The organism is Sinimarinibacterium flocculans (assembly GCF_003201205.1).
GTDB classification, from domain to species: domain Bacteria; phylum Pseudomonadota; class Gammaproteobacteria; order Nevskiales; family Nevskiaceae; genus Solimonas; species Solimonas flocculans.
The window spans coordinates 112,030-166,690 of record NZ_QICN01000011.1 but is presented as its reverse complement, the minus strand read 5'-3'; the positions used below and the strand labels follow the sequence as shown (position 1 = coordinate 166,690).

Below are 54,661 nucleotides of genomic sequence, written 5' to 3'. Positions count from 1 at the left end.
GAACGCCGTGTCGACAAGGGCGACGTCGTCGAGTGCGCGCGCATCGCCGGCATCATGGCCGTCAAGCAGACCCCCAACTGGTTGCCGCACTGCCACCCGATTCCGGTGCTCGACGCGCATCTCGACTTCGAGCCCGAAGACGACGCGCTGGCGATCCGCGCCACGGTGCGCACGATCGCCGCGACCGGCATCGAGATGGAGGCGCTGACCGCCGTCAGCGCGGCGGCGCTGTGCGTCTACGACATGATGAAGCCGCACGTCGATACCGGGACGCTGCGCATCGACGGCATCCATCTGGCCGAGAAGAAGGGCGGCAAGACCCAGTTCGGGCGCAAGGCCAAGGCCGGGCGCGCCGCGGTGATCGTGCTGTCGGATACCGTCGCGGCCGGCAAGAAGCCGGACACCGCGGGCCGCTCGGTCGCGGACGGGCTGGCGGACGCCGGCTTCGACATCGCCGGTTACGAGGTGCTGCCGGACGAGCCGGAACAACTCGACCGGCGGCTGCGCGCGTGGCTCGAGCAGCGTCCGGACCTGATCGTCACCGTCGGCGGCACCGGCGTAGGTGCGCGCGACCGGACCGTCGAGACGGTCCAGCCGCTGCTGTCGACCGAACTGCCGGGTCTGATGGAAGCGGCCCGCGGCTTCGGCCAGGCACGCACGCCGTACGCGATGCTGTCGCGCGGCATCGCAGGCCTCGCCGGCGGCACCGTGGTCTGCACCTTTCCGGGTTCGCGGAAGGGGGCCGAGGAAACGCTGGCGGCGATCCTGCCGGGCCTCGTGCACCTGATCGAGGTCTGCCGCTTCTCGCGACCGCACGAGGGCGGCTACACGTGAGCGGCGAGCGATGATCGGCGTCGACGAGGCGCTGGCCCGCGTCGCCGCGGCGCTGCCGACGCTGCCGGCCGAAACCGTCGCCACGCGCGCGGCGCTCGGCCGCGTGCTGGCGGCGCCGGCGTGCACCGCGCACCCGCTGCCGCTGTTCGACCAGAGCGCGGTCGACGGCTATGCGCTGCGGCACGCGGACCTGCACACGATTCCGGCGACGCTGCCGCTCGCCGGCATGGTCGCGGCAAGCGCCCAGCCGGCCCGCACCCGGCTTGCGCCGGGCACGGCGGCGCGCATCTTCACCGGCGGCCTGCTGCCCGACAACGCCGACACGGTGGTGCGACAGGAACTCACCCGCCGCGACGGTGATCGCGTGACAGTCCTCGAGGCGGTTGCGCCCGGCACCGACCTGCGTCGCGAGGGCGAGGAACTGGCGCAGGGCAGCGTCGTGGCGGCGGCCGGCGCGCAGGTGACGCCGGGCCTGCTCGCTGCCCTGGCCCTCGCGGGCGCGCACCGGATCGCGGTGCGGCGCGTCCCGCGCATCGCCGTGCTCATCACCGGCGATGAGGTCGTGCCGCACGGCGCCGCGCTGAAGCTCGGACAGGTGCCGGACGCCAACGGACCACTGATTGACGCGCAGCTCACGCGCTGGGGTTTTCCGCCGCTGTCGATCGACTACGTCGCCGATCGCGAGGAGGCCGTTCGCGAGGCGCTGGCCCGCGCCTTCGACCGCGCCGACCTCGTGCTGACCAGCGGCGGCGTCTCGGTCGGTGATTTCGATTTCATTCCGGCGGTCAGCGAGCAGCTCGGTGCGCAGCGCGTGCTGTGGAAGGTCGCGCAGAAGCCGGGAATGCCCCTGTACGTGGCGCGCCGCGGCGCGAGCCTGCTGTTCGGGCTGCCCGGCAACCCCGCCTCGGTGCTGGTGAACCTGCAGGTCTACGTGCGCGACGCCCTCGACCGCATGCTCGGGCGCGATCCCGCGCTGCGCTGGCGCCATGCGCGCGCTCCGGCGCCTCTGCGTCGCGAGAAGGAGAAGACCTTCTGGCTGCGGGCGGTCGTCGACGCCGATCCGCAAGGACAGTTGCACGCCCGGACGCTGTCGGGTCAGGCCTCGCACATGCTCGGCAATCTGGCGCGCGCGAACGCCCTGCTGCGCGTGCCCGGCCTGCACGAGGACACGGCCACGGACGTGCTGCGCTGGCTCAGCCTCGACGGCTGAGCGCCGCCCTTCAGCGCCAGCCGAGCCGTGGCCAGTTGCGCATCAGCACGGCGACGCCGAAGCCCCAGGCGCCGTTGAGCAGCAGTGCGCCGACGATGATCCTCGGATCGAAGCCGCCGGCCGGTGCGAGGCCCTTGAGCGGCATCACGACGAACCAGGCGACGAGACTCGGACCGAGGGCGCCGATCACGATGGCGCGCAGCCAGTACCGCCGCGCCGGCGCCGTGCGGATCAGCCACCACAGCACGATGCCCCAGAGCCCGCCCCAGAACGCCAGCGAGATCACCGCCGGCACGCCCAGAGGCGGCACGGCGGTCAGGTTCCACGGCGCGAACGGTGCGAGACCGCCGAGATACAGCACGCCGAGCAGGCCCTGGTGGAACAGCAGCGTCGAGATGAATCCGGCGGCAAAGGCCTTGAGTGCGGTGTGCATGGCGCCCCCCTTTTTCGTTCCGTGCCGGCTTTTTCAGTCTTCGTCGTCATCGTCCTCGACCGGCGTCTCGCCGGTATCGAGGACGGTCGAGTGGAAGTCGAAGCTGCACCAGATCTTCAGCGTCTCCACCGTGCGGTCGCTGGGCCACAGCGTCTCGTCGCTGTACCAGTCATCGAGCAACTCCTCGAAGATCAGGTCGTGGTTCAGGCGCAGCCAGCGCTCGAACTCCTGCCGGCTCTCGGCTTCGACGAGATAGACCGTCGGGTCCTCGTTGGCCTCGAGCAGGGTCATGCCGCCGTCGCCGGTCGGATCGTTGCGGTTGATCCAGTCCACGAACGGCTGGCGATAACGGACGACGACTGCGGATCGATTCAGCATACGTCCCACCTCCGGGCCACGTTGGACAGGCCGATTTTGACCGGACAGTCTGCGCTCAGTTCGCGCGCGGGTGGAAGTCCAGCGCCGCGGAATTGATGCAGTAGCGCAGGCCGGTGGGCTTCGGCCCATCCGGAAAGACATGCCCCAGATGCGCGTCGCAGCGCGCGCACAGCACCTCGACGCGGCGCATGCCGTAGCTCAGGTCTTCGCGACTGACCACATGCCCGTTCTGCGCCGGATCGAAGAAGCTCGGCCAGCCGGTCCCGGACTCGAACTTGGTGCGCGAGTCGAACAACGGCAGGTCGCAGCAGACGCAATGGAAGACGCCGTCGCGATGGTCGTCCCAGAGCGCGCCGGTGAACGCGCACTCGGTGCCCCCCTCCCGGGTGACGCGGTACTGCTCGTCGCCGAGCTGGGCGCGCCACTCGGCTTCGGTCTTGACGATCTTTTCCATGGCGCACTCCGGTGGTCGGGCTTCTCTGATCGAGGCGACGGGACCTGATTCAAGACCACCCCGCCGCACGCAACGTTCCATTACCCTACACCGCATTGTCCGAGGGACCTTCATGTTCAAGCTGATTGCGGCGCTGGCCGCTGCCAGTGCGCTCGCGGCGATCGTCGCCGACTGGCGCGAAACCAAGCCGCCGCTGTTCCTGGCGCTCAAGCCGCTGACCACGATCCTGATTGCCGGCATCGCCGCGCTGGCGCCGGAGTCGGACTATCGCCTGCTGATTCTCGGCGGGCTGGCGCTGTCGCTGGCCGGCGACGTCTGCCTCATGTTCGAGGGCGACGCGGCCTTCATCGGCGGCCTGTCGAGCTTTCTGCTCGCGCACCTGGTGTTCATGGCCGCCTTCCTGATCGGGCTGCCGGCCTGGCCGGTGCCGTGGTGGGTGCTCGGGTTCGTAGCCTACGGTGCGGTGTTCGCGGCGCTGCTGCTGCCGCGCGCCGGCAAGCTCAAGCTGCCGGTACTGCTCTACGGCCTGGTACTCGCCGGCATGGCCGTGACCGCCTCGGTGCGCTACAGCGCCCTGCAGTCGACGGGTGCGCTGCTGGCGCTGATCGGCGCCGGTCTGTTCCTGATCTCGGACAGTGCGCTGGGGACCCGCAAGTTCGTCGGCCGCTATGTCGGCGCGCAGGGCCTGATCCTGTCGACGTACTGGCTGTCGATCGGCCTGATCGCCGCCTCCACCCTCGACGCTCAGTAGCGGTCGAGCAGCTTCTCGACGTCCTTGCGGATCGCGGCGAGGGAGACGCTGACCGGAATCCCGCGCCGCGGCTGTCCGTTGACCAGGGCGACGAAGGCGATCCAGCCGCCGTCGCGCTTGCGCAGGTAACCGGCGGTGCCGAAGACGCTGTGCGGCTCGCTCAGCGTGCCGGTCTTGAGGGCGACGCGATCCTTCCATGCCGGCGACCCGGTCCGCAGGAACCGGCTCGGCGCCTGACGCGGCACCACCAGTCCGCCGTAAAACCACGGGAAGGTCTCGGTATCGCGGTACTGCTGACGCAGCACGGCCACGAGGTCGAGTGCGGACAGGCGGTTCTCCGGCGTCAGGCCGCTGCCGCTGAACATCAGCGGCCGGTCGTCCTCGCCCGCCGGGCCCGGATAGCCGGCGCTGCCGCGGGCGCGCACGACCAGATCGGCGAGCGGCCGCGACGCACTGGCCAGCGTGGTGACCGGTTCAGGCGTCCGCTCGGACGCCATTGCCAGCGTCAGCACGTCCGAGATGTAGTTGTTGGAGTAGCGCAGCAGCCGACCGACCTGCTCGCGCAGCGGCAGACCGTGCGCGACCGCGAGCGGCCGTGCGGCGCGCGGGATGGCGGCGGTGCTCACCCGTACCGGCCCGGCGACCTCGACGCCGAGTTCTCCCAGCATCTCGCGCAGCAGCAGGCCGGCGCCGAGCGCCGGATCGGCCATCGAGCGGTACAGGCGCACGCTGTCAGTGGCCGCGTGGACGCTGCCACCCATCACCAGCGCCTCGGTCTCGGGCCGGGTGATGCGGTCCAGCCACAGCCAGGTGCTGCTGCGCGTGCCGCGCGTCTGAATCGTTCCTTCCAGCGGAATCGGCACGTCGACCGCGGCGCAGCTCTGGATCTGCGCCGGCGTGCCGGGCGCGTCGGGCATGACATCGACGCACCAGGTGCCGTAGTCCACGCCGAAGGCCGACAGCGGCGCATCGTAGGCGGTGTGGCTGCGTGCGAGGGCATCGCAGCGGTCCTTGGTCTCGCAGCCGAGCAGGCCGAACGGCGCCGCCTGCACGACGAGGTCGCCGTCCACGTGGCCGACGCCGGCGCGCTTGATCTGCGCGGCCAGCAGCCACAAGGCCTGATGGTCCAGCGTGGCATCGCCCTCGCTGAAGACGATCAGGTCGCCGGACAGGCGGCCGTCGACCGGCGTCGCCATCGACAGCACCTTGGTCGCGAAGGTCTTGTCGCCGGGCCAGGTCTGCAGCGCGGCGGCGGCGAGCACCACCTTGCTCAGCGAAGCCGGCGACAGCCGCGTCTGGGCGTTCAGCGACTGCAGCGTCTTGCCGGTGTCCAGGTCGACGGCCACCGCGGTGACCCGTGCACCGCGCTGCGCCTGCAGCGTCTGCAGCGCATCCCAGGCCGCATGAACCGGTAGGCTCGCCAGCGCCAGAACCAGCGCCGGAACGATCGGCCAGCGCGAAGAATCCTTGTTCGTCATCCGCTAGGTGATACACCGACGCGCCGCAAAGTTCCAGCACCCGCCCTCAGTCCGCACGCAGCGATGCCACCCAGATATCGGCGAGCCGCTCGAGACCGTCGCGATCGACAGCGGTGAAGCGCCCGGGAGTCGGGCTGTCGAGATCGAGCACGCCCAGCACTTCGGCGCCGCGCAGCAGCGGCACGACGATCTCGGCGTTGGAGTCGGCGTCGCAGGCGATGTGGCCGTCGAAGGCATGGACGTCGGCGACGAGCTGGGTCGTGCGCGTCGCCGCGGCGGTGCCGCAGACCCCGCGCCCGAAGGCGATGCGCACGCAAGCCGGCTTGCCCTGGAACGGGCCGAGCACCAGCTCGCCGTCGCGTGCGAAATAGAAGCCGGCCCAGTTCAGGTCCGGGACGCGCTGCCAGATGAGCGCCGCGAGGTTGGCCGCGTTGGCCACCGCGTCGTGTTCGCCGGCAAGCAGGGCCTGCGCCTGCAGCGCCAGTTCGGCATAGAGGCCGGCCGCATCCGTCGCGGCCGCGGGCTCGAGTGAAATGCTCATGGGTCTCCCGGGCGGGGCGCGCAGTATACGCAGGCAATTGTGATGAAATGCTGTCTATAACAGTTAATACGTCTCATTGATCACATCTGGTGGTCCGACTTGAGGGAATTTCCGGGTGCGGGGGTGTGCCGCGGCGCTTAAGCTCCCATGCGTTTACCCACCGCATTCAGAGGCCATCCATGCGCGCATCCGCCATCGGCGTGATTTGCGCGGGCGTACTCGTCGCCTGCAGCAAGTCCGAACCGCCGCAACCCCCAGCGTCCGTCTCCGCCACCCCGACCGCCGCGCCCCTGAGCGCCGGGATCGATCGCGAACAGTTCGATCCGTCCGTGCGTCCGCAGGACGATTTCTACCGGCACGTCAACGGCATCTGGCTGAAGAACAACCCCGTTCCGTCCGACAAGAGCAACTACGGCAGCTTCACGCGGCTTGCCGACGAGGCCGAGGCGCAGCTGCGCACGATCATCGAGGAATCGGCGTCGAAGAAGGATCGCGCCCCGGGCTCGGACGAGCAGAAGGTCGGCGACTACTACGCCGCCTTCATGGACGAGGCCCGGGTCGAGAAGCTCGGCCTCGAACCGCTTGCCGGCGAACTCAAGCGCATCGACGGTCTCGAGGATCGCGCTGCGCTCGCCCGGCAGCTGGCGCATCTGACGCGGCTCGGCGTCTACCTGATGCCGATGTTCATCGATACCGATGCCAAGGACTCCTCGCAGTACGCGCTGTACCTGTTCCAGGGCGGCACCGGCCTGCCGGATCGCGACTACTACCTCGACGATAACGAGAAGTTCGCGGAGATCCGCGCGAAGTACCGCGCGCACATCGGCAACATGCTGCGACTCGCCAAGGTCGACGGCGCCGACGCCCTGGCGGCGGCGATTCTCGAACTCGAGACACGCTTCGCCAAGGCGCAGTGGACCAAGGTCGAGTCGCGCGATGCCGACAAGACCTACAACAAGCACAGCTTCGAGGCGCTCGGCGAGCTGATGCCGAACTTCGACTGGCCGGTCTTCATCGAGGCGACCGGCATCGGCCAGTCGCCGGGCGTGATCGTGATGCAGCCGAGCTTCTTCGAGACCTTCGACACGATCCTGCACAAGTCCGACCTGGCGACGATCCGCGCCTGGATGAAGTGGCGCCTGCTGTCGACCTTCGCGCCGCTGCTGTCCGGCGAGTTCGTCGACGAAAACTTTGCGTTCTACGGCACCACGCTCAACGGCATCGGCGAGCTCGAGCCGCGCTGGAAGCGCGGCGTCAAGGCGACCCAGGACGCGCTGGGCGAGATGCTCGGGCGCATCTACGTGGCCCGCCACTTCCCGCCTGCGGCGAAGGCGCGCATGGAAGATCTGGTCGGCAACCTGGTGAAGGCCTACGAAGCGAGCATCCGCGAACTCGACTGGATGAGCGACGAGACCAAGGAGAAGGCCCTGGTCAAGCTGTCCAAGTTCACGCCGAAGATCGGCTATCCCGACAAGTGGAAGGACTACTCGGCCCTGGTCGTCAAGGCCGACGATCTGGTCGGCAACGTCATGCGCTCGAACGCCGTCGAGATGGACCGCGAGGTCGCCAAGCTCGGCGGGCCGATCGACCGCGACGAGTGGCACATGACGCCGCAGACGGTGAACGCCTACTACAACCCGGGGATGAACGAGATCGTGTTCCCGGCCGCCATCCTGCAGCCGCCGTTCTTCGACATGAGTGCCGAGGACGCCGTGAACTACGGCGGCATCGGCGCGGTGATCGGCCACGAGATCGGCCACGGCTTCGACGATCAGGGGTCGAAGTACGACGGCGACGGTAACCTCAAGTCGTGGTGGACCGACGAGGACCGCGCGCGCTTCGAGGAGCGCACCAAGGCGCTGATCGCCCAGTACGACGCCTACGAGCCGCTGCCGGGCCACCACGTGAACGGCGCCTTCACGATCGGCGAGAACATCGGCGATCTGGGCGGCCTGTCGATCGCGCTCAAGGCCTACAAGATGGCGCACCCCGAGCCGCCGGTGCTCGACGGCTATACCGGCGAGCAGCGTGTGCTGCTCGGCTGGGCACAGATCTGGCGGCGCAACTACAAGGATGAAAATCTGCTGCAGCGCCTCAAGTCCGATCCGCATTCGCCGTCGGAATTCCGCGTCAACGGCATCGTCCGCAACATTCCGGAGTGGTACACCGCCTTCGAGGTAAAGGAGAGTGACCAGCTGTACCTTGCACCGGAACAGCGCGTGAAAATCTGGTGATGCCCGCTGTTGGTACATGACATCTGGGTGAAAACCACCACGACGGTGCGGTCTTCGGTAGACTGCACCGTCGTGGCGCGCACCAAATGGGGGAGCGCCACGACACCACAATAAAGCTGCTCACCAAGGAGATTTCCCAGATGAGAAAGACAGCGTTCGCGCTGGCACTGGCTGCTGCCGCCGGCTTCGGGACGGCCCAGGCGCAGGACTACCAGATGGAGCTCGAGGCCGGGTATTCGGACATTAATCCCGACCAAGGCTCCGGCGACTCCGCGCTCGATGTGAGCTTCACGTATTACTTGGATCGTGTGGCGACCAGCGGTCGCCCGCTTGCCGAAGCCGCCTTTCTACATCACGCGAGCAATGTATCCGTCGACTATCTCACTGTCGACGACGCGGATAGCGACAGAATCGGCGTGGAAGGCGAGTTCTGGTTTGAACAGCTCTATCTGCGTGGCGGCTATGCGACCGCAGATAACTCCGGCACCGATACCGACACGATCAGCGCGCGCATCGGCTGGATGCTGTCGCCGAACCTACGCATCGCCGGCGGTCTTGATCGCGTCGATGAAGATTCACCGGGCGCGGAGGAAAGCGACAACCTCGTCGTCGAGGCCAAGTATGTCACCAACCTCGGCGGCGGCACCGCGCTCAACCTCGAGGGCAGCGTGACGTTTCTCGACGATCCCGCCGACGACGAGGTGTTCGAGTTCGCTGCCGACTACTATCTCAACCCGGCGTTCAGCGTCGGCGCCGGGCTGTCGTTCGCTGATGAGAACGACAACTTCGAATTGCGCACGCGCTACTTCTTCACGCCGACGATTGCCGGCCAAGTCGAGTACTTCACGCAGAACGATGGTGACGACGACGCCTTCCGCCTGTCGGGGATCGTGCGCTTCTAACTTCGCGGCCATCGCCAAACCGGACGGGCGGGAGCGGTCCCGCCCGTTCTTCGTTTGCCACCGCCAGTACGAAAACTGTGTCGCGGGGAACGATCACGGCGCCGAGTGCGGCTTTTACCGCAATTTCTGAAGTTTTGTGTCAGAAACCAGCGCATGGTCGTCGGGCCTTGCCTGAGTCGCCGAGCACCATGCTGGTGCGGCCACGGACGGATGGCGGCCGCGGCCTCATGGCTTTTTGCCGTTCACGCAAAGCACTTTGCTTTGCAATGACTTAAGTGTAAGAATTCAACCGTCGGCTCATCGGTGAAGCCGTCGGCGGTCCAGGGAGTGGCGGTGTCGTCGTTGCGGAGCGGTGTCGCGGTCGATCCATGACTCCGGTGCATTCCTGATTCGCGCAAATGTGCTTCGCCGTGCCGGCATTTCACGTCCTGGGGCGCGCCCCCGAAAGAGAGCCACAGATGCGTATTGTCAGCTTGCGTTCCCTGCTGCCCGGTTCAGTCCTGGTGGCAGCCCTGTTTCTTGCGGCCTGCGGCGGCGACGGCTCGCTGCGCAGTCCCGATCTGCCGCCGCTGCGCCTGATCGGCATCGGCCAGCTCGCCTGCACCTACCCCGGCGGCGGCACCAGCATCGCCGTGGGCCAGACTGCCAACTGCGCCGTCGTCGGTGACTGCACCTTCGAGCGCGTCAACGAAGACGGCAGCACCTCGGCCATCGACGGCTTGTGCCCCGACGATCTGAGCTTCGAAAGCAGCAATCCTGATGTCGCACCGATCGACCCCGACACCGGCGTCGTCACCGGCACCTCGCCCGGCACGACCAACATCACCGCCGGCGGCGGGGGGGTCGAGTCGAGCCCGATCACCCTCACGGTCAACAATGCCTGCGCGGAGGAGATCGAGATCTCGCCGCTGACGGCGACGCTGATCTCGGGACAGACCACCGGCACCTCGCAGCTCTACAGCGCGATCGTGACCTTCAGCGACGACACGACGTTCGACGTCTCGACCAACGCCAACACCACCTGGACGAGCAGCAACGAGGCGGTGGTGACCTTCGCCGCCAATCAGGCGACCGCCGTGCCCGGACTTGCCACACAGGCCACGGCCACGGCCACCGCCACCTACAGCGGCAACATCTGCGGCGGGCCCGACCCGCTGGTCGCAACCGCGAGCATCACGGTCAACCCGGCGCAGATCTCGGGCGGCGCCGACGGCATCTGCATCGAGACGGTGCCGCCGGCCGCCGTGTTCACCGGTTGCCGCGCCGACACCGGCGCCTGCCTGACGCCGGACCAGCCGATCGAGCTGGCCGCCGGCGAAACCCGCCAGCTGCAGATCCGCGGCCGCTTCGACAACGGCGAGGAATGCAACATCACCTCCGATGCGACGCTGAGCATCGAAGCCGGCGGCGAGGGCGTCGCCTCGGTCGATGAGCTGGGCGAACTCAGCGGGATCGGCGCCGGCAGCACCGCGGTCAGCGCGACCCTGGATGACGTCACCGTCTCGCGTCCGGTCGAGGTCGTCGTCAACCAGGTGCTGGGCCAGAACAGCCTGCAGGTGTTCGCGAAGTCCGGTTTCCAGGACAGCGACGCGATCACGCTCGCCGAAGCGCAGAACCTCAAGTTCGCCTGCGTCGGCGCCAACGACCTGGTGCAGAGCGGCCTCGGCGACACCTCGCGCTCGCCGCGCGGCTTCCTGAGAGCCTACGCGTACGCCGCGCGCTGCGATTCGACCGCACTCGACGAGAACGGCGACTGCACCGCCGTGCCGGAACCCCCGGAAGGCGAGGCGCCGCCGCCGGCTTCGGCGGAAGCCTTCGCCGCGCAGGCGCTGACGCAGAACGTGAGCAATCTGCCGCCGAAGTCCACGGAACCGGGCGCCGACCCGCTCGACGACGGCATCCGCTGGGAGAGCGTCGCCGGCTACTGGGCGCTCAACCCCGCGAGCGGGCAGCTCGAATGCATCCAGGAGTCCTCCGAGCCTTCCGGCAACGTCGGCGACCTGTTCGTCGAAGGCGAGCGCGTCATTGCGCTCGATAATCTCGGCATGCCGGTCGAGCCGGAGCCCGATCCGGAAACCGGCGAGGTCGACCTCGGCGCACTGCAGGCCAACGGCGTGGTCTACTCCGATGCGCTCGTGCGCATCGGCTTCAACTGCGTGACCGCGACCTACGAGAATCCGGAAAATCCGGAAAACAGCGTCACCAACGGCATGACCGTGCTGGTGCTGCCGGTGACCAACGACATCCTGCTCGGCACCTCGAACGACGGCACCGCGCTGTGCGAAGCGCTGGCGCCGCTGTTCGGCAGCGAGCCGCTGCTTGGCCTGATCGAGGTGACCAATGTGCTCTCGGCCGTCACCTCTAGCCTGGCGCCCTTGCTCGAGGCCCTGGACCCGATCACCGGGGTCATCGACGTGCTGGTCACGACGCTGCTTGGCATCCTCGAGCCGATCACCGCGCCGCTAATCGGGTTGCTCGACGGCATCCTGATCGACCCGGTGCTCGAGCCGCTCGTGTGCTACCTCCTCAACGGCGTCGAGTCCCTGCTGGCTCTGCTCACCGGCAACGAGGCGGTGCCGCAGGACTGCAGCGCCGACTAGGCGCTGGCGGACCTGATGCCGGCGTTGTTCAAGGGAAACGTGCAAGGGAAATGACTCCGTGCGCCGCGGCTCGCCCCGAGCCGCGGCACCGAACAAGGGAAGATGCAATGAACTTCATGCGCTTGCTGTGCGTGGTTTCGATGGGGCTCGCACCGGTGGTGGCCGGTGCCCAGGGTGAAGCGGTCAGCAGCACCGCACCGGCGGCAGCGCCGGCGCAGCAGTACGAGTACGTCCAGCCGGTGATGGACAACCGCTGGTCGCTGTGGCCGCAGATCGGCGCGATCCTGTCCGACAAGAGCGATCTGGACTCCGGCATCGCTGGCGGTCTGAAGGCGACGCGTCCGCTGGGCAACCACATCACGCTCGAACTGGGCGGCGACTTTTCGGTGCTCGAAACCACCAACGCCGGCGACTACGAGCGCGCCTCGTTCCGCGCCGGCCTGCTGCTGTTCCCCGGCACGCCGTTTTACGCGCGCGCCTCGGACTTCCAGCCGTTCATCGGTGGCGGCGCGCACTTTTCCAGCATCGACTTTCTGGGTGAGAGCGTTGGTGCCTTCGGCCCCTACGCGACCCTCGGCTTCCTGCAGCGGCTCGGCAATCTGACGATGCTGTCGCTGGAAGGCCGCTACCAGATCGACAGCATCTCCGACGAGGGAGTCCTGCCGGACACCGACTACTACACCTGGCAGATCCTCGCCGGCCTGCGCATCGCCCTTGGCGAGCGTCCTTACGATCCGTCGCTCGACGCCGATCGTGACGGCGTGCCGGACGCCAAGGATCGCTGCCCGAACACGCCGCCCGGCGTGCAGGTCGACGCCTACGGTTGCCCGCTCGACTCTGACGGCGATGGCGTGCCCGACTATCTCGACCGCTGCCCCGGCACGCCGCCGGGTGCGATCGTCGGGCCGGACGGCTGCGAGATCGACAGCGATGGCGACGGCGTGCCCGATCGTCTCGACAAGTGCCCGAACACCCCGCCGGGCGTCCAGGTCGGCAACGACGGCTGCCCGCTCAGCGACAAGGACGGCGACGGTGTGCTCGATCACCTCGACAACTGCCCGGATTCACCGCCGGGCATCCCGGTCGGCCCGGATGGTTGCCCGTTGGACGCCGATGGTGACGGTATTCCCGACCACCTCGACGAGTGCCCGAACACGCCGCCGGGCGCCAAGGTGCTGCCGAACGGTTGCGCGCTCGAAGGCGACTGCCGCAAGCCGCGTCCGGGTGAGCAGGTCGATGCAAACGGCTGCGCGCTCGATCGCAACTTCATCCTGCGCGGGGTCAAGTTCGAGTTCGACTCGGATCGCCTGACGCCGGAGGCCAAGATGATCCTCAACGAGGTTGCCGAGACGCTGCAGGCCTACCCGAACCTCGACGTCGAGCTCGAGGGTCATACCGACGCTGTCGGCACCGACGCCTACAACCTCGGTCTGTCGGAGCGCCGCGCCAACTCGGTCAAGACCTACCTGACCGGACGCGGCGTCACCGCGCGGCGGATGACGCCGGTCGGCTACGGCGAGAGCCGTCCGATCGACACCAACGAGACCGATGCCGGTCGCGAAAACAACCGTCGCGTCGAGCTCAAGGTCGTCGAGTAGGATCGCGGTCCATGTGACCCAGCCCCGCCGGTGTTCCGGCGGGGCTTTTTTGTGGCACCTCGTAGCCGGCGACGGGACGACCCTTCGCAGCAGACCGAACCGGTGGGGACGACCCCATCACCGTCACAAGGAGTCCGGTGATGAGCTGGGTCTATCTGTTTCTCGCGGGTCTGTTCGAAATCGGCTGGGCGATCGGCCTCAAGCTCAGCGATGGCTTTACCCGGCCGTGGGCGACGGCCTTCACCGTCGCCTCACTGGTCACCAGCATGGGCCTGCTTGGCCTGGCGCTACGCGCACTGCCGCTGGGTACCGCCTACGCGATCTGGACCGGCATCGGCGCGGTGGGCATCGCGATCGTCGGCATGATCTGGTTCGGCGACGGCGTCAGCCTTGCGCGCATCGTCTGCATCGGCCTGATCGTGACCGGCATCGTCGGCCTGAAGCTGGCGCCGGCGTGATGCGCGCAAACACCGCCGATTAGGGCAGTACCCGACTGGCGTAGACCGCGCTCGGCTGCCCGGCGTCGCTCGCGATCACGCCGGCACGCGAGATCGTATACAGCGTGCGGCCGAGTGCGTCTTCGAGGAACACGCTGCGCAGCGGGTCGGCCTGGCCCCCGTACCAGTACTCGCAGGCACTGCCACCGTCCGGTGCCGGCGTACCGTCGTCGGACGGTGGCGGCTGGCAATCGCTCGGCGCGGCGACCAGCGCGCTGTGGTCGACGCGACCGAGCTCGCTCAGCGGCGTGCCGGTTGCAGGATCGACGCGCACGACCAGAAAGCCGTTGAAGCTGTCTTCCCAGCGCTCGCCGTAGGTCTGTAGCGGAATCGACAGGGTGCCCGGCACCGGCGCATCCGCCACGTCCGGGAAGTAGGTGAAGGCGTGCGGATCGTATTCGGCGACGCTGTAGCTGCCGCTGGTATCGAAACTGTCCGGCGTCAGCACGGCGACCTGTCGGATGTCGCTTAGATCGGCGACGTCGAACAGCTGCACCGCGACCTTGCCGGTGAGCTGTTCGTCGGTGCCGTCGCGGCCGATCGTCAGCAGATAGTCGTCGCCCAGGGGCATCAGATAGCTGGAGAAGCCGGGGATCTTCAGTTCGTCGGCGACGCGCGGCGCGGCAGGCTCCGACAGATCAAGCGCGAACAGGGGATCGACCTGTTCGAAGGTGACGACGAAACCGCGCGGACCAATGAAGCGAGTCCCCTGGATCGTCTCGCCCGGCGCAAGGTCGCGGATCTCGCCGGTCTTCGTCATCGTGCCCGCGGCCTCGGCGTCAAGCACCGTGACGTGGTTGTACGGGACGCCGCGCTGGCTCGGCTCGTCGAAGCGGAATTCCGTGCTCGCCACGCGCAGATAGCCGTCGAACTCGGAGAGCTGGTAGCTGTTGTTCACGCTGCCGTCGAGCTTGCCGATCGCCTCGTAGGCCGCGGCGCCGTTTTGCGGCAGGGCCAGCCGGTAGATCGCGGTCTCTTCGGTCTGGTTGGGCGCGAAGAACCAGCCCCAGCTCGACTGCACCATGTACAGATTATTTGCCGATGCGTAGACGGTGAAGGCGTTGTTGATGACGGCCGACGCGGCACCGTCGCTGCCGTCGATATCGAAGCTGTCGACGATCATCAGGCCGAGCGCCGTCGTGACATCCGGATGCGCGATCGCGTCGCAGGCAAGGACTTCGCCCGGTCCGCTGCCGCTGTGCAAACGCGGCAGGAAGGTCTCGGCACCCGCCGCGCGCACCCGGTTGCCAACGTTGGCCCGCACTTCCGACCTGATCCGCGCCACCGCCGTCTCGTCGCTGCGCGACTGCGCGTCGTAGTAGTCATCACGCAAGCGCGCGAGTTCGCTGTCGTCATAGAACCACGATGGCGCCATGACGTCGTAGCGGCTGACGCGATGGACGCGCTCGCCGATGCGCCGTGCAACCAGGGGAAACCCATCGACACCGAGTCGTTCGAGCACGGCCGGGTTCTGCGGATCGGCCGTGTCGATGATCAGTGCGAGCGACTCCCCGTAGCTGCGGACGCCGTCGAAGCGATAGCTGCTGCCGAGGACGACCGCACGATCAGCGGTGTCGTCCAGGAACAGCTCGCTTGCATAGAACGCGCCGTCGTCGATCGCCGCAAAGTCGAGCGTTGCGATCGCCGCGTCGGCAAGATCCTGCGGCGGGTAGGCATCGACGATGCTGAGCCTGTTGTCGGCGAGGATGTACAGATTGCCGGCCGCGTCGGATTTGACGATGTCGGCTTCGTCGACGCCCTGTTCCTGGGTATTGGTGCCGGACCCGCGATCCGGGTCACCCGCGCCTTCGCCGTCAAACGAAGGTGCGCCCGGTGCCGCGGTCGCCGCCGGGGTCGGCATCGGCGTGGGCTGCGCAAGCGGTGGCGGGCCCTCGGCGGCGGAGACCGGGCAGGGGGCGCCGACCAGCGTCGCGCAGTAGACCGGAGTCAGGAACTGCTCGGTCAGCGCGTCGGCCGCGTAGTCGAGGAAATCGCTGCAGTCGGACCGGAAAGTCTTGAGCGCAAGCCGCTCGACCGGCGTGCGCCGCGACTGCGGGTCCGGAGCGGGCGCGGGATCGCCGTTACCTCCGCCGCACGAGACCAGCAGCAGACCCGACAACAGCAGGCAGACGCAACGTTGAGCACCCATGGCGCTTCCCTCCACAAGAACGCGCGGCCCAGCATAGCGCTACGCGGTAGTGCTGCCATCAGGCGCCGTCCGACAGCCACGCTCAGTCGACGACCGGTGCCTCGCTGCGTGGCCGCCAGCGGAACCGGCTGAGGTCGACGCGGCCCTTCTCGAAACTCACGCCCTCCGCCTCGAGCCGGCGCTGCTGTTCGCGGTGGCCACGGGAGTTGGCCGGGATGGCAATGCGCCCCTGGGCGTTGATGACGCGGAACCACGGGATCTCGCGCCCGTCCGGCACGTGCCGCAGCGCCTGTGCCGTCAGGCGCGGCCGCCGCACGTAGCCGGCAACCTCGGCGATCTGACCGTAGGTGGCGACACGCCCGTGCGGGATGCGCTCGATGGTGGTCCAGATGCGCTCGAAGGCGATCTCGGTCGCGGTCCTCGGCCCTGCGGGGAGCGGCTTCTTCGGCATGCCCTCAGCATGCCGCAAGCCGGCTCAGGCCGCGACCGGCAGACGCGAAGGCAGGCCCTCGCGCCGCGCCTGCCAGGTCACGCGCCAGCCGTCGGCCTCCATGCGATCGAGCCAGCTCGACGTCAGCGCCTCGGCGTAGGCGCGGCCGAACTGCGAGCGGGCGCGGCGCTGGTCGATCCAGATCATCCAGGCATCGTCCGCGCCTTCGCACAGACGCAGCAGGAACTCCCCGGATTCGGTCTCGCTGAGCAGCAGGCCGCGCAGGCGGGCACCGCCGTGCGGCCGGCTCAGCAGGACGCTGGCGAGCAGGGTTTCGTGGGTCTCGACCCCTTGCGCGAGCTGCGCGTGGGATCCCATGGCCGGAAGACAGGTCGTGACGTTCATGATCAGGATGTCGGCCGCGCAACGGGGGTTCTGAGACGGTCGTTGTCGACGCCTGATGTAGGAAATCGACGCATCGGCTGTAGGCCGAGCGCCCGGGGCGGACGATGGTGGACAATGGCGCCCCGCAGCCGGACGGCCGGCCTGCGGAACCGGGGACGACAAGGGAACGATATGACGCCTGTTCTGGGGCCGCAGGTACCGCGACGCGGCAATGCCTTCTCGCGCTGGCTGGGGCGCAGCCTGCTGCGCCTGATCGGCTGGGGCTTCGAGGGAACGCTGCCGGACGTCCCGAAGATGGTGATCATCGGCGTGCCGCACACCTCGAACGTCGACGGTGTGCTCGCCATGATCGGCTTGACCGCCCTGGGCATCCGCGCGGGCACGATGATCAAGGACTCGGCGTTTCGCGGTCCGCTCGGAATCGCGCTGCGCTGGTTCGGCGCCTTGCCGGTGAACCGGCGCAGCCCCAAGGGTGTCGTCGAGCAGACGGTCGAGGTCTTCGAGCGCGAGCGGCAGTTCGTGCTGCTGATCGCGCCGGAGGGGACGCGCTCGGCGGCGCCGGAATGGAAGCGCGGCTTCCACCACGTCGCCCGCAGTGCCGGCGTGCCGGTGGTCCCGGTCGCCGCCAACTACCGGCGCCGCCGCCTGATCTTCGGCGCGCCGGTGCAGCCGGGCGACTACGACGCCGACCTGCGTGCGCTGCTCGGCTTCTACGCCGAGCACGGCTGGCCGCGTCATCCCGCGCGGCTGTCGCGACCGGTCGCCGAGGCGCTGGGCCTTGCGTGGCGTCCGCGCGCCGACGACGACTGACCGTTCGCGATCAGACCGTCAGCGTGCCCTCGGCGACACGCACCGCGAAACCGCCGACGCGCACGGCCGTGACCGCCGAACCGGCGCGCTCGGCGGAGATGTGCAGCTGGCTCGGACGCCCCATCTCGATGCCCTGGTGGATGACCCAGTGCAGGCGGCCCTCGACCACCGGCGAATCGCTGGCCAGCGCGCCGGCCAGTGCAGCGGCGGCGGCGCCCGTGGCCGGGTCCTCGGCGATGCCCATCGCCGGCGCGAACATGCGTGCGCGCAACTCGCCCTCGTAGCCGCGTGTATAGACGTACAGTTCCTCCGCCCAGCGGCCGGCCAGCGAGCGTCGCCAGGCGACGAGGTCGAGGTCGACGCCGGCCAGCAGCTCCGGCGTGCGCACCGGCACGAGCACGAACGGCACCCCGCAGGACACCGCACGCACCCGTTCGTTCTCGCTGACCAGATCGGCCGGATCGAGACCCAGGATCGCCGCGATCTCGTCGTCCGGTGGCGGTTCGCCGAACTCCGGCAGCTGCGCGGCGGTGAGCTCGGCATAGACCGCGCGGTCGGGCGCGCTGCGGACGCGCACCGGCACCGGCCCGACGCCTTCCTCGATGACGAAGGTCACGTCCTCGCCCGGCGGCGCGCTGCCGATCATCGACAACAGGCAGGCAGCGCCGACGGTGGGATGTCCCGCGAACGGCAGCTCCTTGGCCGGCGTGAAGATGCGCGCATGCACCAGTCCGTTGTCGGCGCGCGGCGAACGCAGGAACACGGTTTCCGAAAGGTTGAACTCGCGCGCGATGGTCTGCATCTGCGCGTCGCCGAGTTCGTCGGCATTGAGCACCACGGCCAGCGGGTTGCCGGCATAGGGCTGCTCGGTGAAGACGTCGAGGATGCTGTAGGCGAATTGCATGGGCGGCCAGTGGCGCGGGGCGGGGTCGCGATTGTCCCGCGACGCGTCCGCCGCCGCAAAGCGCCAGGGCAACCCGATCGGCGACATTGAGGGGTTTTTCGGGCGCCTTGGCGGCAAATGCCGGCTAGACTCCGGAAAACCCGACCGGACCGCCCCGTGACCGAAGACGCCCTGACCCCGCCGTCGCGCATTGAGCGCGCGCTCGCCGCCGTGGAGCGCATCGGCAACCGGTTGCCGGATCCGGCGGTGCTGTTCATCGCGCTGCTGATCATCGTCTGGGTGCTGTCGTGGCTGCTGTCGGGCCTCAGCTTCGACGTCATCGATCCGCGCACGAACGCTCCGCTGCAGGTCAAGAACCTGCTGTCCGGCACCGAGCTGACGGCGTTCCTCGCGGCGATGGTCAAGACCTTCGTGACTTTCCACCCGGTCGGCGTCGTGCTGGTGGCGATGCTCGGCATCGGCGTGGCCGAGCACACCGGCTTCATCAATGCCGGCCTGCGCGCAATGCTGACGGTCACGGCGCGCTGGCTACTGACGCCGATGGTGATCGTCGTCGGCATCGTCAGCCACACGGCCGTGGATGCCGGCTACGTGCTGGTGATTCCGCTCGGCGGCGTGATCTTCTACGCCGCCGGCCGTCATCCGCTGGCCGGCATCGCCGCGGCCTTCGCCGGCGTGTCCGGCGGCTTTTCGGCGAGCTTCGTGCCGTCGTCGATCGATCCGATGCTGCAGGGCATCTCGCAGGCCGGTGCCCAGATCCTCGACCCGGCGGTCGCGCTCAATCCGCTGAACAACTACTTTTTCACGACCGCCTCGTCGCTGGTGATCGTCGGGCTCGGCTGGCTGATCACCGACCGCATCGTCGAGCCGCGCCTGCGCGGCACCGAACTCGACGGCGATCTGGCGGACCTGCCGAAGATGCAGCCGCTCGAGTCGCGCGAGCGTCGCGCCCTCAATGCCGCGCTGATCGCGATGGGCCTGGGCATCCTTGCACTGGCGCTCACCGCGATGCCGTCCGGCTCGGCCTGGCGCGCACCGTCCGGGGCGCTGACCGACGGCGCCGCACCGCTGATGCAGTCGATCGTGCCGCTGATCTTCCTGATCTTCCTGATTCCCGGGGTCGTCTACGGCGCCGTGGCCGGCACCGTGAAGAGCTCGCGCGACATCATCCAGGGCATGGCCAAGGCGATGAGCGGCATGGGCTACTACCTGGTCATCATGTTCTTCATCGCCCAGTTCATCGCCGCCTTCGGCGCATCGAACCTCGGCGTGCTGCTGGCCCTGGAGGGCGCCGGCCTGCTGCAGGCGCTGGCGCTGCCGTCGGCCATCACCGTCGTCGGCATCGTGCTGCTGACGGCGTTCATCAACCTGTTCGTCGGTTCGGCGTCGGCGAAGTGGGCGCTGCTCGCGCCGATCTTCGTCCCCATGCTGATGCAGCTCGGCATCTCGCCGGACCTCACCCAGGCGGCCTACCGCGTCGGCGATTCGAGCACCAACATCATCACGCCGCTGATGCCGTACTTCCCGCTGGTGGTCGTGTTCTGCCAGCGCTACGTGAAGACCACCGGCATCGGTACGGTCACGGCGATGATGCTGCCGTTCTCGTTGAGCTTTCTCGCGGTGTGGTCGGTGTTCCTGCTGCTGTACTGGGCGACCGGCCTGCCGCTCGGCCTGCAGGCCGCCTACAGCTATCCCTGACGGAGCATCCCGTGCCCGAGTTCCTGCTGCCCTACGGCGCGGTCGTGGCCGCGTTCGGTGCCACCGGCGTCCTGATCCTGGTGCAGATGCTGGTCGCCGACATCGCCGGTGTCCGCGCGCGTCACGTGCCGGGCGCGCCGGTGCCGACGGACCACGGCCTGTTCCTATTCCGCGCCGTGCGCGCGCATGCCAACACCAACGAGAGTGTCGCCGCGTTCGTGCTGCTGGCGCTGTTCGGCATCTTCAACGGCGCCGACGCGCAGTGGCTCGGCATTCTCGCCTGGACGTACGTGGGCGGGCGTGTCGCGCACATGCTGTGCTACTACGCCGACCAGCGGCTGCTGCGCAGCCTGGCCTTCGCGATCGCGCTGCTCGCGCTGCTGGCCATGGCCGTGGTCGGCGCGCTCGGCTGAGTCCCGGTCGGCCCCGCCGTCGCGGCGAGCGCCGGGGCGCCGCCCGTTTCACTTCTCCAGCTCTTCCAGCGTCTTCGGCCAGTTGTCGTGCAGCAGCCGCGACAGCGCGCGGTCGGCCAGCAGTCGGCCACCGGTCTGGCAACGCGCGCAGTAGTTGGCCTCGTTGGCGGCGTAGACGATGCGCTGCACCGGCGCGGCGCAGACCGGGCAGGGCAGCCTGTAGCGTCCATGCACGGCCATCTCCGGCCGGAACGCGGTGACCTTCGCTGGCCAGTCGTCGCCGGCTTCGGCGCGCAGCCGTTCGATCCATTCTCGCAGCACCGTTTGCGTCGCCTCGTAGAGGCGCCGGGCCTCGCCGGGGTCGAGTTCGCCGGCGCGCTTGAACGGCGACAGCCGTGCACGATGCAGGATCTCGTCGGAATACGCGTTGCCGATGCCCGCGAACTCGGCCGGATCGGTCAGTGCCCGCTTGAGCGTGTGCCGGCTCGCCCGCAGACGCGCCATGAACGCCTGCGCACTGGCGTCCAGCGGCTCCAGGCCGCCGCGCTCGAACGCGGCTAGGGCGTCATCGCCGGCAACCAGATGCAGGGCGGCGTGGCGCTTGCTGCCGGATTCGGTCAGCAGCAGGGTGCCGTCGTCGAAGTCGAAGGCGGCCAAGCCGCTGCCCTTGGGCAGGGGCGCACCGGCCTTCTTCCAGTGCAGGCGACCGAGAATCATCAGGTGAATCACCGCACAGACGCCGCCGTCGAAGCGCAGCACCAGGCGCTTGCCGATGCGCGCCGTGCCGAGCAGGCGGCGTCCGGCCAGCTCCGCCGGCGGCGGCGAGACCGAGCGCAGGACAAAGGGATTGCCGATACGCAGACCGCGCATCGACGCGCCGAGCGCCTTGCGTTCGACGCAGTCGAGATAGACGCTCAGATCCGGTAGCTCGGGCATGACGGTTGCGCATCCGGTGGGGTTTCCGGCTCCCGCATACTAGCGTCCATGATCTTCAATCTTTCCGTCGTGGCGCTGTTGATCGTCCTCAACGGCGTGCTGGCGATGTCCGAGCTGGCAGTGGTCTCGGCCCGGACGGCGCGCCTGCAGGCGATGCAGCGGCGCGGCGTGCGCGGCGCCCGCACGGCGCTGGAGCTGCGCGCGCACCCCGGCCGCTTCCTGAGCACCGTGCAGGTCGGCATCACCCTGGTCGGTGTGTTCGCCGGCGCGTTCAGCGGCGCCACGCTGGCGGAGCCGCTCTCCCGGGTCTTCGTCGAACTCGGCTGGCGCGAGCGCTTCGCCGACGATCTGGCGCTTGCCGTGGTCGTCGCCGGCGTCACCTACCTGTCCTTGATCGTCGGCGAACTGGTGCCCAAGCAGATCGCGCTGCGCAGTCCCGAACGCGTCGCTGCACTCGTCGCGCGGCCGATGCTGTGGCTGGCACGGCTGGCGCGGCCGCTGGTCTGGCTGCTCGAGGTGTCGAGCGGCGTGGTGCTCCGGCTCATGCCCAAGCGCGACGGCGATGCGCGCGTTACTGACGAGGAGATCCATGCCCTGGTCGCCGAGGCCGCGTCCTCGGGTGTCGTCGAACCCGAGGAGCGCACGATGATCGCCGCGGTCATGCGCCTGGCCGACCGCAGCGTGCGTGCGCTGATGACCCCGCGCAAGGCGCTGGAGTGGGTCGACCTCGACGATCCCCTCGAGGTCCAGCTGGCGACCTTGCGGCAGAGCCGGCACACCAAGCTGGTGGTCGCGCGCGGCGACATCGATCATTTCGTCGGCGTCATCTCGTCCAAGCGCATCGTCGACGCGCTGATCGACGGCGCCGACCGCATCGTGCCGGCGGTCCACGTCGAGGATGCACTGGTGGTGCCCGAGACGATCGACGCGCTCGACATGATTCCCAAGCTCAAGCGTTCGTCGCTGCGTGCTGCAATCGTCGTCGACGAGTTCGGCAGCCTGCAGGGGTTGGTCACCGTCACCGACGTGCTCGCGGCGATCGCCGGCGAATTCCTCGAAGACGGCGCTCCCGGCCCGGGCATCCTCGCGCGCGACGACGGTTCGTGGCTGGTCGACGGCGAACTCGACGTGCGCGAGCTTGCCGACACCCTGCACGTGCCGCTGCCGGACGAACACGATTACGAGACGGCCGCCGGCCTGGTGCTCGCCCTGCTCGGCCATCTGCCGAGGATCGGCGAAACCGTGGAACTCGATGACTGGCTGTTCGAGGTCATCGATCTCGACGGCCGGCGCGTCGACAAACTGCTGCTGACGCGCCGCGCCGCCGAAGACCCGCCGCGCTAGGAGCCGGACGGCAGGAACCGCTTAGGCGAGGCAAAGCCATTTCGAGACAGGTTTCGCGTTGATTCGACGCCGATAGCAGGGGCTATTGGCCGAGAGGCAGCGCGGAAGATGGCCGCAATGGCGAAGTCGCAGCCGCGCGCGTTTCTGCCGCCCAGGCTCCTAGCCCTCGACCGCGCGCAGCCCCGACGGCAGTTGCGGCGAGGCCAGCAGTTCGGCGAACACCCGCCAGCGTGCGGTGGCCTCGCTGCCCGCAAGGCGTGCGACGTGGTCCGCGACCAACGCCTCGCCGAGTGCATAGTTGACGATATAGGCGCCGTAGGCGTCGAAGAAGCGCACCCGCTGCTCGGCGCGCGCGGGCGTCGCCAGCGCATAGCGCTGCAGGAAGGCACGGGTCTGCGCGGCATCGGCACGACCGTCGAGATACCGGCGCGCGGCCTCGATGGTCGCCAGCCCGGTGACGCGCGCGGCCTCGCTGATCTCGACATACCGGCGTGCCTCCGTCGGATCGAAGCCGGCGAGCGGGAACAGCACCTCCTCGACGAAGCGGACGCGCTGATCCAGCGGAAATGCCAGCGCGATCGCGTAGTCGGCGCTGCCCTCGGCGATCAGCGACTGCGGCGAGTACAGCGGATAGATGCTGTATTCGATCCAGCCACGCTCCCGGACGAGCGCCCGCTCGAGCAGGGCGTTGTAGACGTGATGGCCGGGATAGCCCTCGTGCACGGCCAGTTCGATCGCGCGCGTCACCGTCAGCGGCAGTTCGGTGTTGATCTCGATCCGCGAGTGATAGCGGCCTTGGTACCAGTTGTACGCGCTCCACGGCTTGTCGGTGAGCAGCGCCAGTTCGAAACGTTCGTCCTCCGGCAGCGCGATGCGCGTCGCCGTGCGTCGCCGTGCCTCGGCGATCGCCGCCCGCATCACCGCCTCGATGCGCTGCGGCGCGATGGCGAAGCGCTCGGAGTAGGCGTTGTAGCGCTCGGCGATCGGCGCGTCGCCCGGCAAGGCCCGGTCGATCGGCGCGAGCAGCGCCGCGAGGGCCTGCTCGTCGACCGCGGGTGGCACAACGTCGTAGAGCATTCGCGCCTCTTCGTCGAAGGCGAACGTCTCTCCCTGCAGCTTGCGCCCGAATCCCCCCAGCGCCTGCAACTGGCGCGACAGGTAGCGCTGACGCAGCGCCGACAGCCGGTCTGCGTCGACCGGCAAGGCGTCGACCCGGGCCTGCAACGCGCCCGCGCGCCGGACGATCTCGTCCAGCGGCCAGCCCTCTGCGCGTACCTGCTCGCGCCACTCCTCCGGCCCGTAGTAGGCATCGACGTAGTGCGTGTCGTGCTCGCCGACGGCCAGCACCAGGCGCACATACTGCTCGGCGATCGCGTTCATGGCCGGCTCCGGTGTCGTTTCGCGTGCGAACGGCATGCAGCCCGACAGTACGAGGGCGAGCACGAGCGACCACGTCCGCCGTGCGATTCCACGCGGACTATGGGTCGTGGCCCCGGTGATGCCCGTCCGTACCGCCGGCATCGGCTGCCGGCATCGTGCTGGATTCATCGTTCGACTCAGTTGATGGATGTCGCCGAAATATTCTGCTTTTCTGTCGCCGGCCGCCGTCGTTCAATGACGCTACCCTTATGAGCCCCGTCTGCGATCCCGACCGGACCGATGATGACCCGCACCGAAGAGACCGCGCGCTATGGCGCGACCGCCCTGTGGCTGCACTGGCTGATCGCGGTGCTCGTCGCCGCCGGCTTCGCGGTGGGCTTCTACATGGTGGATCTGAAGATCTCGCCGACCAAGCTCCGGCTGTTCTCCTATCACAAGTGGATCGGCGTGACGATCTTCGCGCTCGCCGTGCTGCGCGTGGCCTGGCGCCTGTACCGGCCGCCGCCGCCGTTACCGGCGTCGATGCCGCTCTGGCAGCGGCATGCTTCGGTAGTCTCGCACCGCCTGCTGCTGTTGCTGATCGTCGTCGTGCCGCTGTCGGGGTGGCTGATGAGTTCCGCCAAGGGTTTCCAGACCGTGTACTTCGGCGTGCTGCCGATTCCCGATCTGCTGGCGAAGAATGCCGACCTGGGCGAACGGCTGGAAGTGCTGCACGAAGTCCTGAACACATCGCTGCTTGCGGTGGTCACACTGCATGTCGCCGCAGCCCTCAAGCACCATTTCGTCGACCGCGACGGCGTGCTGTTGCGCATGCTGCCGCGACTGCCCGACAGGAGAGACCGATGAGCCCCACGATCCGCTGGTCCGCCGCAATGCTGCTGGCCACGACCAGCCTCGCGGCATGGAGCGCCCCGCGCGCACTGGTCGCTGCCGACAGCCGCATCGCGTTCGCCGTCAAGCAGATGGGCGTCGAAGTGACCGGACAGTTCGAACGCTTCGACGCGCAGATCGACCTGGACACCGACGATCCGACGGCATCGACGGCGTCGGTGACCGTGGACATCGGCAGCCTGACCACCGGCGATGCCGACGCCGATGCCGTGGCGCTGGATACGCCCTGGCTGAACCGGTCGGCGTTCCCGCAGGCGACGTTCACCAGTCATGCCGTGCGTCGCGTCGCACAGGACCGTTTCGAGGCAACCGGCACGCTGGCGATCCGCGGCGAGCCGCGCGAGATCACCGTGCCGTTCGAGACCGCCGCGCAGGCGGACGGCAGCACCGTGGTCCGCGGCAGCTTCAGCGTGCGCCGCGCCGACTTCGGCATTGGCGGCGGCGAATGGAACGAGGGCGACCTCGTCGACAACGAAGTGCCGGTGCGTTTCTCGCTGCGGCTCGCGGCGCCCTGACCCCCTCCTCCCCACGACCCGTCTTCCCCAAGGAGAGATCCATGAAGAACCCGTTTCTCGTCACCGCGCTGTGCGCCCTCAGCTTCGGCGCCGCTGCCGCCGACACCTACGTGATCGAGCCGACACACACGTATCCGATGTTCGAGATCAGCCACCTGGGCTTCTCGACGACGCGCGGCGGCTTCGACAAGACCGAGGGCACCATCGTCCTCGACATGGCGAAGAAATCCGGCTCGGTCGACATCACGATCGACGCGACCTCGCTGTCGACGCCGGTGCCCAAGCTCGACGCCCACCTGAAGAACGAGGATTTCTTCGACGTCGCCAAGTACCCGACGATCACGTTCAAATCGGACCAGCTCGTGTTCGAGGGCGAGACCCTCACGTCGGTGACCGGCGACCTGACGATGCATGGCGTGACCAAGCCGGTGACGCTCGCGGTCACGCACTTCGTCTGCAAGGATCACCCGATGACGAAGAAACCGCATTGCGGGGCCGATGCCGAGGCCACGATCCAGCGCAGCGAGTGGGGCATCAGCACGTATTCGCCGGCCGTCGGCGAGGACGTGAAACTGAAGATCCAGGTGGAGGCGACCCGCCAGTAAACGCCCGGGCGGACCGGGCAGGCACGTCCGGTTCGCCCGCCTTCCTCGCGCCGACCTGGGCCTGTTGGCGCTACAGCGCGCGCGTCATGAACAGGCTGTACGGGTCCTCGACATACGGCGCAAAGGGCCCACAGAGGCTGAAACCGAAACGGGTGTAGAGCCGTCGCGCCGGCTCGAAGGCCGGGTCCGATCCGGTTTCGAGGCTCAGCCGCGCGTAGCCGCGGGCCTGCGCCTCTTCGATCAGGCGCGTCAGCAGGGCGGCGGCGACGCCGCGCCGCAGGTAGGCGTCGGCGGTCCGCATCGACTTGATCTCGCCGTGCGCGGCGTCGAGCGCCTTGAGTGCGCCGCAGCCGAGCAGTTCGTCCTTCTGCCACGCGCACCACAGCGACACCGACGGATCGGCGAGCTGCTCCGGCATCAGCGCATGGATGCTTTCCGGGGGCGAGTACGCCTGCATGCGGCGGCGATGCGCGCCGAGCAGCGCATCCACCGCGGGGTCGAGAACCGAGCCCGGCCGGATGTCCATCGCTTCCGCGCCCGCCGCCGGTCTGCGAGCTGCCGCGGGTCTACTGGAACTTGCCGCCGACGATGCGGCCCTGCTCGTCAAGATGGGCGAAATAGCGGCTGTTGTCGAAGCGCAGCTCCTTGGTCGCGATCTGGCCCGGCAGCACGAGCGTCACGTCGGGGTAGGTCTGGCGGAACGCCTCCGGCGTCGGCCGCGTGGCGATGAAGGCCTCGAAGGCGGAGACGTCGGTGACCTTGCCGGCCACGGGCTGCGGCGCCGAAGCGTTCATCGGAAAACCTCCCTGGCAGGCCACAAGCGCGAGCGTGGCGGCCAGCAGCGTGGTACGAACGACGGGAATGCGCATGGGCTCTCCGGGGGCAAGGCGGTCGACAGCGCCGATTAGATCATGCTCGCGCCGGACGGACACGTGATCCAGGTCCGGGAACTGCCCTCAGGAGACGGCCGTCCGGCTTGGCTATGATCCGCGGCTGTTCCCGACGGCTGTCCCGACCATGACCCGTACGCTCTGCCTCACCGTGATTGCCCTGATGATGACCGCCTGCGCCACCTCCGAACCGGTACGCACTCCCGCATCGCCCGCTGCCCCGGCCACGTCGGTGGCGACGGACCCGCACTCGTATGCCAACACGACGGCGTTCGGGACCCGGCATTTCGAGCTCGACCTCGACGTGGACTTCGACCGGCGCGTGCTGTCCGGACACGTCGTCCTGCAACTCGACCGCCGCGACGCGCAGGCCGCAACGCTCGTGCTCGACACGCGCGATCTCGACATCCGCGCCGTTTCCGTGGGCACTGCCGACGGGGCGCTGACACCCACCGCGTTCTCGCTGGATGCACGCGACCCGGTGCTCGGCTCGGCACTGCGCATTTCGCTGCCGCCGCCTGCCGACACGGTGCGCATCGACTATGCGACGCAGCCGCAGGCCTCGGGCCTGCAGTGGCTGACCCCGGAGCAGACGACCGACAAGCAGCACCCGTTCCTGTTCACGCAGTCGCAGGCGATCCATGCGCGCAGCTGGATTCCGCTGCAGGATACGCCGCAGATCCGCAGCAGCTTCGAGGCGCGCATCCGCACGCCCAAGCCGCTGCTGGCCGTCATGGCGGCAGAGATGCAGGCCGATCCTGCGCGCGACGGCGACTATCGTTTCGAGATGCCGCAGCCGATCCCCTCGTACCTGATCGCGCTCGCCGTCGGCGACCTGCGCTTCCAGGCGATGAGCGAGCGCACGGCGATCTATGCCGAGCCGTCGGTGGTCGCGCGCGCCGCCGCCGAGTTCGAGGACACCGAGGCGATGATGCAGCGCTCGGAGGCGATCTACGGCCCGTATCGCTGGGGCCGCTACGACCTGCTGATCCTGCCGTCGGCATTCCCGTACGGCGGCATGGAGAACCCGCGGCTGACCTTCGCGACGCCGACCGTCATCGCCGGCGACAAGTCGCTGGTGTCGCTGGTCGCGCACGAGCTTGCGCATTCGTGGTCGGGCAACCTCGTGACCAATGCCAGCTGGGGCGACTTCTGGCTCAACGAGGGGTTCACCAACCACCTGACGTACCGGATCATGGAAGAGATCTTCGGTGCGGATCGCGGCGCACAGGAACGCGCGCTCGGCGCCAACGATCTGAAGGAAACGCTCGCGCGGCTCACCCGCGACGACGACAAGACCCTGCTCCCCGACCTCGCCGGTCGCGATCCCGACGACAACGTCACCGACGTGCCCTACGAGCGCGGCGCACTGTTTCTCGCCTATCTCGAGGACCGCTTCGGTCGCGACACCTTCGATGCCTTCCTGCGCAAGTGGTTCGACGCGCACGCGTTCCAGAGCGTGACCACGCCGCAGTTTCTGGCCTTCCTCGACCGCGAGCTGCTGCAGCCGAATCCGGGGATCGTCAGTGCCGCACAGATCGATGCCTGGCTGCGCTCGCCGACGATGCCGGCGGACACGGTGTGGCCGCAATCGGCGGCCTTCGCGCAGGTCGACGCCGAGCGCAGCCGCTTTCTGGGCGGCAGCGATACGGCGCAGCTTGCGGTCGACGGCTGGAGCACGCGCCAGTGGCAGTACTTCCTCGACGGCATGCCCGAGCAGCTCGACGCCGCGCAACTGCAGGCGCTCGATGCCGCCTTCGACCTGTCCTCCGGACGCAACGCCGCGATCGCCACGCGCTGGTTCTGCATCGTCGCGCGCAACACCTACGCACCGGCCTACCCGCAGATGGAGCAGCACCTGAAGTCGATCGGCCGCATGCTGCTGATCGTGCCGGTCTATCGCGAGCTGGCGAAGACCGAGGACGGGCGCGCGCTGGCGCGCCGCATCTACGAGGAGGCGCATGCCGGCTATCACCCGATCGCGCAGGACGCGATTGCCGGAGTGCTGGGCTCGAAGGACGCCTGATCCGGGCAAATCGCCTGCAACATTGAGAGACGGGTCACAGCGGCCCCCGCAATAGGGGGTGCGCAGCGGGGCGCCGCCGGTCCATGCTGGCGGCGTATCCGTTCGAGGTTGTCAGGGATGAGCGACACCGCGCGACTGCGCGAGGACTTCCAGACCGAGCTGCGCGGCCTGCTCGACGCCATGGCGCGCGCGACGAGCGGCCTGGCGCCCGGTCCGCGGCGCCTGCTGGTCGGCGTCGAGGCCTTCTGGGAGGCGTGCTATCGACGTCGCGACGCGGCGGAGCGCATCCTGCAGTCGGCCCGAAACCTCGACAGCGAGCAGGATCTCGCGCGTCGCGCGCTGATTCTCGAACGCCTGCTCGCCAGCGAGCTGCGCGCCTGCGGCGTCGTCGCCGCCGAGACGCTGGCCCCGGATCTGGCCGCGGAGATTGCCGCAGTCACCCGCGCCGAATGCTTTGCCGCGCAGCGCCTGCCGGCGCTGCGACGCCGGCTCATCGGTTTCGTCGAGAGCCGGACGGGACTGCCGTCGCTGTGGACGGCGGTGGCGGCGTAACGGCGATCGGCTGCGCCAGCGCCGGCGTGCGCACGCGCAGTCCGCTGCGCCGCGACAGCGCCTCGAGCAGCGGCGCCAGATTCACCACCACCGGCATCGGGCGCAGCGGCGCCGACAGCGGGCGCGTGAAATCGTCCCAGTGGCTCAGCACGACCTCGCGCGCACCCACGGGGTCGACGACCTCGCGCACGTAAGCCTCGGCGTCGCCGACCAGCGCGGCGCCGAGCACGATGGTGTCGGCGTGCACGCCGGCCAGCGCGCCGGTGACGAAACCGGCGCTGCCGTGATGCAGTACCGTTCCGCGCGGATGGGTGACCAGGATCGAGTACGTGCCGCCCTGCCGGTAGTCCAGGTAGCGCGCGGGCGGCACCAGCGGCGTGATGATGTCGCCCGTCGGTGCGCCGCCGGTGGCACCGGCGTGGCGACTCTCGATGAAGCGCACGGTGAACGGGCCGAGATCGAGCGAGGCCCCGTCGGCGATGTCATGCAGTCGTGCTTCGGGCAGTCCCGCACCGCGCCCGATCTGCAGGGTGCTGGATGATCCGACGAGCATCGCGCCGGTACGGCGCGCGACGGCGCCGGCGTCCATCGCATGATCGTAGTGCGAGTGCGACACCAGCACGCCGTGCAGTCGCTCGATCCCCGCATGCCGCAGGCCCTCGGCGATGCGTTGCGGGTCCGGCGCGATGGGCGCGTTGCGCAGCAGCGGCCCGTATCCCGGGGGACGGCTGAAGAAGGGGTCGATCATCAGCGCGTCGTCGCCGTGGCGCATCAGCACCGCGGTCACGCCGAACCAGGTCAGCGTGAGTGCGTCGGCCGCCGGTGGTTCGGTGCGCACGAGCACCGCGAGCCGCTGCGCATCCTGTGCCGGTCGCCACCACAGCAGCCACGCACCCGCCGCTACGGCGAGCAGCACCAGCACCGCAACCGACCCGGCGATCGCCCGGCGTCGGCGCATCGGCAACTAGAAGTCGCCCCAGCGGCGACGTCGGCTGCTGCGCAGCATCCACGGCAGGATCAGGCCGAACAGCGTACCCGCGCCGACGAGGGCCGCGCCGGTGAGCATCGTCCGCCGTCGTGCCTTGTGCTCGTTGAAGCGCTGCTCGGCTTCCTGTGCGCTGCGCTGCAGGGCGTCGATCTGCTCGCGCAGCTGGTCGTTCTCGCCGGCGAGCTCGAGCGCCGGCCGAGCCTGCGCCAGCGAGGACTGCGCATCGGCGAGCTGGGCTTCGAGTTCGCGGATGCGGCTGCGCGCGTCGGCGAGTTCCCGGCGCACGCCATCGAGCAGGTCGCGCGCGGCCGGCTCGTCGCTCAGGTAGCGCGCCGTGACCCAGGCTTCGCGACCGTCTTCGGTGCGAATGCGGGCAAAACTCTGTTCGCCGAGCGATTCGAGCAGCGTGACGCGGTCTCCGCTCTTGATCGTGCCGAGGTAGGTGGCGTCGTTGGCAGGGCCGTCGCGTAGCGTCAGCGAGATGACATCGCTGACGTATTGGGTGCGTTCCTGTGCGTGGACAGGGGCCAGCAGAACAGACAGAAGCAGCAGTGTAGGGGGGAGAGAGGACTTCATGGCGGGCGGAGTCTAGCAACGCAGCCGCGCCGACAACACCCGCAGCGCACAATGAATCGGCCGTGCAGCCTCAGCGTGACGACGAGGCGAGCCAGCCCGCGTGGTCGACGCGGGCGGCGATACCGGCAAGAACCGCCTCGCGGACCGGCCCCGGAACGGGCTTCTTGCCGTTGGCGTCGATCATGACGTAGACGGTCTCGGAACGCGCGAGCAGCGCGTCCTCGCCGGCACGACGGAATTCGCAGGCGATCGTGAACGAGCTGGTGCCGACCTGCAGGCCGTGCACGCGCACCTCGATCACGTCGTCGAAGCGCGCCGGCGATTTCCACTCGGTGGTCTGCCGCACGAGCTGGTAGTCGAAGCTGCCGTCGACGAGGCCTTCACCGAAGCCGAGCGCACGCAGATACTCGGTCACGGCCAGATCGGTGTAGTCGCCGTAACGCGCATTGAAGACCACCTTCTGCGCGTCGCACTCGCCGTAGCGCACACGCAGGAAGTAGCGGAAGTCGCCCATCGGCTCAGTGCACCTTGCGCGACTTGCCGGCGAGCCGCTCGGCATCCGGCTGCGCCTTGACGCCGCCGCCGTGCCCGTCGCGCGGCCCGCGACCGCCGAACGACCAGGGCTGCGGTTTCTGCAGAGGCTGCTTGAAGGGCCCCTTCTTCGCCGGCGAGGCGGCCGGTGTCGCCGCTTTCGGCGTGTCCTTCTTCCTGGCGTTCATACGTGCATCCGGTGACGGCGGCGCATTCTACGCCGCCGCCGCGTGCTACAGCAGCAGGCGGCGCACGTCGGCGAGCAGGCGCGACAGATGGACGATGAAGCGCGCCGCGTAGGCGCCGTCGATGACCCGGTGGTCGTAGGACAGCGACAACGGGCACATCAGCCGCGGCTGGAAGGCCATGCCATCCCAGACCGGCTTCATGAGCGCGCGCGAAACGCCGAGGATGCCCACCTCCGGCGCGTTGACGATCGGCGTGAAGTGGCTGCCGCCGATGCCGCCGAGCGAAGAGATCGAGAAGCAGCCGCCCTTCATCTCGTCGGGCTTGAGCTTGCCGTCGCGTGCCTTCTTGGCCAGCGCAGCGCATTCGGCGGACAGCTCGGCAATCCCCTTGCTCCAGACGTCGCGCACGACCGGCACGACCAGGCCGTTGGGCGTATCGGCGGCGAAGCCGATGTGGCAGTACTGCTTCATGATCAGGCTCTCGCCGTCCGGCGACAGCGAGGCGTTGAACTCGGGATAGGACTTCATCGCCACCGCGACCGCCTTCATCAGGATCGGCAGCAAGGTCAGCTTGGGTCCGCCGGCGGCGGCGAGTTCCTCGCTCTGCTGCTTGCGGAAGGCCTCCACTTCGGTGATGTCGGCCTCGTCCGTCTGCGTCACATGCGGCACGTTGAGCCAGCAGCGCGACAGGTGCGCCGCCGACAGCTTGCGGATGCGCGCCAGCGGCTTGGTCTCGATCGCGCCGAACTGCGAGAAGTCGACCGCCGGAATCGGCGGAATGCCGGCACCGCCGGCGCTCGTGGCTGCCGCCTTCGACGGCGCGGCCAGCCGCGTCCTGACGAAGCCCTGCACGTCCTCGATGACGATGCGTCCGCGCGGACCGCTGCCCTTGACCTGCGCAAGATCGACGCCGAGTTCGCGTGCGAACTTGCGCGTCGCCGGGCCGGCATACGGCACCTCGGTCGATGCCGGAGCCGGCGACGCGGTGCTGTCGGCGGGCTTCGCCGCCCTGGGTGCTTCGCTCGGCGGGGGAGGCGGCGCCTCGGCGGGTGCGAGCCGGGCCGCCGGCGCGGCCGTTGTCTCCTGGGCCGGCGCGTCATCGCCCGGGCCAGCAGCGTCCAGCACACACACCGCATCGCCCTGCGACACCTTGTCGCCGACCTTCACCTTCATGCCGCGCACGGTGCCGGCCGCAGGCGACGGCACTTCCATCGTCGCCTTGTCCGATTCGAGCACCAGCAGGGGCTGGTCCTTGTCGACCGTGTCGCCGTCGGCGACGAGCACCTCGATCACCGGCACGCCGGCGTAGTCGCCGATGTCGGGGATCTTCACGTCGACGTTGCCGCCGCCGGTCTTTGCTGCCGCGGGCTTCGACGCCGGCGCGGGTTCGGGCGCCGGCGGCTGCGGCTCCGGTTTCTCGGGCGGCTTCTGCGGATCAGCTTGCGGCGCCGCGGCCGGCGCGTTCGCTTCATCGCTTTCAAGGGCGCAGATGACCATGCCCTGGGAGAGCTTGTCGCCGACCTTGATCTTCAGGTCACGGACCATGCCTGCCGCCGGCGCAGGCACCTCCATCGTCGCCTTGTCGGACTCGAGCACCAGCAGGGGCTGATCCTTTTCGACGGTATCGCCGTCGGCCACGAGAATGTCGATGACCGGAACATCGGTGTAGTCGCCGATGTCCGGAACCTTCACTTCGGTCTTGCTCATTGCTGATCTCTCCGCAAAGCCGTCCGTGCCGCGATCTCATGCTTCATCGATCCTCCCCGCACCGGCCATCCGGACCGCGTGTCCGCCGGGCGCAGATCGCCATTCAGGGCAGTCCCCGCTCAGCTCGCCCAGGGAGCGCCGCGGTTGGGCTTGATGCCGTAGATCTTGATCGCCTGGGTCACACGCTCCGCCGGCACGAGCTTCTGCTCGGCCAGGGCCTTGAGCGCCTTGACGACGATCCAGCGGCGGTCGATCTCGAAGAAATCGCGCAGCGCCGGACGATTGTCGGAACGACCGAAGCCGTCCGTGCCGAGCACATGGTAGGACATGGGGACGTACGGCCGGATCTGCTCGGCGTAGGCACGGATCGAGTCGGTGGAGGCGATCGCCGGACCGGTCATGCCGCCGAGGCATTCCTGTACGTAGGTCTTGCGCGGCTTGTCCTGCGGGTGCAGCAGGTTCCAGCGCTCGGTCTCGCGCCCGTCGCGCGCCAGTTCGTTGAAGCTCGGCACGCTCCAGACGTCGCTGGTGACGCCCCATTCCTCCTTGAGCAGATCCGCGGCGGCGATCACCTCGCGCAGGATGGACCCCGAGCCGAGCAGCTGCACATGGGCTTTCGCGGCCTTGTCCTCGGACCGCAGCAGGTACATGCCGCGGATGATGCCGCTCTCGACCCCGACGGGCATCGCCGGGTGTGCGTAATTCTCGTTATATAGCGTAATGTAGTAGTAATTATCACGGTGCTCGACATACATCTCGTGCAGGCCGTGCTGCAGGATGACCGCGAGCTCGTAGGCGAAGGCCGGGTCGTAGCTGCGGCAGTTCGGCACCATCGCCGCCATCACCAGGGAATGCCCGTCCTCGTGCTGCAGGCCTTCGCCGTTGAGCGTGGTGCGGCCGGCGGTCGCCCCCAGCAGGAAGCCGCGCGCGCGCATGTCGCCGGCGGCCCAGCACAGGTCGGCGACGCGCTGGAAGCCGAACATCGAGTAGAAGATGTAGAACGGCAGCAGCGAGACGCCGTGGTTCGCATAGCTCGTTGCCGCGGCGATCCACGAGGACATCGCACCGGCTTCGGTGATGCCTTCCTCGAGCACCTGGCCCTTGATGTCCTCCTTGTAGAAGGCGAGCTGGTCCGCATCCTCCGGGTTGTACTTCTGGCCGACGATCGAATAGATGCCGAGCGAGCGGAACATGCCCTCCATACCGAAGGTGCGCGCCTCGTCCGGCACGATCGGCACGACGCGCTTGCCGATGGCCTTGTCGCGGCACAGGGTCTGCAGCAGCTGCACGAAGGCCATCGTCGTCGAGATCTCGCGCTCGCCGGAGCCGGCGAGAATCTTCTCGAACACCTTCAGCGGCGGGATCTCCAGCGTCTCGTTGTTCGGCCGGCGTTGCGGCAGATAGCCGCCGAGCTTCTCGCGACGTTCCTTGAGGTAGCGGATCTCCGGCGAATCCTCGGGCGGCCGGTAGAACGGCGTGTCGGCGATCTGGTCGTCCGAGATCGGGATCTGGAAGCGGTCACGGAAAGCCTTGAGCGCCTCCTCGCCCATCTTCTTCTGCTGGTGAGTGACGTTCTGGCCTTCTCCGGCCTCGCCCATGCCGTAGCCTTTCACGGTCTTGGCGAGAATCACCGTCGGGCCGCCGGTGTGCCTGGACGCCGCGGCATACGCCGCGTAGATCTTGTGCGGATCGTGGCCGCCGCGGTTGAGGCGCGCGATGTCCTCGTCCGACATCGTGCTGACCAGACGCTCGAGTTCCGGATACTTGCCGAAGAAGTGTTCGCGCGTGTACCTGCCGCCCTTGGCCTTGTAGCTCTGGTACTCGCCGTCGACGGTCTCGTTCATCGCCTGCAGCAGCTTGCCGGAACCGTCCTGGGCGATCAGCGCATCCCACAGCGCGCCCCAGATCACCTTGATGACGTTCCAGCCGGCACCGCGGAACACGCCTTCGAGTTCCTGGATGATCTTGCCGTTGCCGCGCACCGGGCCGTCGAGACGCTGCAGGTTGCAGTTGACGACGAAGACGAGGTTGTCGAGCTTCTCGCGTGCGGCGATGTCGATCGCACCCAGCGATTCCGGTTCGTCCATCTCGCCGTCGCCGCAGAAGCACCAGACCTTGCGGCCGGCCATCTCCTTGAGGCCGCGGTGCTCCAGATACTTCATCAGCCGCGCCTGGTAGATCGCCATGATCGGCCCGAGACCCATCGAGACGGTGGCGAACTGCCAGAAGTCCGGCATCAGCCAGGGATGCGGGTAGCTCGACAGGCCCGGCTGCAGCGCTTCCATGCGGAAGCGCTGCAGCTGCTCCTGCGTGATGCGGCCTTCGAGGAACGCACGCGCATAGATGCCCGGCGTGCAATGGCCCTGGATGTAGACCAGGTCGCTGCCTTGCGAATGGTCGGGGCCTTTCCAGAAGTGGTTGAAGCCCACGTCGTAGAGCGTCGCGGCCGACGCGAAGCTCGCGATATGACCGCCGATGCCGGCGTGTTCGCGGTTGGCGTTGACGACCATCGCCATTGCGTTCCAGCGGATGATCGAACGGATCTTCCACTCGAGTGCGTGATCGCCCGGCGAACGCTCCTCGAGGTGCGGCGGAATCGTGTTGATGTACGCGGTGTTCGCCGAGTGCGGGATATGCGCGCCGCTGCGGCGCGCCTTCTCGGTCAGCGTTTCGAGCAGGAAATGCGCACGCTCGGGACCGGCGCTCTGCAACACCGCCTGCAGCGCTTCCAGCCATTCGCGGGTTTCGAGCGGATCGGTGTCGGTGGACACCGACGGCGGTAGGGCTTGATTCACGGCGAACTCCTCCGCGACGCATGCTGGGCGCCGGACCGACAATGTAGACCTCAGCCGATTCATACGTCCAATATATGAAACCCTGATTCATGATCTATTCTGAGTATCGAAATGGAACTGCGTCATCTGCGCTACTTCGTCGCCGTGGCCGAAGCGCGGCATTTCACGCGGGCCGCCCGTGCACTGGGCATCGGCCAGCCGCCGCTGTCGCAGCAGATCCAGGCACTGGAGCGCGAACTCGGGACCGCGCTGTTCGAACGCCGGCCGCGCGCCGTGGCGCTGACGGCGGCCGGCGAAGCACTGCTCGAAGACGCGCGGCGCATCCTGCGTGATGCCGAGCGGGCGGCCGAACGCGTACGCCGCGTGGCCCGCGGCGAAGCCGGCCGGCTGCGCGTGGGCATGATCAACTCGGCGCCGTTCCACCCGCTGATTCCGCGCGTGATCCGCGAGTTCCGCCGCGCGCATCCACAGCTCGCGCTGTCGCTCGACGAGGGGCCGACGCCGATGCTCGCGGCGGCCGTGCGTGACGAGGTGCTCGACGTGGCCTTCGTGCGTCCGCTGCTCGGCGCCGAACCGGGGCTTGCCAGCGAGGTCGTCGCCGACGAGGACATGGTCGTGGCCCTGCCCAGCGGCCATCCGCTGGCGAAGAAAGGGCCGGTGCCGTTGCTGGCGCTGTCGATCGAACCGTTCGTGCTGTTCCCGCGCGCGGTCGGTGCGGGTCTGCACGACGAGATCGTCAGCGCCTGCCGCATCGCCGGTTTCTCGCCGCGGATCGTGCAGGAGACCTCGCAGGTGACCTCGATCGTCAACTTGGTGGCCGCCGGCCTGGGCGTGTCGATCGTGCCGGCGTCGATGCAGCAGGTGCACAGCGACGGCGTGACCTATCGCGCGATCCGGCGGCCGGCGCCCAAGGCGCGGCTGTCATTGATCTTCCGCGATGCCGACCGCCATACGCCGCAACTCGCACGCCTGCTGACGCTGACGCGCAAGCTGGCACGCGCATAATCGCACCGACGTTTCCACCGGAGCCGCCGACAGATGGAGCCCAAGCCGCAGCGCCTCGCCGACGTCGATGCCGCCGTAGACCGGATCATCGAGGCCGTGGGCGCGAAGATCGTTCTCGGCCTGCCGCTGGGCCTGGGCAAGCCGGTGGAACTGGTCAACGCGCTGTACCGGCGTGCACGGCAGGACCCGTCGCTCCATCTGCGGATCCTCACCGCGCTGTCGCTCGACAAGCCGGTGGGTTCGAGCCGCATCGAGCAGGCCTTCCTCGATCCCTTCGTCGCGCGCGTCTTCGCCGGCGTGCCGGACCTGGACTATGCGCGCGATCTGCGCGAGAACGCACTGCCGGCCAACGTCGAGGTCTGCGAGTTCTATTTCCGGCCGGGCTCGATGCTCGGCAACGCGCATGCGCAGCCGCGCTACATCAGCAGCAACTACACCCATGCCGCGCGCGACGTCTTCGAACAGGGCTGCAACGTCGTCGCGCAGTCCGTCTGCGCGCGCGGCGAGGGCGCGGAGCAGCGACTGAGCCTGTCGTGCAATCCGGACACCGGTCCGGAGCTGCTGCAGATGCTGCGCGCCAGCGGCCGTCGGCACGTCGCCGTGGCGGTGCTCAACCAGAACCTGCCGTACATGGCGCACGATGCCGAGGTGTCGCCGGACGAGTTCGACATCGTCGTGGACGATCCGCGTTACACGACGGCACTGTTCCCGACGCCGAAGATGGCGGTGACCGCAGCGGACTATCACATCGGCCTGTACGCGAGCAGCCTGGTGCGTGACGGCGGCACGCTGCAACTCGGCATCGGCAGTCTCGCCGACGCGATCGTCCATGCGCTGATCGAGCGGCACGCGAACGGCGCCGGATACCGCGACGCGCTCGCGACCATCGGGGCGCTCGATCGGCACGGCTCGCTGATCGAAGGGATCGGCGGCACGGGCCGTTTCGAACAAGGCCTCTACGGCGCCACCGAAATGTTCGTCGACGGTTTCTGGCAGCTGATGCGCGCCGGTCTGCTCAGGCGCCGCGTCTACGACTTCTGGGCCCTGCAGATCCTCATCAACGAGAACCGGTGCGATCCGGAGGCGCTGACGCCGGCGGTGCTCGACGGCTTCGAGCAACTGGGCGTGCGTGTGATCCGCGGCAAGGACTTCGAGGTCCTGCAGCATCACGGCTTCTTCAGCGACGCGACGCGCTACGACGACGGCCACCTCATCGCGCCGGACGGCGAACGCGTCACTGCCAATGTCGCCAACCCGGCGTCGCGCGCGGTGATGGCGCGCTGCCTCGGACGACGCCTGCGCAACGGCATCGTGCTGCACGGCGGCTTCTTTCTCGGACCGGCGGACTTCTACGAGGGCCTGCGACAGATGAGCCAGGCCGAGCGCGACACGATCTGCATGACCGGCGTCGAGAAGACCAACCAGCTCGACCTCAATCCGCGGCTGTACCGGGCCCAGCGCCGCGATGCGCGCTTCATCAACACCGGCATGATGGCGACGCTGTCGGGCGCCGTCTGCTCGGACGGCCTCGACAACGGTCAGGTCGTCTCCGGCGTCGGCGGCCAGTACAACTTCGTCGCACAGGCCCACCAGATTCCCGGCGGACGCTCGATCCTGATGGTGCGTGCGACGCGCGAGGACAGCGGCGGCGAAGTCACCAGCAACATCGTCTTCAACTACGGCCACCTGACGATTCCGCGTCACCTGCGCGACATCGTCATCACCGAATACGGCATCGCCGACCTGCGCTCGCAGACCGACGACGCCGTCGCCAAGGCGCTGATCTGCATCGCCGATTCCCGCTTCCAGGATGCACTGCTGGAGCAGGCGCAACGCGCCGGTAAGCTCGAACGCGGCTGGACCGTTCCCGACGCCTGCCGCGACAACACGCCCGAGCGTCTCGAACGCCAGCTCGCGATCCTTCGCGCGCAGGCGCCCGAGGGGCAGCGATATCCGCCTTTTCCGTTCGGCTGCGACTTCACCGACGAGGAACTCGTGCTCGGCAAGGCGCTGAAGGCCGTTGCGCGCCGCGCGAAGACCACGCCGACGTGGAAGCTGATCGCGACCCTGCTCGGGCGCGAACTGCGCGGCACGCCGGACTCGGCGACCCCCTATCTGCGGCGCGTCGGCCTCGACCGGCCGGCGACGATGCAGGATCGGGTCGCGCGGGCGCTGCTGATCGACGCGCTGGCGGCCGAGGCCTGACTCAGCTTCTCGGCCGCGCCGGCATCTCGATCGGTTGCGGATCGAAACCGCGCGCGCGCAGCCAGTCGCGCAGCGCCAGTCCGGTGGCTGCCGGCCAGTAACGCGCCTGTTGCGGCGCCACGCGGATGTACTCGGCGAGTTCCTCGCCGAGACGGACCTCGCCGCTGGCCGGAACGTGATAGGCAATGATCAGCTGGTTCATGCGCTCGAAGGTGTAGTGGCCGATCAGCGTCGCCGTGTCGCCCTTCAGGCCCAGCTCCTCCTCGACCTCGCGCAGCACCGCTTCGTGCGGGATCTCGTTGCGTTCGAGAAATCCGGTCACCAGACCGAAGAAGCGGTAGGTCCACAGCTTGTTGCGCGCCAGGATGACCTCGCCGTCGTGTTCGACCACCGCGGCGACGACCGGCGTCGGGTTGTCCCACCAGACGAAACCGCATTGCGTGTCGGGACAGGCCTGGCGCGGAAAACCGCCCTCCGCACGGGGCTGCAGGGCTTGGGCGCAACGCGGGCAGTAACGGTAGATCGTGGTCATGCGGCGGGCTCGGTGTCGCCGGCATGGTAGCCGCGTTGCGGCCCTCAGCGCAGGTCGTTGCGCTGCATCCAGTCCATCGCCGTGCCGACGAGTTCGCCGATGCGCGGATCGTGGACGCCGCGCAGATGGCCGCCCGCTTCGTCGATGCGTTCGATGCGCGCGTCCGAAGCCTGCAGCGCCGACCACAGGCTCGCGGTCGCCGCCCGCGGAATCAGCTCGTCGTCGCCCGCGACGATCATCAGCGCGCGCTGCTGTCCGCCGAGTCGCGAGGCCGAACGCTCCGGTGCCGGCAGGCACAAACCCCAGGTCAGCAGGTTGGCCAGACCCTGCGCCGGCCAGCGCAGCCAGCCGGCGCCGCGGCGCTCGGCGGCTTCGGCAAGCTGGTGGCCGATCACCTCGCGGATGCGGCCGAAGCCGTGAACGATCACCAGTCCGGGCAGCGCCAGTTCCGCGGCGGAGATCGTCGCGAACGGCGCGCCCAGGCTCGCGCCGACGATGGTGATGCGTGCGCCGTCGACATCCGCACGATCGCGCAGATGTGCGCTCAGCCGCGCGATGCCCTCGAGGGTCTCGTCGATGCCGCGCGCCATCGCCGGAACGTGCGCGAAGCTGTCCGGGAACACGAACCGACGTGGCGGATCGAAGGGATAGTCGAAGCTCGCGGCAACGACCGGCGCAGCGGCGGGCACGGCATCGAGCACCGTCGCCGCGCCGCGGAAACCGCCGAACAGCATGACTGCCGGCAGCGGCCCGTCGGCCTGCACCGGACGGCGGATTTCGGCGCTGATGCGGCGGCCGCTGTCGAGCGTGAAGACCACTGTTTCCGACTGCCGCGCGTCCGTTGGCGCGGCTGCCAGGCACAGCAGCGCGAGCAGGCCCGCCTCAAGTCGGCGGCAGCGCCACATAGCTGGCCCGGACCCGCACCGCTTCGCCGGCCCCCTGCAGACGGCTCTCGACCTCGATGCGCGCGCGCCGTCCGCGACGCAAGGTGTCGACGAAGCGCGGCCAGACATCGGTCGGCAGTGCGCTTTCGGCGACGAGTTCGCCGCGAACCGGTTCGAGATAGTCGAGTTCGACGTGACGCACGACGAGGCTCGGCGTCAGACCGGCGTCCTCGAGACTCATATGCAGCACGGTCCAGCCGGCGAGGATGCCGATGGTCGCCAGACTGCCGCCGAACGCGGTGCCGTGATGATTGAGGTTCGGTTCGAGCGGGGCGACGAGACGCACGCGACCGTCACCGGCTGCCGCGACGCGGATGTCGAGCGCCTTGGTCAGCGGGATGCTGCGGCGGAGGAAATCGGTCAGTTCTGCGGCGCGCATGACGCGCTAGCTTATCCGCGAACGATGCGTCCCGGCGCCGGTGTCACTTGCCGATGCAGAAGCGCGAGAACACGGCGCCGAGCAGATCCTCGCTGGTCACGCGACCGGTGATTTCGCCGAGGGCGTCATGTGCGAGGCGCAACTCCTCGGCGGCGAGTTCGGCGTTCGCACCCTCATGCAGCCGCTGTTCGGCATCCACCACGAAACCCAGCGTCCGTCGCAACGCGTCGACGTGGCGCGTGCGTGCGGAGAATGTGGTCTGTGTGCGCTCGCCGAGTCCGGCGACGCGGTGCAGTTCGCGCACCAGCCGGTCGATGCCGTCACCGGTCGCCGCGGAAAGATGCAGATGGACGTGGCCGTCGCGCTCCTCGCGAGCGGCGGCGAGGCCGTGCAGGTCGCACTTGTTGTGCACGATCAGCCGCGGCAGATCGGCGCGCAGACTCTGCAGCAGCGCCTGGTCCCCGGTGCCGAGATTCGCGCCGGCATCGCTGACGAACAGCGCCAGCTCCGCGCGATCGAGGGCCGCCCGTGCGCGGCGCACGCCCTCGCGTTCGACGGTGTCGTCGGTGTCGCGCAGGCCGGCGGTGTCGATCAGCGTCAGCGGCAGCCCGTCGAGATCGAGATGTTCGCGCAGCACGTCGCGCGTGGTGCCGGCGATGTCGGTGACGATCGCAACGTCGGCACCGGCGAGCCGGTTGAGCAGCGTCGACTTGCCGACGTTGGGCCGACCGGCGAGGGCGACGACCAGTCCGTCGCGCAGGCGCCGGCCGCGACCGGCCTCGGCGAGCAGCTGCTGCAGTCCCGTGCGCAGCGTTTCGACGCGCGCATGCAGCTTGCGGTCGGCGAGCCAGTCGATGTCCTCGTCGGAGAAGTCGAGCGCACCCTCGACATGGACGCGCAGTTCGAGCAGCGCGGCGGCCAAGGTCCGGACACGCTGCGACAGCGCGCCGTCGAGCGAGCGCCGCGCGGCACGCGCCGCGTCGCGCGTGCCGGCGTCGATCAGGTCGGCGATCGCCTCGGCCTGCACGAGGTCGATGCGATCGTTGAGAAAGGCGCGCTCGGAGAACTCGCCGGGCCGCGCGACACGTGCGCCGTGCCGGCAGGCCGCCTCGACGAGCGATTGCAGCACGACGCTGCCGCCATGACCCTGCAGTTCGACGACGTCCTCGCCGGTGAACGTCGCCGGCGCGGCAAAACACAGCACCAGGCCCTGGTCGATGCCTTCGCCGTCCGCATCGCGGAAGGCTCGCAGCGCCGCTTCGCGTGGCGCCGGCAGCGGGCCGGCGATCCGCTCGGCGATCGCGAACGCCTGCGGCCCTGACAGGCGCACGATGCCGATGGCGCCGCGGCCTGCAGCGGTGGCGATCGCGACGATGGTGTCGGTGACGCTCATGCGGAGGTGTTTGGCCCGCCATCCATGGCCGGGCAGTGTGCCACTTCCGTTACCGCGTTCCGCTTGGGGCGGGCCGACGCTAGCGCTTGGCGACTTTCGCCGCTTCTTCCCGGTCCAGCTTGCGCGTGATGTACCACTGCTGGGCGATGCCGATCAGGTTCGACGTGAACCAGTAGAGCACCAGGCCCGACTGGAAGAACGCGAAGAATGCCGTGAGCATGATCGGCATGATGTTCATGATCTTCTGCTGCATCGGGTCCATCACCTGCTGACCCGAGATCTTCTGCTGCACGAACATCGAGACGCCGAACAGCACCGGCAGCACGAAGTACGGGTCTGGCGACGTCAGATCCTGCAGCCACAGCGCGAACGGCGCCTGACGCAGCTCCACCGATTCGAGCAGCACCCAGTACAGCGCGATGAACACCGGGAACTGCACCAGCAGCGGCCAGCAGCCGGCCAGCGGATTGAAGCCCTCCTTCTTGTAGAGGTCCATCATCGCCTTCTGCAGGCGTTCGCGGTCGTCGCCGTAGCGCTCCTTGATGTCCTGGATCTTCGGCGCGAACTTCTTCATCTTCGCCATCGATCGGTACTGCGCTTCGGACAGCTTGTACATCGCCGCCTTGACCAGCAGCGTCAGCAGGATGATCGCCACGCCCCAGTTGCCGGTCAGCGCGTGCAGCTTGTCGAGCAGCCAGAACAGCGGCTCCGAGATCGGCGTGAGAATGCCGTAGTCGAGCGTCAGGTCGAAGCCGGGCGCGACCTCGGTGACACGGTCCTGCAGCTTGGGTCCGAGATACAGACCGGTCTCGAAGCGCGCACTGGCACCAGGCTCGATGGTCTGCGCGGCGCCGACGGCCTGGGCCATGTAGCCCTGGCCGGATGCCGGCCTGGCGGAGTAGGTCGCGGGCTGGTCGGCCGGCGGCAGCACGGCGGCGACGAAGTAGTGCTGCAGCATGGCGATCCAGCCGCCCGGCTGGCGCTTCTCGAAGGCATCGTCGGCGAGATCGTCGAGCTTGGTCTTGGCGAAGCGGTAGTTGCTGCCGCCGTCCTTCTGCTCGTAGAAGCCCACGCCGGTGAACGTCGCGACGAACGGCGGTTCGTCGCCGGCCTTGAACACGGTCCGCACCAGCCGGGTGTAGGGACTGGCGACGACGGCCTCGTCGGCGTGGTTGTCGAGTTCGTGAATCAGCTCGACGCGATAGTCGCCGCGATGGAAGCGGTAGATCTTGCGCGCGAGGTAGCCGGGTGCGGCGTGCTCCAGCACGACGTCGAGCTGCTCGGCACCGTCGGCCAGCCGGTAACTTCGCTGTGCGGACGTGAACCGCGAGTGGTGCGTGACCAGCGCCTCGCGCGTGCCGGCAAGCCCGCTCTGCAGCACGAACAGACGTCCGGCGCGATCGTCGAGCAGGGCCAGCGGCGTGTCCGGCTGATCCTTGGAGACGGGAAACCCGGGCAGCTCCAGGCGACGCAGCTCACCACCGTCGAGCGCGATCTCGGCGCGCATCACGTCGGTCTCGACGCTGATCCGGGCACCGCCCGGAGCGGCTGCCTCGCCGCTTGCCGGCGCGGGATCGTGCAGCGTGGCCGTCGGCACGTCGCCCGCCGCCGGGACGTCGTCGACCGGCACCGCGGCCGCGACATCCGGCGCCGGTGCCGGCGTGGCGGCGATGACATAGTCCTTCTGCCAGGCCTGGTACATGAAGAACAGCACCACGCCGAGCAGCGCGATCAGGATGAAGCGACGGTTTTCCATGATGGGACGGTTCAGGCGTGTCGGCAGTCGGAATGCGGCCGGCGGGCGTCGGGATGATCGGGCACCGGATCGTAACCGCCGGGGTGGAGCGGATGACAGCGGGCGAGACGGCGCAGCGCCAGCCAGCCGCCACGCAGCGAGCCGTGCCGGCGGATGGCCTCGGCCGCGTAGTGCGAACAGCTGGGATAGAAGCGGCAGCGCGGACCGAGCAGCGGGCTCAGCAGCAGCTGGTAGCCGCGGATCAGTCCGAGGAGGAGCCTGGCGAAGACGCCGCGATGCGTTTCCACAGTCGCTCCAGGCTACGGTCGAGTTCGGCTGCCGGAATGCCGGCGCAGCCCGGCCGCGCGAGGATCACCAGATCCACGGCCGGCAGCTGCAGCTGTTGCAGACGGAACGTCTCGCGGATCTTGCGCTTGATGCGGTTGCGCTGCGTGGCGAGCGGAACGGACTTCTTGGCGATGGCCAGTCCGAGGCGCGGATGGCCGAGGTCGTTGACGACACAGGCCGCCGTCAACCAGCGATCGTTGTGGCGCTTTCCGCGCTTGAGCGCGGCCTGGAACTCGCCGGGCTTGAGCAGGCGGGCGCGCCGGGGAAAGCGCGCCATGGGTCACCGGTAGTCCCGTTTACGGGGCCAGACGCTTGCGGCCCTTGGCGCGGCGACGGGCCAGCACGAGACGGCCACCCTTGGTCGCCATCCGCGCGCGGAATCCGTGCGTGCGCTTGCGGCGCAGCTTCTTGGGCTGATAAGTGCGCTTGGACATGACATCACCCGCCGGTCTTGAGCTTGCAAAAAGGGCGCGGAGTTTAGCGACTGCCGAAGCGGCGTTCAAGCACGGTGCGCAGCGGTCTGTGGATAAGCCGGGAACGAAGTCTTAGACTGCACGCCTGATGCGCGCGGCGCCGCGCACCGTTCACCCGGTGGTTTCCGATTACATCCCAAATGCTCGAAGAGGATCTCTGGGCGCAGTCCGTGCGCTGGCTGGAAGGCGAACTGCCGGACCGCGACGTCAATACCTGGCTGCGTCCGCTGCAGGCCGTCATCGAGGACGGACGCCTGCTGCTGCTGGCGCCCAACCGGCTCGTGCTGCAGCGCGTGCGCGACCAGTTCCTGGCTCATATCGAGCGGGCGGTGCAAGTGGTCGGCGGTGCCGCGGCGCCGCTGGTCGAGCTGCGGGTCGGTGCCGCGGAGGTGCGCAACGGGGCGATGGCGCCGGCCGCGGTCGTCGGCGAGGAGATCCAGGTCCCGCCGGTGTCGGGCAAGCTCAACCCCGACTACACCTTCGCCAATTTCATCGAGGGCAAGTCGAACTCGCATGCACGGGCAGCCGCCCAGCACGTCGTCGAGACGCCGGGCGGCGCGTACAACCCGCTGCTCATCTATGGCGCCTCCGGTCTGGGCAAGACCCACCTGATGCACGCCGTGGGCAACGCGATCGTCCAGGCCAACCCGCGCGCGCGCATCGCTTATCTCGGCGCCGAGCAGTGGATGAACCACTTCACCGCGGCCATCCGCCACGGACGCACCGAGGAGTTCAAGAACCTGTACCGCTCGGTGGACGCGCTGCTGATCGACGACATCCACTTCTTCGCGCACAAGGAACGCACGCAGGAAGAGTTCTTCCACACCTTCAATGCGCTGATCGACACGCGCAAGCAGATCGTCCTGACCTCGGACCGCTACCCCAAGGAAATCGACGGTGTCGACGAACGGCTCAAATCGCGATTCACCTGGGGGCTCTCGGTGGCCGTCGAGCCGCCGGATCTGGAGACGCGCATGGCGATCCTGATCGCCAAGGCCGAGGGAAACCACGTGCAGTTGCCCAAGGAAGTGGCCCTGTTCGTCGCCCAGCGCGTGCGCTCCAACGTCCGCGAGCTCGAAGGCGCCCTGCTGCGCCTCACCGCGAGTTCGCGGCTGCGCGGCGAGGCACTGAGCGTCGAGTTCGCACGCAACACGCTCAAGGATCTGCTCGCGGCCTACGAGCGCATGGTGACGATCGACAACATCAAGCGCACGGTGGCGAGCTACTACAACATCCGCGTCGGCGACCTGAATTCGCCGCGCCGCACGCGCTCGCTGGCGCGCCCCCGGCAGGTGGCGATGGCGCTGGCCAAGGAGCTGACACAGCACAGCCTGCCGGAAATCGGCGAGGCCTTCGGCAAGGATCACACGACCGTGCTGCATGCCTGCCGCAAGATTTCCGCGCTGCGTCAGGACGACCTGAAAATCCGGGAAGACTATGAAAACCTGCAGCGTCAGCTCGGGGCCTGAGGCGCACTGGACAGCTTGTGGGCCGCAGTGCGGCCTGCCTGCGGACAGTCGCCGGTACAAGCTGTGGACAGTTTCGGCGCCCAACTTGTCCACAGGCGTTGCGGCGGCGGAACCAAGGGTGAAGCAGGGTCGGATGTCGTTGTTTGTTTATGATTTAAAAGGCTTTATTTGACTTGTTCACGATGGGGGCCACAGCATATTGCTGTTAGCTTTCTATAAGTCCTTTCAACATTCAAAGACGTGGTGAGCCCATGAAACTGCAAGTGGGGAGAAACGAGCTTCTGTCGGCACTGTCGGCCGTCATCGGTGTCGTCGAGCGCAGGCAGACCCTGCCGGTGCTGTCGAACTTTCTGCTCGAACTCAAGGACGACGAACTCGTCGTGACCGGAACGGATCTGGAGATCGAGCTGCAGGCACGGGCCCGCGTCCAGAACCTCGCGCCGGGTCGTGCAACCCTGCCGGCACGCAAGCTGTTCGACATCTGCCGGGGTCTGCCGGAGGGCGCCGAGATCAGCATCGACGCCGGCAGCGAGAAGGCCCAGCTCAAGTCGGGTCGCAGCCGGTATTCCCTGGCGTGCCTGCGTGCCGAGGAATTCCCGGCGATGGGTCGCGTGGACGACGGTCGCACGCTGACGCTGCAGCGCCGGCAGCTCAAGACGCTGATCGAGAAGACCCAGTTCGCGATGGCGCAGCAGGACGTGCGCTACTACCTCAACGGGATGTTGCTGGAGGTCTCGCCGCAGCGCGTCCGCAGCGTCGCCACCGACGGCCACCGTCTGGCACTGAGCGAGATCGACCTGGAGACCGGGTTCGACGCGCCCAGCCAGGTGATCGTGCCGCGCAAGGCGGTGCTCGAACTGCAGCGCCTGCTCGATGCGAGCGAGGACAGCGTCCAGGTCAAGATCGGCGCCGGTCAGATCGAGGCCGACCTGGATGCGGTGCGCATGACGTCCAAGCTCATCGACGGACGCTTTCCGGACTACGAGCGCGTGGTTCCGGAAGGGGGCGACAAGCGCCTCGAGGCGGACCGCGAAACGGTGCGCCGCGCCCTGGTGCGCACCGCGATCCTGTCGAACGAGAAGTTCCGCGGTGTGCGCCTGAGCCTGGATGGCGACAAGCTCACGCTGCAGACGCACAACCCGGAGCACGAGGAAGCCGAGGAAGAGCTGGAAGTCGGCTTCGAGGGTTCGGCGATCGAGATCGGTTTCAACGTGAACTACCTGCTCGACGCCCTGGGTGCGCTGGATGACGAGCGCTTCGTGATGGAACTGAAGAACGCCGACTCCAGCGGTCTGATCCACGGTGCCGGCGACGGATCGAGCAAGTACGTCGTGATGCCGATGCGCCTGTGATGGGCGCATGGCCGGGCCGGGTGCCGAGGGTCGCAGGGGAGCGGCGGACCAGGGACAGCTGAGCGCATGCGGCTGCTAGAACTCAGAGCCGAGAACTACCGTCTGTTTCACGAACTGAGCCTGCAACCCCGGTGCAGGCTCAGTTTCGTTTTCGGCGCCAACGCGGCAGGCAAGACCAGCCTGCTCGAAGCGATCTACACCTTGGCGCGTGGCAAGTCTTTCCGTGGCAATGCGCAGTCGGAGCTTGCCGGTTCGTCCGGTGAGCGGCGCTGGCTGGTGACCGGCCGGGTGAGCACGACCGAGGACGGGAGCGCGCATCGGCTGGGTGTGGAGTGGCGCGACGGCAGCACGCAACTGCGCCTCGACGGTCGCGACGCCAGCAGCCTGGACCTGCTCGACGCGATGGTCGTGCAGATTCTCGAACCGGGCATGCACCGCGTGCTGCAGGACGGGCCGACCTACCGGCGCAGCTTCATCGACTGGGGTGTGTTCCACGTGGAACCATCGTTCATGGGGATCTGGCGTCGCTACCGCCGCGCGCTGCGACAGCGCAACCAGCTGCTGCGCCAGGGGCGCAGCGATCGCGAGATCGCCGCGTGGGAGCCGGAACTCGCGGATGCCGGGGAACGGCTTACCGCGCTGCGCCAGGATCATCTGGGCCGGATCGGTCCTGCCGTGGGGCAGCGCATCGAGCGGCTGCTGGACGAGGGGGCATGGCAGTTCGAGCTGCAGTCCGGATGGACGCGCGGCCAGAGCCTGGCCGACACCCTCAGGCGAACCCGCGCCACGGACCGGCGACTCGGCACGACGCAGGTCGGTCCGCACCGGGCCGAGCTGCGCATCCGGGCCGGCGATCAGGGCATCAAGCATCGCATCAGCCGCGGTCAGCAGAAGTTGCTGATCGCGGCGATGCTGCTGACCCAGAGCGAAACCGTTGCAGAGGCCAGTGGCCGACATCCGATCCTGCTGATCGACGACTTCGGCGCGGAGCTAGCCGAGCACTTTCAGCGCGCACTGCTGGGCGAGTTGCAGCGCTATCGCGGCCAGGTTGTGGCCACCGCGTTCGAGCGCAGCGGGGTGCTCGAACGGATCGACGACGCTTCGATGTTCCACGTGGAACGCGGTCGGCTGCGCAGCTTGGACTGACGCCACTGTTTCGCCGGGGCGGCAGTGTCGCAAGTGCTAAAATGCCGTCTTCACTCGCGGTTTATGAACATGACGCCGAACCAGAACGCTGCCGCCTACGACGAATCCAGCATCCAGCAACTCGAAGGCCTGGAGGCGGTGCGCAAGCGGCCGGGGATGTACATCGGCGATACCTCCGACGGCACCGGCCTGCATCACATGGTGTTCGAGGTCGTCGACAACGCGGTCGACGAGGCCCTGGCCGGCCACTGCGACGACATCGTTGTCACCATTCACATCGACAACTCGATCTCGGTGACCGACAACGGCCGCGGCATCCCCGTCGGCATCAAGTTCGACGACAAGCACGAACCCCGGCGCACTGCCGCCGAGATCGTGATGTGCGTGCTGCACGCCGGCGGCAAGTTCAATCAGAACAGCTACAAGGTTTCCGGCGGCCTGCACGGCGTCGGCGTGTCCTGCGTCAACGCGCTGTCCGAGTGGCTGAAGCTCACGGTCCGTCGCGACGGCAAGAAGCACTTTATGGAGTTCCGTCGCGGCACCCCGGTGGATCGCGTCCTCGAGGTGCAGAACGGCGTCGAGGTGTCGCCGCTGAAGGTCGTTGGCGAAACCGAGCAGCGCGGCACCGAGGTGCACTTCCTCGCCGACCCGACGATCTTCGGCAACGTCGAGTACCACTACGAGGTGCTGGCCAAGCGTCTGCGCGAGCTGTCCTTCCTCAACAACGGTGTGCGCATCCGCCTGATCGACGAGCGTGCCGGCAAGGAAGAGGACTTCGCCTTCGCCGGCGGTGTGAAGGGCTTCGTCGAGTACATCAACCGCGCCAAGTCGGTGCTGCACCCGACCGTGTTCCACGCCAGCGGTGTCGCCAACGTCCCGATGAGCGGCAGCGAGCCGGTGCCGGTGACCGTCGAGGTCGCGATGCAGTGGAACGACAGCTATGCCGAACAGGTGCTGTGCTTCACCAACAACATCCCGCAGTCTGACGGCGGCACCCACCTGACCGGTCTGCGTGCGGCGATGACGCGCGTGATCAACAAGTTCATCGACGAGAACGAGTTCGCCAAGCGGGCGAAGGTCGACATCAGCGGTGACGACATGCGCGAGGGGCTGGCCTGCGTGCTGTCGGTGAAGATGCCAGACCCGAAGTTCTCGTCGCAGACCAAGATGAAGCTGGTGTCGAGCGAAGCGCGACCGGCGGTCGAGGAAGTCGTCGCCGAGAAGCTCGCCGAATTCCTGCTCGAAAAGCCCAACGAGGCGAAGACGATCTGCGGCAAGATCGTCGAGGCTGCGGCGGCGCGCGAGGCGGCACGCAAGGCGCGCGAGATGACGCGGCGCAAGGGCGTGATGGACGGCATCGGCCTGCCGGGCAAGCTGGCCGACTGCCAGGAGAAGGACCCGGCGAAGTCGGAGCTGTTCCTCGTCGAGGGCGATTCGGCCGGCGGCAGCGCCAAGCAGGGTCGCGACCGCCAGTTCCAGGCGATCCTGCCGCTGAAGGGCAAGATCCTCAACGTCGAGCGCGCGCGGCTTGAAAAAATGCTTTCAAGTCAGGAAGTTGCAACGCTCATCACGGCCCTGGGCTGTGGCATCGGCAAGGACGAGTTCAAGCCCGAGAAACTGCGCTATCACCGCATCATTATCATGACCGACGCCGACGTCGACGGCGCGCACATCCGCACGCTGCTGCTGACGTTCTTCTACCGGCACATGTACACGCTGATCGAGCGCGGTCACATCTATATCGCGCAGCCGCCGCTGTACAAGCTCAAGTCCGGCAAGCATGAGACCTATGTCAAGGACGACGAAGAGCTGGAGCAGTGGCTGCTCGGCACCGCGCTCGATGGCGCCGGCGCCGGCGAGATCGAACCGACGCAGTTCGAGCGGCTGATTCGCGAATACGCAGCGGTGAGCGACCTGATCGAACGCCTGTCGCGGCGCTACGACGGCCACGTGCTCGGCACGCTGGCCCGTTTCGCGCCGCTGCCGACGGACGATGGCGCGGCCCTCGAGGACTGGGCGCGGCGCTACGAGCAGGGCCTGAACGGCGAAGGACACCGCGGGCGTTTCGTCGTCGAGGCGCGTCTCGGTGCGGAGGGTCCGCTGCTGCGGATCGATCGCCGCATCCATGGCAACAGCCAGAGCTTCCACTTCAACAGCGACTTCTTCGCCGGCCCGGAGTACGGCCGCATCGCCGCCCTGAGGACCGAGATCGCCCGCGCGATGCCGGGTCCGGCAACGGCGCGCCGGGGCGAGCGCAGGTTCGAGGCGGCCGACTTCGATGCGGTCTACGCCTGGCTGCTCGACGAGGCGCGTCGCGGCCTGCATGTGCAGCGCTACAAGGGTCTGGGCGAGATGAACCCGGAACAGCTGCGCGAAACCACGCTCGATCCGAAGAACCGGCGCTTGGTGAAGGTCGACGTCGAGGACGCCGTCGCCGCCGACCAGATCTTCACGACGCTGATGGGCGAGCAGGTCGAGCCGCGCCGCGAATTCATCGAGAAGAACGCCCTGCTCGTCGGCAACCTCGATCTCTGAAGCGCAGATGACGGCGGCGCCGGTCGTCCTGATCACGGGGTGTTCGACCGGCATCGGCCGCGCGCTGGCGCAGGCCTTTCACGCCCGCGGCTGTCGCGTCTGGGCCACGGCCCGGCAGGCGCAGACGCTGGCCGACCTCGTGGCCGACGGCCTGCGCACGGCCGCGCTCGACGTGCGCGATGCGGCCGCCATCGACACCCTGCGCACACGCATCGAGACTGAGGACGGGGGCGTCGACATCCTCGTCAACAACGCCGGATACGGGCAGATGGGCCCGCTGCTCGATGTCGATGCCGAAGCGCTGCGCGCGCAGTTCGACACCAACGTCGTGGCCCTGCACGCGGTCACACGCGCCTTCGTGCCCAGCATGATCGGACGCCGCCGCGGCCTCGTCGTGCAACTGGGCAGCGTTTCCGGCGTGCTGACCACGCCCTTCGCCGGCGCCTACTGCGCCAGCAAGGCGGCGGTGCACGCCCTGGCCGATGCGCTGCGCATGGAACTCGCACCCTTCGGCGTGCACGTGATGACGGTGCAGCCCGGCGCGATCCGCTCGGACTTCGGCAACAGCGCCAGCCGCAGCCTCGAACGCGATGCCGCGGCCGAGTCGGTCTACGCCGCGGTCGCCGACGGCATCGCCGCACGGGCGAACGCGTCGCAGGAGCATGCCATGCCGGCCGCTGCGCTCGCCCGGCGCATTGCCGACGCGGCGCTGCGACCGCAGCCACCCGCGCGACTGCGCGCCGGTGGCGGTGCGCGACTGCTGCCCCTGCTGGCAGCCGTGGTGCCGCAGCGGCTGCGCGACCGCCTGCTGTCGCGTCGCTTCGGTCTCGACCGTCTGCGCCACTGAAGCCCGCCGGGATCGAATCGGCACGCGGATTGCCGCTACACTGCGGCCAAACCACGAGCGGACGAGGAGACGGATGCGTATCGGCGTCGTCGCGGATGCGAGTTGCGATCTGCCCGCGGACTTCTACCGCGAACACGGCATCGGCATCCTGCCGGTCACGATCCGGCTCGGCGACGAGCAGCTCGTCGACGAGCGCGATCCGGCGGCAACCCTGCGCTTCTATGCCGAACAGCTCGCCGACAAGGGCTTCGACGCCGAAACGGTGCCGCTGACCGCCGAGCAGATCCGCGGACGCTTCCTCGAGCGCCTGGTGCTCGACTACGACTACGTCTTCTGCATCACCATCACGGCGACGCGCAGCCCGATCTTCGAGAACGCCACCAAGGCCTCGTTCGCGATCCTCACCGACTACAAGACGCCGCGCAGCGCCGCCGGCGTCAGCGGGCCGTTCGCCCTGCGCGTGGTCGATTCGCGCAACATGTTCTGCGGCACCGGCGTGCTTGCCGCGGAAGCGGCGCAGCTCGTGCGCAAGGGTGCGCAGCCCAACGAGATCCGCAAGCGTCTCGACGAGCTGCGCGACCACATCTGCGGTTACATGGTGCCGGGCGACCTGTATTACATCCGCAACCGCGGGATCAAGAAGGGCGAGAAGAGCGTCGGCCTGATCAGCTATGCGATCGGTTCGGCGCTGGACATCAAGCCGGTGATCCTCTGCTATCGCGGCGAAACCCAGCCGATCGCCAAGATCCGCAGCTACGAGCGCGCGGTCGAGCGCATGTTCGAACACGTGGCGCGTCAGCTCGAGGCGGGCATCGACACGCGGCACCTGTGCATCAGCTACGGCGGCGATCCGGGACTGGTGCCCGGCCTGCCCGGATACGAGCGGCTCGCGGCCGTGGCGCACGAGCAGGGCATCGAGATCCTCACGAGCATCATGTCGGCCACCGCGGCCGTCAACACGGGCGCACGCTGCGTGGCCGTCGCCTATGGCGGGGAGTTGCGCAGCTTCGGCGAGTAGACCGTCGTTCACATCGGGTTGGGAGGTTCAAGGGCATGAAAACGCTGGCACTGCACAACCTCAAGGGCGGCGTCGGCAAGACCGCGGCAGCGGTCAACCTGGCGTACCTGGCGGCGGCCAACGACGTGCCGACCCTGCTGTGGGACCTCGATCCCCAGGGGGCCGCGAGCTGGTACTTCCACGGCGAGCCGCAGGAGCAGAAGCTCAAGAGCGTGTTCCAGGGTTCGACGCCGGTGGGCCGGCTCGTGGTGCCGTCGCCGTACGAGAACCTCAAGCTCATTCCCGCCGACCTGTCGTACCGCTATCTCGACATCCTGCTCAAGAAGGTCGAGCCGCCGCGCGAGGCCCTCAAGCGGCTGCTCAAGCCGTTCTCCGAGCAGTTCGCGCTCGCGGTGCTCGACTGTCCGCCGAGCCTGTCCCATCTGGCCGACAACATCTTCGAGGCGGCCGACATGATCGCGGTGCCGGTGGTGCCGACCTTCCTGTCGCTGCGGGCGCTCGAACAGGTGCAGGCCTACTTCAAGCAGGAAGGGCTCGACGTGCGCAAGCTGCGCCCGTTCTACTCGATGGCCGACCGCCGTCGCGGCCTGCATCGCGAACTGATCGAGCAACCGCCGCTGGCGATGGCGCGTGCCCT

At 68.3% G+C, this 54,661-nt stretch carries 53 protein-coding genes (2 of these 53 running past the window's edge); 26 read left to right on the top strand and 27 right to left on the bottom strand.

Going from position 1 to position 54,661, the window contains the following annotated elements:
* Positions 1 to 834: the 3' portion of a bifunctional molybdenum cofactor biosynthesis protein MoaC/MoaB gene (moaCB, locus tag C8D93_RS17530; protein WP_110266550.1), read on the top strand. Its footprint begins 93 nt before the window's first position; the window shows 834 of its 927 coding nt (coding positions 94–927); the start codon falls outside the window, past its left edge; its stop codon occupies positions 832 to 834.
* Between the two features lie 10 nt (positions 835 to 844).
* On the top strand, positions 845 to 2,044 hold the full coding sequence (locus C8D93_RS17525; RefSeq protein WP_110266526.1) for a molybdopterin molybdotransferase MoeA: 1,200 nt from the start codon (positions 845 to 847) through the stop codon (positions 2,042 to 2,044).
* Positions 2,045 to 2,054: 10 nt separating this feature from the next.
* On the opposite strand, the gene C8D93_RS17520 is transcribed toward C8D93_RS17525, so the two are convergent.
* Genes C8D93_RS17520 through msrB form a run of 3 tightly spaced genes read right to left on the bottom strand, consistent with a single transcriptional unit; the run spans position 2,055 to position 3,309 of the window.
* Entirely contained in the window at positions 2,055 to 2,477 is a 423-nt protein-coding gene (locus C8D93_RS17520) for a hypothetical protein (protein WP_110266525.1), read from the bottom strand.
* 33 nt (positions 2,478 to 2,510) lie between these two features.
* Positions 2,511 to 2,855, bottom strand: a complete 345-nt coding sequence (locus C8D93_RS17515) for a hypothetical protein (RefSeq protein ID WP_110266524.1) — start codon at positions 2,853 to 2,855, stop codon at positions 2,511 to 2,513.
* A gap of 55 nt (positions 2,856 to 2,910) precedes the next feature.
* Positions 2,911 to 3,309: a peptide-methionine (R)-S-oxide reductase MsrB gene (msrB, locus tag C8D93_RS17510; protein WP_110266523.1), complete on the bottom strand. Its 399-nt coding sequence runs from the start codon at positions 3,307 to 3,309 to the stop codon at positions 2,911 to 2,913.
* Between the two features lie 112 nt (positions 3,310 to 3,421).
* Between msrB and C8D93_RS17505 the strand changes: the two genes are divergently transcribed.
* On the top strand, positions 3,422 to 4,060 hold the full coding sequence (locus C8D93_RS17505; RefSeq protein WP_170124087.1) for a lysoplasmalogenase: 639 nt from the start codon (positions 3,422 to 3,424) through the stop codon (positions 4,058 to 4,060).
* On the opposite strand, the gene dacB is transcribed toward C8D93_RS17505, so the two are convergent.
* Entirely contained in the window at positions 4,054 to 5,538 is a 1,485-nt protein-coding gene (gene dacB / locus C8D93_RS17500) for a D-alanyl-D-alanine carboxypeptidase/D-alanyl-D-alanine endopeptidase (RefSeq protein ID WP_110266521.1), read from the bottom strand. The genes C8D93_RS17505 and dacB overlap by 7 nt on opposite strands.
* A gap of 46 nt (positions 5,539 to 5,584) precedes the next feature.
* Positions 5,585 to 6,079, bottom strand: a complete 495-nt coding sequence (locus tag C8D93_RS17495) for a free L-methionine (R)-S-oxide reductase MsrC (protein WP_110266520.1) — start codon at positions 6,077 to 6,079, stop codon at positions 5,585 to 5,587.
* A 179-nt stretch (positions 6,080 to 6,258) separates the two neighbouring features.
* Here C8D93_RS17495 and C8D93_RS17490 point away from each other — a divergent pair, with 179 nt between their 5' ends.
* The 5 genes from C8D93_RS17490 to C8D93_RS17470 all read left to right on the top strand — a co-directional run bounded on the left by C8D93_RS17490 (position 6,259) and on the right by C8D93_RS17470 (position 13,871).
* Positions 6,259 to 8,313 (top strand): M13 family metallopeptidase, encoded by a 2,055-nt coding sequence (locus C8D93_RS17490; RefSeq protein ID WP_110266519.1) that lies wholly within the window; start codon positions 6,259 to 6,261, stop codon positions 8,311 to 8,313.
* 86 nt (positions 8,314 to 8,399) lie between these two features.
* A complete protein-coding gene (locus C8D93_RS17485) occupies positions 8,400 to 9,215 on the top strand; it encodes a putative porin (protein WP_110266518.1) in 816 nt (271 codons plus the stop codon).
* A 458-nt stretch (positions 9,216 to 9,673) separates the two neighbouring features.
* On the top strand, positions 9,674 to 11,815 hold the full coding sequence (locus C8D93_RS17480; protein WP_170124086.1) for an Ig-like domain-containing protein: 2,142 nt from the start codon (positions 9,674 to 9,676) through the stop codon (positions 11,813 to 11,815).
* A 107-nt stretch (positions 11,816 to 11,922) separates the two neighbouring features.
* Positions 11,923 to 13,413 (top strand): OmpA family protein, encoded by a 1,491-nt coding sequence (locus C8D93_RS17475; protein WP_245903966.1) that lies wholly within the window; start codon positions 11,923 to 11,925, stop codon positions 13,411 to 13,413.
* 140 nt (positions 13,414 to 13,553) lie between these two features.
* Positions 13,554 to 13,871, top strand: coding sequence for a DMT family transporter (locus C8D93_RS17470; protein ID WP_110266516.1), 318 nt, complete (start codon positions 13,554 to 13,556; stop codon positions 13,869 to 13,871).
* A 19-nt stretch (positions 13,872 to 13,890) separates the two neighbouring features.
* On the opposite strand, the gene C8D93_RS17465 is transcribed toward C8D93_RS17470, so the two are convergent.
* From C8D93_RS17465 to C8D93_RS17455, 3 genes are all read right to left on the bottom strand, one after another.
* Positions 13,891 to 16,059, bottom strand: coding sequence for a beta-propeller domain-containing protein (locus C8D93_RS17465; protein ID WP_110266515.1), 2,169 nt, complete (start codon positions 16,057 to 16,059; stop codon positions 13,891 to 13,893).
* Positions 16,060 to 16,141: 82 nt separating this feature from the next.
* Positions 16,142 to 16,510, bottom strand: coding sequence for an MGMT family protein (locus C8D93_RS17460; protein WP_110266514.1), 369 nt, complete (start codon positions 16,508 to 16,510; stop codon positions 16,142 to 16,144).
* Positions 16,511 to 16,534: 24 nt separating this feature from the next.
* Positions 16,535 to 16,894 (bottom strand): hypothetical protein, encoded by a 360-nt coding sequence (locus C8D93_RS17455; RefSeq protein WP_146216645.1) that lies wholly within the window; start codon positions 16,892 to 16,894, stop codon positions 16,535 to 16,537.
* A 171-nt stretch (positions 16,895 to 17,065) separates the two neighbouring features.
* Here C8D93_RS17455 and C8D93_RS17450 point away from each other — a divergent pair, with 171 nt between their 5' ends.
* Positions 17,066 to 17,704, top strand: a complete 639-nt coding sequence (locus C8D93_RS17450; protein WP_110266512.1) for a 1-acyl-sn-glycerol-3-phosphate acyltransferase — start codon at positions 17,066 to 17,068, stop codon at positions 17,702 to 17,704.
* 10 nt (positions 17,705 to 17,714) lie between these two features.
* Here C8D93_RS17450 and C8D93_RS17445 read toward each other — a convergent pair whose 3' ends face one another.
* Complete coding sequence (locus C8D93_RS17445; protein WP_110266548.1) at positions 17,715 to 18,608, bottom strand: PhzF family protein; 894 nt, start codon at positions 18,606 to 18,608, stop codon at positions 17,715 to 17,717.
* Between the two features lie 156 nt (positions 18,609 to 18,764).
* On the opposite strand from C8D93_RS17445, the gene C8D93_RS17440 reads away from it, so the two are divergent.
* Together C8D93_RS17440 and C8D93_RS17435 are read left to right on the top strand one after the other, a co-directional pair.
* Positions 18,765 to 20,306 carry an AbgT family transporter gene (locus tag C8D93_RS17440; protein ID WP_211307405.1) on the top strand — a complete coding sequence of 514 codons (1,542 nt, stop codon included), beginning with the start codon at positions 18,765 to 18,767 and terminating at the stop codon, positions 20,304 to 20,306.
* A gap of 11 nt (positions 20,307 to 20,317) precedes the next feature.
* Positions 20,318 to 20,719 (top strand): MAPEG family protein, encoded by a 402-nt coding sequence (locus C8D93_RS17435; protein WP_110266510.1) that lies wholly within the window; start codon positions 20,318 to 20,320, stop codon positions 20,717 to 20,719.
* Positions 20,720 to 20,767: 48 nt separating this feature from the next.
* On the opposite strand, the gene C8D93_RS17430 is transcribed toward C8D93_RS17435, so the two are convergent.
* The gene (locus tag C8D93_RS17430) at positions 20,768 to 21,655 is read right to left on the bottom strand and encodes an Fpg/Nei family DNA glycosylase (RefSeq protein WP_110266509.1); all 888 of its coding nucleotides are present in this window, start codon (positions 21,653 to 21,655) and stop codon (positions 20,768 to 20,770) included.
* Positions 21,656 to 21,703: 48 nt separating this feature from the next.
* Here C8D93_RS17430 and C8D93_RS17425 point away from each other — a divergent pair, with 48 nt between their 5' ends.
* Positions 21,704 to 22,999, top strand: coding sequence for a hemolysin family protein (locus C8D93_RS17425; protein WP_110266508.1), 1,296 nt, complete (start codon positions 21,704 to 21,706; stop codon positions 22,997 to 22,999).
* 159 nt (positions 23,000 to 23,158) lie between these two features.
* On the opposite strand, the gene C8D93_RS17420 is transcribed toward C8D93_RS17425, so the two are convergent.
* Positions 23,159 to 24,379 carry a hypothetical protein gene (locus tag C8D93_RS17420; RefSeq protein ID WP_146216644.1) on the bottom strand — a complete coding sequence of 407 codons (1,221 nt, stop codon included), beginning with the start codon at positions 24,377 to 24,379 and terminating at the stop codon, positions 23,159 to 23,161.
* 282 nt (positions 24,380 to 24,661) lie between these two features.
* Here C8D93_RS17420 and C8D93_RS17415 point away from each other — a divergent pair, with 282 nt between their 5' ends.
* The 3 genes from C8D93_RS17415 to C8D93_RS17405 are packed head-to-tail and all read left to right on the top strand — an operon-like array spanning position 24,662 to position 26,390.
* On the top strand, positions 24,662 to 25,225 hold the full coding sequence (locus tag C8D93_RS17415; RefSeq protein WP_110266547.1) for a cytochrome b: 564 nt from the start codon (positions 24,662 to 24,664) through the stop codon (positions 25,223 to 25,225).
* Positions 25,222 to 25,785: a YceI family protein gene (locus C8D93_RS17410; protein ID WP_110266506.1), complete on the top strand. Its 564-nt coding sequence runs from the start codon at positions 25,222 to 25,224 to the stop codon at positions 25,783 to 25,785. The genes C8D93_RS17415 and C8D93_RS17410 overlap by 4 nt, the downstream gene beginning before the upstream one ends.
* A 41-nt stretch (positions 25,786 to 25,826) precedes the next feature.
* Complete coding sequence (locus C8D93_RS17405) at positions 25,827 to 26,390, top strand: YceI family protein (protein WP_110266505.1); 564 nt, start codon at positions 25,827 to 25,829, stop codon at positions 26,388 to 26,390.
* A gap of 70 nt (positions 26,391 to 26,460) precedes the next feature.
* Here the strand turns inward: C8D93_RS17405 and C8D93_RS17400 are convergent, their stop codons facing one another.
* Together C8D93_RS17400 and C8D93_RS17395 are read right to left on the bottom strand one after the other, a co-directional pair.
* A complete protein-coding gene (locus C8D93_RS17400; RefSeq protein ID WP_110266504.1) occupies positions 26,461 to 26,916 on the bottom strand; it encodes a GNAT family N-acetyltransferase in 456 nt (151 codons plus the stop codon).
* 40 nt (positions 26,917 to 26,956) lie between these two features.
* A complete protein-coding gene (locus C8D93_RS17395; protein ID WP_110266503.1) occupies positions 26,957 to 27,259 on the bottom strand; it encodes a hypothetical protein in 303 nt (100 codons plus the stop codon).
* A gap of 148 nt (positions 27,260 to 27,407) precedes the next feature.
* Here C8D93_RS17395 and C8D93_RS17390 point away from each other — a divergent pair, with 148 nt between their 5' ends.
* Complete coding sequence (locus C8D93_RS17390; protein WP_170124085.1) at positions 27,408 to 29,306, top strand: M1 family metallopeptidase; 1,899 nt, start codon at positions 27,408 to 27,410, stop codon at positions 29,304 to 29,306.
* Positions 29,307 to 29,423: 117 nt separating this feature from the next.
* Positions 29,424 to 29,858 carry a hypothetical protein gene (locus tag C8D93_RS17385; protein WP_110266502.1) on the top strand — a complete coding sequence of 145 codons (435 nt, stop codon included), beginning with the start codon at positions 29,424 to 29,426 and terminating at the stop codon, positions 29,856 to 29,858.
* On the opposite strand, the gene C8D93_RS17380 is transcribed toward C8D93_RS17385, so the two are convergent.
* From C8D93_RS17380 to aceE, 6 genes are all read right to left on the bottom strand, one after another.
* Positions 29,797 to 30,816: an MBL fold metallo-hydrolase gene (locus C8D93_RS17380; protein ID WP_110266501.1), complete on the bottom strand. Its 1,020-nt coding sequence runs from the start codon at positions 30,814 to 30,816 to the stop codon at positions 29,797 to 29,799. The two genes, C8D93_RS17385 and C8D93_RS17380, sit on opposite strands and share 62 nt — an antisense overlap.
* A gap of 6 nt (positions 30,817 to 30,822) precedes the next feature.
* Entirely contained in the window at positions 30,823 to 31,422 is a 600-nt protein-coding gene (locus tag C8D93_RS17375; RefSeq protein WP_245903964.1) for a TIGR04211 family SH3 domain-containing protein, read from the bottom strand.
* Between the two features lie 70 nt (positions 31,423 to 31,492).
* Positions 31,493 to 31,936: an acyl-CoA thioesterase gene (locus C8D93_RS17370; protein ID WP_110266500.1), complete on the bottom strand. Its 444-nt coding sequence runs from the start codon at positions 31,934 to 31,936 to the stop codon at positions 31,493 to 31,495.
* Positions 31,937 to 31,940: 4 nt separating this feature from the next.
* On the bottom strand, positions 31,941 to 32,141 hold the full coding sequence (locus C8D93_RS17365; protein WP_110266499.1) for a hypothetical protein: 201 nt from the start codon (positions 32,139 to 32,141) through the stop codon (positions 31,941 to 31,943).
* A gap of 45 nt (positions 32,142 to 32,186) precedes the next feature.
* The gene (gene aceF, locus C8D93_RS17360) at positions 32,187 to 33,848 is read right to left on the bottom strand and encodes a dihydrolipoyllysine-residue acetyltransferase (RefSeq protein WP_110266498.1); all 1,662 of its coding nucleotides are present in this window, start codon (positions 33,846 to 33,848) and stop codon (positions 32,187 to 32,189) included.
* 119 nt (positions 33,849 to 33,967) lie between these two features.
* A complete protein-coding gene (gene aceE, locus C8D93_RS17355) occupies positions 33,968 to 36,643 on the bottom strand; it encodes a pyruvate dehydrogenase (acetyl-transferring), homodimeric type (RefSeq protein WP_245903963.1) in 2,676 nt (891 codons plus the stop codon).
* A gap of 111 nt (positions 36,644 to 36,754) precedes the next feature.
* On the opposite strand from aceE, the gene C8D93_RS17350 reads away from it, so the two are divergent.
* Both C8D93_RS17350 and C8D93_RS17345 read left to right on the top strand, forming a co-directional pair.
* A complete protein-coding gene (locus tag C8D93_RS17350) occupies positions 36,755 to 37,648 on the top strand; it encodes a LysR family transcriptional regulator (RefSeq protein WP_110266496.1) in 894 nt (297 codons plus the stop codon).
* A gap of 33 nt (positions 37,649 to 37,681) precedes the next feature.
* Positions 37,682 to 39,853: an acetyl-CoA hydrolase/transferase C-terminal domain-containing protein gene (locus C8D93_RS17345; RefSeq protein ID WP_110266495.1), complete on the top strand. Its 2,172-nt coding sequence runs from the start codon at positions 37,682 to 37,684 to the stop codon at positions 39,851 to 39,853.
* A 1-nt stretch (position 39,854) separates the two neighbouring features.
* On the opposite strand, the gene C8D93_RS17340 is transcribed toward C8D93_RS17345, so the two are convergent.
* From C8D93_RS17340 to rpmH, 8 genes are all read right to left on the bottom strand, one after another.
* On the bottom strand, positions 39,855 to 40,385 hold the full coding sequence (locus tag C8D93_RS17340; protein WP_110266494.1) for an NUDIX domain-containing protein: 531 nt from the start codon (positions 40,383 to 40,385) through the stop codon (positions 39,855 to 39,857).
* A 44-nt stretch (positions 40,386 to 40,429) separates the two neighbouring features.
* Complete coding sequence (locus C8D93_RS17335; protein WP_110266493.1) at positions 40,430 to 41,290, bottom strand: alpha/beta hydrolase family protein; 861 nt, start codon at positions 41,288 to 41,290, stop codon at positions 40,430 to 40,432.
* A complete protein-coding gene (locus C8D93_RS17330; RefSeq protein ID WP_110266492.1) occupies positions 41,268 to 41,708 on the bottom strand; it encodes a YiiD C-terminal domain-containing protein in 441 nt (146 codons plus the stop codon). Before C8D93_RS17330 ends, C8D93_RS17335 begins: the two co-directional genes overlap by 23 nt.
* A 43-nt stretch (positions 41,709 to 41,751) precedes the next feature.
* A complete protein-coding gene (gene mnmE / locus C8D93_RS17325) occupies positions 41,752 to 43,101 on the bottom strand; it encodes a tRNA uridine-5-carboxymethylaminomethyl(34) synthesis GTPase MnmE (RefSeq protein ID WP_110266491.1) in 1,350 nt (449 codons plus the stop codon).
* A 79-nt stretch (positions 43,102 to 43,180) separates the two neighbouring features.
* A complete protein-coding gene (gene yidC / locus C8D93_RS17320) occupies positions 43,181 to 44,857 on the bottom strand; it encodes a membrane protein insertase YidC (RefSeq protein ID WP_110266490.1) in 1,677 nt (558 codons plus the stop codon).
* Between the two features lie 11 nt (positions 44,858 to 44,868).
* On the bottom strand, positions 44,869 to 45,144 hold the full coding sequence (gene yidD, locus C8D93_RS17315; protein ID WP_110266489.1) for a membrane protein insertion efficiency factor YidD: 276 nt from the start codon (positions 45,142 to 45,144) through the stop codon (positions 44,869 to 44,871).
* Positions 45,099 to 45,461, bottom strand: a complete 363-nt coding sequence (rnpA, locus tag C8D93_RS17310; RefSeq protein WP_110266488.1) for a ribonuclease P protein component — start codon at positions 45,459 to 45,461, stop codon at positions 45,099 to 45,101. The genes yidD and rnpA overlap by 46 nt, the downstream gene beginning before the upstream one ends.
* Before the next feature lie 19 nt (positions 45,462 to 45,480).
* Positions 45,481 to 45,618: a 50S ribosomal protein L34 gene (gene rpmH, locus C8D93_RS17305; protein ID WP_110266487.1), complete on the bottom strand. Its 138-nt coding sequence runs from the start codon at positions 45,616 to 45,618 to the stop codon at positions 45,481 to 45,483.
* 179 nt (positions 45,619 to 45,797) lie between these two features.
* Between rpmH and dnaA the strand changes: the two genes are divergently transcribed.
* From dnaA to C8D93_RS17270, 7 genes are all read left to right on the top strand, one after another.
* Positions 45,798 to 47,126, top strand: a complete 1,329-nt coding sequence (gene dnaA, locus C8D93_RS17300) for a chromosomal replication initiator protein DnaA (protein WP_110266486.1) — start codon at positions 45,798 to 45,800, stop codon at positions 47,124 to 47,126.
* 251 nt (positions 47,127 to 47,377) lie between these two features.
* Positions 47,378 to 48,478: a DNA polymerase III subunit beta gene (gene dnaN / locus C8D93_RS17295; RefSeq protein ID WP_110266485.1), complete on the top strand. Its 1,101-nt coding sequence runs from the start codon at positions 47,378 to 47,380 to the stop codon at positions 48,476 to 48,478.
* 66 nt (positions 48,479 to 48,544) lie between these two features.
* Positions 48,545 to 49,624 (top strand): DNA replication/repair protein RecF, encoded by a 1,080-nt coding sequence (gene recF, locus C8D93_RS17290; RefSeq protein WP_110266484.1) that lies wholly within the window; start codon positions 48,545 to 48,547, stop codon positions 49,622 to 49,624.
* Positions 49,625 to 49,693: 69 nt separating this feature from the next.
* Positions 49,694 to 52,159: a DNA topoisomerase (ATP-hydrolyzing) subunit B gene (gene gyrB / locus C8D93_RS17285; RefSeq protein ID WP_211307404.1), complete on the top strand. Its 2,466-nt coding sequence runs from the start codon at positions 49,694 to 49,696 to the stop codon at positions 52,157 to 52,159.
* 7 nt (positions 52,160 to 52,166) lie between these two features.
* A complete protein-coding gene (locus tag C8D93_RS17280; protein WP_110266482.1) occupies positions 52,167 to 53,006 on the top strand; it encodes an SDR family oxidoreductase in 840 nt (279 codons plus the stop codon).
* Positions 53,007 to 53,079: 73 nt separating this feature from the next.
* On the top strand, positions 53,080 to 54,024 hold the full coding sequence (locus tag C8D93_RS17275) for a DegV family protein (protein WP_110266481.1): 945 nt from the start codon (positions 53,080 to 53,082) through the stop codon (positions 54,022 to 54,024).
* A 35-nt stretch (positions 54,025 to 54,059) separates the two neighbouring features.
* A protein-coding gene (locus C8D93_RS17270; protein WP_110266480.1) for a ParA family protein crosses the window boundary here: on the top strand, positions 54,060 to 54,661 show its 5' portion. The gene runs 145 nt beyond the window's last position; the window shows 602 of its 747 coding nt (coding positions 1–602); its start codon is at positions 54,060 to 54,062; the stop codon falls past the right edge of the window.

What these genes read in the sequence shown, in the direction of transcription:
- C8D93_RS17525 (WP_110266526.1), top strand. Translation starts at nt 845, where the DNA reads ATGATCGGCGTCGACGAGGCGCTGGCCCGCGTCGCCGCGGCGCTGCCG.
- C8D93_RS17520 (WP_110266525.1), bottom strand. Translation starts at nt 2,477, where the DNA reads ATGCACACCGCACTCAAGGCCTTTGCCGCCGGATTCATCTCGACGCTG.
- C8D93_RS17515 (WP_110266524.1), bottom strand. Translation starts at nt 2,855, where the DNA reads ATGCTGAATCGATCCGCAGTCGTCGTCCGTTATCGCCAGCCGTTCGTG.
- msrB (WP_110266523.1), bottom strand. Translation starts at nt 3,309, where the DNA reads ATGGAAAAGATCGTCAAGACCGAAGCCGAGTGGCGCGCCCAGCTCGGC.
- C8D93_RS17505 (WP_170124087.1), top strand. Translation starts at nt 3,422, where the DNA reads ATGTTCAAGCTGATTGCGGCGCTGGCCGCTGCCAGTGCGCTCGCGGCG.
- dacB (WP_110266521.1), bottom strand. Translation starts at nt 5,538, where the DNA reads ATGACGAACAAGGATTCTTCGCGCTGGCCGATCGTTCCGGCGCTGGTT.
- C8D93_RS17495 (WP_110266520.1), bottom strand. Translation starts at nt 6,079, where the DNA reads ATGAGCATTTCACTCGAGCCCGCGGCCGCGACGGATGCGGCCGGCCTC.
- C8D93_RS17490 (WP_110266519.1), top strand. Translation starts at nt 6,259, where the DNA reads ATGCGCGCATCCGCCATCGGCGTGATTTGCGCGGGCGTACTCGTCGCC.
- C8D93_RS17485 (WP_110266518.1), top strand. Translation starts at nt 8,400, where the DNA reads ATGGGGGAGCGCCACGACACCACAATAAAGCTGCTCACCAAGGAGATT.
- C8D93_RS17480 (WP_170124086.1), top strand. Translation starts at nt 9,674, where the DNA reads ATGCGTATTGTCAGCTTGCGTTCCCTGCTGCCCGGTTCAGTCCTGGTG.
- C8D93_RS17475 (WP_245903966.1), top strand. Translation starts at nt 11,923, where the DNA reads ATGAACTTCATGCGCTTGCTGTGCGTGGTTTCGATGGGGCTCGCACCG.
- C8D93_RS17470 (WP_110266516.1), top strand. Translation starts at nt 13,554, where the DNA reads ATGAGCTGGGTCTATCTGTTTCTCGCGGGTCTGTTCGAAATCGGCTGG.
- C8D93_RS17465 (WP_110266515.1), bottom strand. Translation starts at nt 16,059, where the DNA reads ATGGGTGCTCAACGTTGCGTCTGCCTGCTGTTGTCGGGTCTGCTGCTG.
- C8D93_RS17460 (WP_110266514.1), bottom strand. Translation starts at nt 16,510, where the DNA reads ATGCCGAAGAAGCCGCTCCCCGCAGGGCCGAGGACCGCGACCGAGATC.
- C8D93_RS17455 (WP_146216645.1), bottom strand. Translation starts at nt 16,894, where the DNA reads ATGAACGTCACGACCTGTCTTCCGGCCATGGGATCCCACGCGCAGCTC.
- C8D93_RS17450 (WP_110266512.1), top strand. Translation starts at nt 17,066, where the DNA reads ATGACGCCTGTTCTGGGGCCGCAGGTACCGCGACGCGGCAATGCCTTC.
- C8D93_RS17445 (WP_110266548.1), bottom strand. Translation starts at nt 18,608, where the DNA reads ATGCAATTCGCCTACAGCATCCTCGACGTCTTCACCGAGCAGCCCTAT.
- C8D93_RS17430 (WP_110266509.1), bottom strand. Translation starts at nt 21,655, where the DNA reads ATGCCCGAGCTACCGGATCTGAGCGTCTATCTCGACTGCGTCGAACGC.
- C8D93_RS17425 (WP_110266508.1), top strand. Translation starts at nt 21,704, where the DNA reads ATGATCTTCAATCTTTCCGTCGTGGCGCTGTTGATCGTCCTCAACGGC.
- C8D93_RS17420 (WP_146216644.1), bottom strand. Translation starts at nt 24,379, where the DNA reads ATGAACGCGATCGCCGAGCAGTATGTGCGCCTGGTGCTGGCCGTCGGC.
- C8D93_RS17415 (WP_110266547.1), top strand. Translation starts at nt 24,662, where the DNA reads ATGACCCGCACCGAAGAGACCGCGCGCTATGGCGCGACCGCCCTGTGG.
- C8D93_RS17410 (WP_110266506.1), top strand. Translation starts at nt 25,222, where the DNA reads ATGAGCCCCACGATCCGCTGGTCCGCCGCAATGCTGCTGGCCACGACC.
- C8D93_RS17405 (WP_110266505.1), top strand. Translation starts at nt 25,827, where the DNA reads ATGAAGAACCCGTTTCTCGTCACCGCGCTGTGCGCCCTCAGCTTCGGC.
- C8D93_RS17400 (WP_110266504.1), bottom strand. Translation starts at nt 26,916, where the DNA reads ATGGACATCCGGCCGGGCTCGGTTCTCGACCCCGCGGTGGATGCGCTG.
- C8D93_RS17395 (WP_110266503.1), bottom strand. Translation starts at nt 27,259, where the DNA reads ATGCGCATTCCCGTCGTTCGTACCACGCTGCTGGCCGCCACGCTCGCG.
- C8D93_RS17390 (WP_170124085.1), top strand. Translation starts at nt 27,408, where the DNA reads ATGACCCGTACGCTCTGCCTCACCGTGATTGCCCTGATGATGACCGCC.
- C8D93_RS17385 (WP_110266502.1), top strand. Translation starts at nt 29,424, where the DNA reads ATGAGCGACACCGCGCGACTGCGCGAGGACTTCCAGACCGAGCTGCGC.
- C8D93_RS17380 (WP_110266501.1), bottom strand. Translation starts at nt 30,816, where the DNA reads ATGCGCCGACGCCGGGCGATCGCCGGGTCGGTTGCGGTGCTGGTGCTG.
- C8D93_RS17375 (WP_245903964.1), bottom strand. Translation starts at nt 31,422, where the DNA reads ATGAAGTCCTCTCTCCCCCCTACACTGCTGCTTCTGTCTGTTCTGCTG.
- C8D93_RS17370 (WP_110266500.1), bottom strand. Translation starts at nt 31,936, where the DNA reads ATGGGCGACTTCCGCTACTTCCTGCGTGTGCGCTACGGCGAGTGCGAC.
- C8D93_RS17365 (WP_110266499.1), bottom strand. Translation starts at nt 32,141, where the DNA reads ATGAACGCCAGGAAGAAGGACACGCCGAAAGCGGCGACACCGGCCGCC.
- aceF (WP_110266498.1), bottom strand. Translation starts at nt 33,848, where the DNA reads ATGAGCAAGACCGAAGTGAAGGTTCCGGACATCGGCGACTACACCGAT.
- C8D93_RS17350 (WP_110266496.1), top strand. Translation starts at nt 36,755, where the DNA reads ATGGAACTGCGTCATCTGCGCTACTTCGTCGCCGTGGCCGAAGCGCGG.
- C8D93_RS17345 (WP_110266495.1), top strand. Translation starts at nt 37,682, where the DNA reads ATGGAGCCCAAGCCGCAGCGCCTCGCCGACGTCGATGCCGCCGTAGAC.
- C8D93_RS17340 (WP_110266494.1), bottom strand. Translation starts at nt 40,385, where the DNA reads ATGACCACGATCTACCGTTACTGCCCGCGTTGCGCCCAAGCCCTGCAG.
- C8D93_RS17335 (WP_110266493.1), bottom strand. Translation starts at nt 41,290, where the DNA reads ATGTGGCGCTGCCGCCGACTTGAGGCGGGCCTGCTCGCGCTGCTGTGC.
- C8D93_RS17330 (WP_110266492.1), bottom strand. Translation starts at nt 41,708, where the DNA reads ATGCGCGCCGCAGAACTGACCGATTTCCTCCGCCGCAGCATCCCGCTG.
- mnmE (WP_110266491.1), bottom strand. Translation starts at nt 43,101, where the DNA reads ATGAGCGTCACCGACACCATCGTCGCGATCGCCACCGCTGCAGGCCGC.
- yidC (WP_110266490.1), bottom strand. Translation starts at nt 44,857, where the DNA reads ATGGAAAACCGTCGCTTCATCCTGATCGCGCTGCTCGGCGTGGTGCTG.
- rnpA (WP_110266488.1), bottom strand. Translation starts at nt 45,461, where the DNA reads ATGGCGCGCTTTCCCCGGCGCGCCCGCCTGCTCAAGCCCGGCGAGTTC.
- rpmH (WP_110266487.1), bottom strand. Translation starts at nt 45,618, where the DNA reads ATGTCCAAGCGCACTTATCAGCCCAAGAAGCTGCGCCGCAAGCGCACG.
- dnaA (WP_110266486.1), top strand. Translation starts at nt 45,798, where the DNA reads ATGCTCGAAGAGGATCTCTGGGCGCAGTCCGTGCGCTGGCTGGAAGGC.
- dnaN (WP_110266485.1), top strand. Translation starts at nt 47,378, where the DNA reads ATGAAACTGCAAGTGGGGAGAAACGAGCTTCTGTCGGCACTGTCGGCC.
- recF (WP_110266484.1), top strand. Translation starts at nt 48,545, where the DNA reads ATGCGGCTGCTAGAACTCAGAGCCGAGAACTACCGTCTGTTTCACGAA.
- gyrB (WP_211307404.1), top strand. Translation starts at nt 49,694, where the DNA reads ATGACGCCGAACCAGAACGCTGCCGCCTACGACGAATCCAGCATCCAG.
- C8D93_RS17280 (WP_110266482.1), top strand. Translation starts at nt 52,167, where the DNA reads ATGACGGCGGCGCCGGTCGTCCTGATCACGGGGTGTTCGACCGGCATC.
- C8D93_RS17275 (WP_110266481.1), top strand. Translation starts at nt 53,080, where the DNA reads ATGCGTATCGGCGTCGTCGCGGATGCGAGTTGCGATCTGCCCGCGGAC.